The organism is Pilimelia columellifera subsp. columellifera, assembly GCF_039532605.1.
Lineage (GTDB): Bacteria > Actinomycetota > Actinomycetes > Mycobacteriales > Micromonosporaceae > Pilimelia > Pilimelia columellifera.
The window spans coordinates 55,222-111,449 of the sequence record NZ_BAAARY010000005.1; the positions used below are offsets into that span (position 1 = coordinate 55,222).

Annotated in this window: 54 protein-coding genes, 2 tRNA genes, 1 other RNA gene and 1 pseudogene (2 of these 58 only partly in view); 36 read left to right on the forward strand and 22 right to left on the reverse strand. The window is 70.4% G+C overall.

Going from position 1 to position 56,228, the window contains the following annotated elements:
• Nucleotides 1-272 carry the final stretch of a prephenate dehydratase gene (gene pheA / locus ABD287_RS06990; RefSeq protein ID WP_344170065.1) on the forward strand. 682 nt of this gene lie to the left of the window's left edge, so only the last 272 of its 954 coding nucleotides appear in the window; its start codon lies off the left edge, out of view; the stop codon is at nt 270-272.
• Between the two features lie 8 nt (nt 273-280).
• On the opposite strand, the gene ABD287_RS06995 is transcribed toward pheA, so the two are convergent.
• The 3 genes from ABD287_RS06995 to ABD287_RS07005 all read right to left on the reverse strand — a co-directional run bounded on the left by ABD287_RS06995 (nt 281) and on the right by ABD287_RS07005 (nt 2,036).
• Entirely contained in the window at nt 281-1,009 is a 729-nt protein-coding gene (locus ABD287_RS06995; RefSeq protein ID WP_344170068.1) for an AIM24 family protein, read from the reverse strand.
• Nucleotides 1,010-1,136: 127 nt separating this feature from the next.
• Nucleotides 1,137-1,484 carry a metallopeptidase family protein gene (locus tag ABD287_RS07000; RefSeq protein WP_344170956.1) on the reverse strand — a complete coding sequence of 116 codons (348 nt, stop codon included), beginning with the start codon at nt 1,482-1,484 and terminating at the stop codon, nt 1,137-1,139.
• Nucleotides 1,485-1,607: 123 nt separating this feature from the next.
• The gene (locus tag ABD287_RS07005) at nt 1,608-2,036 is read right to left on the reverse strand and encodes an OsmC family protein (protein ID WP_344170071.1); all 429 of its coding nucleotides are present in this window, start codon (nt 2,034-2,036) and stop codon (nt 1,608-1,610) included.
• Between the two features lie 73 nt (nt 2,037-2,109).
• Here ABD287_RS07005 and serS point away from each other — a divergent pair, with 73 nt between their 5' ends.
• Together serS and ABD287_RS07015 are read left to right on the forward strand one after the other, a co-directional pair.
• A complete protein-coding gene (gene serS, locus ABD287_RS07010; protein WP_344170074.1) occupies nt 2,110-3,366 on the forward strand; it encodes a serine--tRNA ligase in 1,257 nt (418 codons plus the stop codon).
• A gap of 125 nt (nt 3,367-3,491) precedes the next feature.
• Nucleotides 3,492-4,340: an HAD family hydrolase gene (locus ABD287_RS07015; protein ID WP_344170077.1), complete on the forward strand. Its 849-nt coding sequence runs from the start codon at nt 3,492-3,494 to the stop codon at nt 4,338-4,340.
• A gap of 20 nt (nt 4,341-4,360) precedes the next feature.
• Here ABD287_RS07015 and ABD287_RS07020 read toward each other — a convergent pair whose 3' ends face one another.
• Entirely contained in the window at nt 4,361-4,987 is a 627-nt protein-coding gene (locus ABD287_RS07020; RefSeq protein WP_344170080.1) for a bacterial proteasome activator family protein, read from the reverse strand.
• 286 nt (nt 4,988-5,273) lie between these two features.
• Here ABD287_RS07020 and ABD287_RS07025 point away from each other — a divergent pair, with 286 nt between their 5' ends.
• Nucleotides 5,274-6,455, forward strand: coding sequence for an ABC transporter substrate-binding protein (locus ABD287_RS07025; RefSeq protein ID WP_344170959.1), 1,182 nt, complete (start codon nt 5,274-5,276; stop codon nt 6,453-6,455).
• A 24-nt stretch (nt 6,456-6,479) separates the two neighbouring features.
• Here ABD287_RS07025 and ddaH read toward each other — a convergent pair whose 3' ends face one another.
• Complete coding sequence (gene ddaH, locus ABD287_RS07030) at nt 6,480-7,337, reverse strand: dimethylargininase (protein WP_344170083.1); 858 nt, start codon at nt 7,335-7,337, stop codon at nt 6,480-6,482.
• An 83-nt stretch (nt 7,338-7,420) separates the two neighbouring features.
• On the opposite strand from ddaH, the gene ABD287_RS07035 reads away from it, so the two are divergent.
• From ABD287_RS07035 to ABD287_RS07060, 6 genes are all read left to right on the forward strand, one after another.
• Complete coding sequence (locus ABD287_RS07035; protein ID WP_344170086.1) at nt 7,421-7,891, forward strand: Lrp/AsnC family transcriptional regulator; 471 nt, start codon at nt 7,421-7,423, stop codon at nt 7,889-7,891.
• 108 nt (nt 7,892-7,999) lie between these two features.
• The gene (locus ABD287_RS07040) at nt 8,000-9,610 is read left to right on the forward strand and encodes a methyl-accepting chemotaxis protein (RefSeq protein ID WP_344170089.1); all 1,611 of its coding nucleotides are present in this window, start codon (nt 8,000-8,002) and stop codon (nt 9,608-9,610) included.
• 100 nt (nt 9,611-9,710) lie between these two features.
• Nucleotides 9,711-11,111, forward strand: coding sequence for an aminotransferase class V-fold PLP-dependent enzyme (locus ABD287_RS07045; RefSeq protein ID WP_344170092.1), 1,401 nt, complete (start codon nt 9,711-9,713; stop codon nt 11,109-11,111).
• A gap of 176 nt (nt 11,112-11,287) precedes the next feature.
• Complete coding sequence (locus tag ABD287_RS07050; protein WP_344170096.1) at nt 11,288-12,082, forward strand: S1 family peptidase; 795 nt, start codon at nt 11,288-11,290, stop codon at nt 12,080-12,082.
• Nucleotides 12,083-12,378: 296 nt separating this feature from the next.
• A complete protein-coding gene (locus ABD287_RS07055) occupies nt 12,379-13,215 on the forward strand; it encodes a S1 family peptidase (RefSeq protein ID WP_344170099.1) in 837 nt (278 codons plus the stop codon).
• 259 nt (nt 13,216-13,474) lie between these two features.
• Complete coding sequence (locus ABD287_RS07060; RefSeq protein ID WP_344170101.1) at nt 13,475-14,041, forward strand: hemerythrin domain-containing protein; 567 nt, start codon at nt 13,475-13,477, stop codon at nt 14,039-14,041.
• A gap of 4 nt (nt 14,042-14,045) precedes the next feature.
• On the opposite strand, the gene ABD287_RS07065 is transcribed toward ABD287_RS07060, so the two are convergent.
• The 3 genes from ABD287_RS07065 to ABD287_RS07075 form a co-directional block, all read right to left on the reverse strand.
• Entirely contained in the window at nt 14,046-15,308 is a 1,263-nt protein-coding gene (locus tag ABD287_RS07065; protein ID WP_344170104.1) for an MFS transporter, read from the reverse strand.
• A 155-nt stretch (nt 15,309-15,463) separates the two neighbouring features.
• The gene (locus ABD287_RS07070; RefSeq protein WP_344170107.1) at nt 15,464-15,601 is read right to left on the reverse strand and encodes a hypothetical protein; all 138 of its coding nucleotides are present in this window, start codon (nt 15,599-15,601) and stop codon (nt 15,464-15,466) included.
• A 17-nt stretch (nt 15,602-15,618) separates the two neighbouring features.
• Nucleotides 15,619-17,058 carry an aldehyde dehydrogenase family protein gene (locus ABD287_RS07075; RefSeq protein ID WP_344170110.1) on the reverse strand — a complete coding sequence of 480 codons (1,440 nt, stop codon included), beginning with the start codon at nt 17,056-17,058 and terminating at the stop codon, nt 15,619-15,621.
• Between the two features lie 88 nt (nt 17,059-17,146).
• Between ABD287_RS07075 and ABD287_RS07080 the strand changes: the two genes are divergently transcribed.
• From ABD287_RS07080 to ABD287_RS07120, 9 genes are read left to right on the forward strand one after another with little or no spacing between them, the layout of a single operon-like run.
• Nucleotides 17,147-18,838 carry a carbamoyltransferase family protein gene (locus tag ABD287_RS07080; RefSeq protein ID WP_344170113.1) on the forward strand — a complete coding sequence of 564 codons (1,692 nt, stop codon included), beginning with the start codon at nt 17,147-17,149 and terminating at the stop codon, nt 18,836-18,838.
• Between the two features lie 3 nt (nt 18,839-18,841).
• Complete coding sequence (locus tag ABD287_RS07085) at nt 18,842-19,882, forward strand: glycosyltransferase family 2 protein (RefSeq protein WP_344170116.1); 1,041 nt, start codon at nt 18,842-18,844, stop codon at nt 19,880-19,882.
• Nucleotides 19,879-21,486, forward strand: coding sequence for an HAD-IIIA family hydrolase (locus tag ABD287_RS07090; RefSeq protein ID WP_344170119.1), 1,608 nt, complete (start codon nt 19,879-19,881; stop codon nt 21,484-21,486). The genes ABD287_RS07085 and ABD287_RS07090 overlap by 4 nt, the downstream gene beginning before the upstream one ends.
• Nucleotides 21,483-22,451, forward strand: coding sequence for a glycosyltransferase (locus ABD287_RS07095; RefSeq protein ID WP_344170122.1), 969 nt, complete (start codon nt 21,483-21,485; stop codon nt 22,449-22,451). Before ABD287_RS07090 ends, ABD287_RS07095 begins: the two co-directional genes overlap by 4 nt.
• Nucleotides 22,442-23,653, forward strand: coding sequence for a glycosyltransferase (locus tag ABD287_RS07100; RefSeq protein ID WP_344170125.1), 1,212 nt, complete (start codon nt 22,442-22,444; stop codon nt 23,651-23,653). The genes ABD287_RS07095 and ABD287_RS07100 overlap by 10 nt, the downstream gene beginning before the upstream one ends.
• Nucleotides 23,653-24,312: a D-sedoheptulose-7-phosphate isomerase gene (locus tag ABD287_RS07105; protein WP_344170962.1), complete on the forward strand. Its 660-nt coding sequence runs from the start codon at nt 23,653-23,655 to the stop codon at nt 24,310-24,312. The genes ABD287_RS07100 and ABD287_RS07105 overlap by 1 nt, the downstream gene beginning before the upstream one ends.
• Complete coding sequence (locus ABD287_RS07110) at nt 24,312-25,772, forward strand: PfkB family carbohydrate kinase (RefSeq protein WP_344170128.1); 1,461 nt, start codon at nt 24,312-24,314, stop codon at nt 25,770-25,772. Before ABD287_RS07105 ends, ABD287_RS07110 begins: the two co-directional genes overlap by 1 nt.
• Nucleotides 25,769-26,449 carry an SDR family oxidoreductase gene (locus ABD287_RS07115; RefSeq protein ID WP_344170131.1) on the forward strand — a complete coding sequence of 227 codons (681 nt, stop codon included), beginning with the start codon at nt 25,769-25,771 and terminating at the stop codon, nt 26,447-26,449. The genes ABD287_RS07110 and ABD287_RS07115 overlap by 4 nt, the downstream gene beginning before the upstream one ends.
• On the forward strand, nt 26,446-27,378 hold the full coding sequence (locus tag ABD287_RS07120) for a glycosyltransferase family 9 protein (protein WP_344170134.1): 933 nt from the start codon (nt 26,446-26,448) through the stop codon (nt 27,376-27,378). The genes ABD287_RS07115 and ABD287_RS07120 overlap by 4 nt, the downstream gene beginning before the upstream one ends.
• Before the next feature lie 87 nt (nt 27,379-27,465).
• Here ABD287_RS07120 and ABD287_RS07125 read toward each other — a convergent pair.
• The 6 genes and pseudogenes from ABD287_RS07125 to ABD287_RS07150 form a co-directional block, all read right to left on the reverse strand.
• Nucleotides 27,466-28,131 (reverse strand): annotated as a pseudogene (locus ABD287_RS07125) (amino acid ABC transporter ATP-binding protein); the annotation flags it as partial.
• Nucleotides 28,132-28,209: 78 nt separating this feature from the next.
• Nucleotides 28,210-29,052, reverse strand: coding sequence for an amino acid ABC transporter permease (locus ABD287_RS07130; RefSeq protein ID WP_344170140.1), 843 nt, complete (start codon nt 29,050-29,052; stop codon nt 28,210-28,212).
• Nucleotides 29,049-29,876, reverse strand: coding sequence for an ABC transporter substrate-binding protein (locus tag ABD287_RS07135; protein WP_344170143.1), 828 nt, complete (start codon nt 29,874-29,876; stop codon nt 29,049-29,051). The genes ABD287_RS07130 and ABD287_RS07135 overlap by 4 nt, the downstream gene beginning before the upstream one ends.
• A gap of 67 nt (nt 29,877-29,943) precedes the next feature.
• Nucleotides 29,944-30,966 (reverse strand): ROK family protein, encoded by a 1,023-nt coding sequence (locus ABD287_RS07140; RefSeq protein ID WP_425565518.1) that lies wholly within the window; start codon nt 30,964-30,966, stop codon nt 29,944-29,946.
• 54 nt (nt 30,967-31,020) lie between these two features.
• Nucleotides 31,021-32,691: a DUF885 domain-containing protein gene (locus ABD287_RS07145; protein ID WP_344170149.1), complete on the reverse strand. Its 1,671-nt coding sequence runs from the start codon at nt 32,689-32,691 to the stop codon at nt 31,021-31,023.
• An 11-nt stretch (nt 32,692-32,702) separates the two neighbouring features.
• Nucleotides 32,703-33,809: a PHP domain-containing protein gene (locus tag ABD287_RS07150; protein WP_344170152.1), complete on the reverse strand. Its 1,107-nt coding sequence runs from the start codon at nt 33,807-33,809 to the stop codon at nt 32,703-32,705.
• A gap of 133 nt (nt 33,810-33,942) precedes the next feature.
• On the opposite strand from ABD287_RS07150, the gene ABD287_RS07155 reads away from it, so the two are divergent.
• From ABD287_RS07155 to ABD287_RS07170, 4 genes are all read left to right on the forward strand, one after another.
• A complete protein-coding gene (locus tag ABD287_RS07155) occupies nt 33,943-35,154 on the forward strand; it encodes a PQQ-binding-like beta-propeller repeat protein (protein ID WP_344170155.1) in 1,212 nt (403 codons plus the stop codon).
• A gap of 53 nt (nt 35,155-35,207) precedes the next feature.
• On the forward strand, nt 35,208-35,549 hold the full coding sequence (locus tag ABD287_RS07160; protein WP_344170158.1) for a hypothetical protein: 342 nt from the start codon (nt 35,208-35,210) through the stop codon (nt 35,547-35,549).
• Nucleotides 35,550-35,718: 169 nt separating this feature from the next.
• Nucleotides 35,719-36,240 carry a tRNA adenosine deaminase-associated protein gene (locus tag ABD287_RS07165; protein WP_344170161.1) on the forward strand — a complete coding sequence of 174 codons (522 nt, stop codon included), beginning with the start codon at nt 35,719-35,721 and terminating at the stop codon, nt 36,238-36,240.
• Nucleotides 36,237-36,707 (forward strand): nucleoside deaminase, encoded by a 471-nt coding sequence (locus tag ABD287_RS07170; protein WP_344170164.1) that lies wholly within the window; start codon nt 36,237-36,239, stop codon nt 36,705-36,707. Before ABD287_RS07165 ends, ABD287_RS07170 begins: the two co-directional genes overlap by 4 nt.
• 6 nt (nt 36,708-36,713) lie before the next feature.
• Here the strand turns inward: ABD287_RS07170 and deoD are convergent, their stop codons facing one another.
• A complete protein-coding gene (gene deoD, locus ABD287_RS07175) occupies nt 36,714-37,421 on the reverse strand; it encodes a purine-nucleoside phosphorylase (RefSeq protein ID WP_344170167.1) in 708 nt (235 codons plus the stop codon).
• 82 nt (nt 37,422-37,503) lie between these two features.
• Between deoD and ABD287_RS07180 the strand changes: the two genes are divergently transcribed.
• Nucleotides 37,504-37,593, forward strand: a tRNA-Ser gene (locus ABD287_RS07180).
• A gap of 75 nt (nt 37,594-37,668) precedes the next feature.
• Here ABD287_RS07180 and ABD287_RS07185 read toward each other — a convergent pair.
• Both ABD287_RS07185 and ABD287_RS07190 read right to left on the reverse strand, forming a co-directional pair.
• The gene (locus ABD287_RS07185; RefSeq protein WP_344170170.1) at nt 37,669-38,355 is read right to left on the reverse strand and encodes a hypothetical protein; all 687 of its coding nucleotides are present in this window, start codon (nt 38,353-38,355) and stop codon (nt 37,669-37,671) included.
• A gap of 266 nt (nt 38,356-38,621) precedes the next feature.
• Nucleotides 38,622-38,709, reverse strand: a tRNA-Ser gene (locus tag ABD287_RS07190).
• 113 nt (nt 38,710-38,822) lie between these two features.
• On the opposite strand from ABD287_RS07190, the gene ffs reads away from it, so the two are divergent.
• From ffs to ABD287_RS07240, 10 genes are all read left to right on the forward strand, one after another.
• An RNA gene (gene ffs / locus ABD287_RS07195) (signal recognition particle sRNA small type) lies at nt 38,823-38,917 on the forward strand.
• A gap of 46 nt (nt 38,918-38,963) precedes the next feature.
• Nucleotides 38,964-41,348: a DNA polymerase III subunit gamma and tau gene (locus ABD287_RS07200; protein ID WP_344170173.1), complete on the forward strand. Its 2,385-nt coding sequence runs from the start codon at nt 38,964-38,966 to the stop codon at nt 41,346-41,348.
• 81 nt (nt 41,349-41,429) lie between these two features.
• The gene (locus tag ABD287_RS07205; RefSeq protein ID WP_344170176.1) at nt 41,430-41,762 is read left to right on the forward strand and encodes a YbaB/EbfC family nucleoid-associated protein; all 333 of its coding nucleotides are present in this window, start codon (nt 41,430-41,432) and stop codon (nt 41,760-41,762) included.
• Between the two features lie 6 nt (nt 41,763-41,768).
• Entirely contained in the window at nt 41,769-42,362 is a 594-nt protein-coding gene (gene recR, locus ABD287_RS07210; protein ID WP_344170179.1) for a recombination mediator RecR, read from the forward strand.
• A 152-nt stretch (nt 42,363-42,514) separates the two neighbouring features.
• The gene (locus tag ABD287_RS07215; protein ID WP_344170182.1) at nt 42,515-43,735 is read left to right on the forward strand and encodes an EAL domain-containing protein; all 1,221 of its coding nucleotides are present in this window, start codon (nt 42,515-42,517) and stop codon (nt 43,733-43,735) included.
• 352 nt (nt 43,736-44,087) lie between these two features.
• Complete coding sequence (locus ABD287_RS07220; RefSeq protein ID WP_344170185.1) at nt 44,088-45,083, forward strand: ABC transporter permease; 996 nt, start codon at nt 44,088-44,090, stop codon at nt 45,081-45,083.
• Between the two features lie 74 nt (nt 45,084-45,157).
• Nucleotides 45,158-46,906, forward strand: coding sequence for an ABC transporter substrate-binding protein (locus tag ABD287_RS07225; RefSeq protein ID WP_344170187.1), 1,749 nt, complete (start codon nt 45,158-45,160; stop codon nt 46,904-46,906).
• A 132-nt stretch (nt 46,907-47,038) separates the two neighbouring features.
• A complete protein-coding gene (locus tag ABD287_RS07230) occupies nt 47,039-48,049 on the forward strand; it encodes an ABC transporter permease (RefSeq protein ID WP_344170189.1) in 1,011 nt (336 codons plus the stop codon).
• Complete coding sequence (locus ABD287_RS07235) at nt 48,049-49,101, forward strand: ABC transporter ATP-binding protein (RefSeq protein WP_344170191.1); 1,053 nt, start codon at nt 48,049-48,051, stop codon at nt 49,099-49,101. Before ABD287_RS07230 ends, ABD287_RS07235 begins: the two co-directional genes overlap by 1 nt.
• Nucleotides 49,102-49,115: 14 nt before the next feature.
• Nucleotides 49,116-50,222: an ABC transporter ATP-binding protein gene (locus tag ABD287_RS07240; protein WP_344170965.1), complete on the forward strand. Its 1,107-nt coding sequence runs from the start codon at nt 49,116-49,118 to the stop codon at nt 50,220-50,222.
• A gap of 198 nt (nt 50,223-50,420) precedes the next feature.
• Here ABD287_RS07240 and ABD287_RS07245 read toward each other — a convergent pair whose 3' ends face one another.
• The 5 genes from ABD287_RS07245 to ABD287_RS07265 form a co-directional block, all read right to left on the reverse strand.
• Nucleotides 50,421-51,857: a PrsW family intramembrane metalloprotease gene (locus tag ABD287_RS07245; protein WP_344170192.1), complete on the reverse strand. Its 1,437-nt coding sequence runs from the start codon at nt 51,855-51,857 to the stop codon at nt 50,421-50,423.
• Nucleotides 51,854-52,408 (reverse strand): hypothetical protein, encoded by a 555-nt coding sequence (locus ABD287_RS07250; protein ID WP_344170193.1) that lies wholly within the window; start codon nt 52,406-52,408, stop codon nt 51,854-51,856. The genes ABD287_RS07245 and ABD287_RS07250 overlap by 4 nt, the downstream gene beginning before the upstream one ends.
• A gap of 67 nt (nt 52,409-52,475) precedes the next feature.
• The gene (locus tag ABD287_RS07255) at nt 52,476-52,751 is read right to left on the reverse strand and encodes a hypothetical protein (RefSeq protein WP_425565519.1); all 276 of its coding nucleotides are present in this window, start codon (nt 52,749-52,751) and stop codon (nt 52,476-52,478) included.
• Nucleotides 52,748-53,383: an HNH endonuclease family protein gene (locus ABD287_RS07260; RefSeq protein ID WP_425565539.1), complete on the reverse strand. Its 636-nt coding sequence runs from the start codon at nt 53,381-53,383 to the stop codon at nt 52,748-52,750. The genes ABD287_RS07255 and ABD287_RS07260 overlap by 4 nt, the downstream gene beginning before the upstream one ends.
• Nucleotides 53,384-53,503: 120 nt before the next feature.
• Nucleotides 53,504-54,268, reverse strand: coding sequence for a hypothetical protein (locus ABD287_RS07265; protein WP_344170196.1), 765 nt, complete (start codon nt 54,266-54,268; stop codon nt 53,504-53,506).
• A 257-nt stretch (nt 54,269-54,525) separates the two neighbouring features.
• Here ABD287_RS07265 and ABD287_RS07270 point away from each other — a divergent pair, with 257 nt between their 5' ends.
• Entirely contained in the window at nt 54,526-55,791 is a 1,266-nt protein-coding gene (locus ABD287_RS07270) for an aspartate kinase (RefSeq protein ID WP_344170198.1), read from the forward strand.
• Nucleotides 55,788-56,228, forward strand: the start of a protein-coding gene (locus ABD287_RS07275) for an aspartate-semialdehyde dehydrogenase (RefSeq protein WP_344170200.1). The gene runs 693 nt beyond the window's last position; only the first 441 of its 1,134 coding nucleotides appear in the window; it begins with the start codon at nt 55,788-55,790; its stop codon lies beyond the right edge, outside the window. Before ABD287_RS07270 ends, ABD287_RS07275 begins: the two co-directional genes overlap by 4 nt.

A 56,228-nucleotide genomic window follows, 5' to 3' on the forward strand; every position in this document is an offset into this window, starting at 1 on the left:
CCCGGGTGGAGTCCCGGCCGACCGGCGAGGGGCTCGGCCGGTACGTGTTCTTCCTCGACTGTGTCGGCCATGTCGCCGACGCGGCCGTCGGCGAGGCGTTGCAGGGCCTGCGCCGGGTCTGCTTCGACCTGCGATTTCTCGGCTCGTATCCCCGGCACCGGCTGCTGGGGGACATCGACGAACGGCCGCTCAGGGCGACCCGGGACGGCGCCGCCGAGTACGCCGAGTCGGCGGCCTGGCTCGCGCGGGTCCGGGCCGGCCAGGCCCGGTGAGGCGCCGGTCAGCCGTTGAACAGGCCGCCCAGCGGCCCGCCCTGCTGCTGGCCGCTGGCCCCGGCCAGGTTCGGCGGTGGCTCCTCTGACGGCTGGACCACGACGAAGCCCTGACCGGCGAAGCTCATCGTGAATGCCTCGCCGGTGCTGCGGCCCAGCAGCGTGCCGATGCCGAGCTGCTCCGCGCGGTGGTATCCGGTCTGCAACGTCGACGACCAGCAGATCGCGGCCTGCGGGTCGACATAGGTCGGCTGGTCGACGTTGAGCACGACCGGGGTGCCGTGGGTGGTGACCGCGATCCGGCCCTGACCTGAGAAGACGCAGTTGAACAGGCCTGCGGAGGAGAGCATTCCGACGCCCTGCACCATCTTGATGTCGTACTGGAGCGTGGACTCGAACGCGAGCACGTTCGTGCCGTTGATCGACAGCGCGTCGCCGTGCTCCAGGTCGATGATGTGCACATCGCTGGCCCGGTCGGCCAGGAACACGTCGCCGTTCCCGCTGATCTTCATCAGCGGCACGCCCTCGCCGGTCAGCTTCTGCTTGAGCCACTTGCCCATGCCGCCCGAGCCGAGCGCCTGGAACTGCACCTGCCCCTGGTACGCGACCATCGACCCGGTCCGGGCCATGGCCTCGCCCCGCAGCTCGATCTTCAGCATCTTGGAGTTCTGGAGCCGCAGACCCGGCTGCTCCGACTCCTTCTCAAGGTTCTCCGCGGCGAAAAGGGCGCTGCGCATGTCACTTCTCCTCTGGCTGCGTGGTCGGCGTGTCGGCACAGCCGCACGGCCAACAACGGTACCGCCAGGTGTCACGTCGCCGGGCATGAAAGCCTGAGCGTGCCGGGCTGTCGCGCGGCGTCGTCGGTCAGCCCCAACCGAGCTCGTGCAGCCGGGCGTCGTCGATGCCGAAGTGATGGGCGATCTCGTGGACGACGGTGATCGTCACCTCCTCGATCACCTCCTCCTCGTCCTGGCACATGGCCAGCGTCGGGAGCCGGTAGATGGTGATGCGGTCCGGTAGCACGCCGCCGTAGTCCCAGCCCCGGTCGGGCAGCGCGTGACCCTCGTAGATCCCGAGCAGGTCCGGCTCGCCGGGCGGCGGCCGGTCCTCGACCAGCACCACGACGTTGTTCATGAGGCCGAGCAGATCAGCCGGAACATTGTCGAGCGCCTCCGCCACCAGTTCCTCGAAGCGCGCCCGTGTCATCTCCACCGCCATGTGACCATTCTGCGCCAGCGCCGACCAGCCATGGTGGAGCAGCCAGGAGATCCACCGGGTCACCGGTGGCGAGGCGGCGCCGGGCCTGACGCCCGGCGCCGCCGACAGACGACGACCTCAGACCAGCGTCGCCGCGAGGGTGATCTCCGCGCCGGGCGAGAGTAGCCGCGAGATCGGGCACCCGTCCTTGGCCGCCTCAGCCCACTTGGCGAACTCGGCGGCGTCGATGCCCGGAACGTCGGCCCGGGTGTCCAGGCCGATCCGGGTCACGGACATGCCGGCGTCGGTCTTTTCCAGATGTACCGACGCGGTCGTGTCGATCGCGCTCGGCGGGAAACCGGCGTCGGTGAGCTGCTTGGACAGCGCCATGGAGAAACAGCCGGCGTGGGCGGCGCCGATCAACTCCTCCGGGTTGGTGCCCTCGCCCTCCTCGAAGCGCGAGCTGAACGAGTAGTTGCCGGTCACGCCGCCCTTGCCGGTGCGGACGGTGCCGGTGCCTTCGGTGAGCGTGCCCTGCCAGCGGGCGGACGCGGTTCGGATAGCCATGGGCTAGACGCTAGCCGGTCGTCGGGAGGTTTGCTGCTGACGGGCGCGGAACCGCCCGGTAGGCTCGGCGATCGTGATTGACCTGAGGCTGTTGCGCGACGAGCCTGATCTGATCCGAGCCAGCCAGCGGGCCCGTGGCGAGTCCGAGTCGGTCGTGGACGACCTGCTCGCCGCCGATGAACGACGCCGGTTGGCGGTGCAGGCGTTCGAGACGCTGCGCGCCGAGCAGAAGCAGCTCGGCAAGCTCATGCCGAAGGCCGTCGGCGACGAGAAGGCCGCCTTGCTGGCCAGGACCAGGGATCTGGCGGCGGGGGTGAAGGTGGCCGAGGCGGCGGTGCACGACGCCGACCAGGCGCTGCGGGCGGCCCACCTCGCGGTGCCGAACGTCGTGGCGCCGGGCGTCCCGGCCGGCGGCGAAGACGACTACGTGGTGCTGCGCGAGGTCGGCGACAAGCCCGACCTGGACGGACCCCGGGACCATCTTGAGCTGGGCGAGTTGCTCGGCGCGATCGACATGGAGCGCGGCGCGAAGGTCAGCGGCTCCCGGTTCCCGTTCATGACCGGCGTGGGCGCCCTGCTCCAGTTGGGCCTGTTCCAGCTGGCCATGCAGGAGGCGGTCGCGCACGGCCTGATTCCGGTCATCCCGCCGGTGCTGGTCAAGCCGGAGGCGATGGAGGGCACCGGTTTCCTGGGCGCGCATGCCAGCGAGGTCTACCGGTTGGAGGCCGACGACCTGTACCTGGTCGGCACCAGCGAGGTGCCGTTGGCCGCGTACCACAGCGGGGAGATCATCCCGCTGGACGAGCCGCTGCGGTACGCCGGCTGGTCGACGTGCTTCCGGCGCGAGGCCGGCTCGTACGGCAAGGACACCCGGGGGATCATCCGGGTGCACCAGTTCGACAAGGTCGAGATGTTCTCGTTCTGCCGCCCGGAGGACGCCGCCGCCGAGCACCAGCGGTTGCTGGCGATCGAGGAGGGGATGCTCGCCAAGGTGGAGCTGCCCTACCGGGTCATCGACACTGCCGCCGGGGATCTGGGCAGCAGCGCGGCCCGCAAGTACGACTGCGAGGCGTGGGTGCCGACCCAGGGACGGTACCGGGAGCTGACTTCGACGTCGAACTGCACGACGTTTCAGGCCCGCCGGCTCAACGTCCGGTACCGGGACGGCGACGGGCGGACGCGGACGGCCGCCACCCTGAACGGCACCCTGGCCACCCCGCGCTGGCTGGTGGCCATCCTGGAGAACCACCAGCAGCCGGACGGGTCGGTGCGGGTGCCCAAGGCGCTGCAACCGTTCGTCGGACGCGACGTGCTGGAGCCGCTGCGCTGACCGTTGTGGGCCGGATCAGCCGAAAGGATCTGGCCGGGGCGCCCCGGCGGCGGTACGGTAGCTGACCCGCGGCCCAGCCGGCGGTGTCGTCGGCGATCGTCGCCCCGGGAGGTGAGGAGATCGCCATGCCCCGACCTGGACTGCCGAAGCTGGTCGCCACCGACCTGGACGGAACGCTCGTCCGTGGCGACGACACCGTCTCGGCCTTCACCCATCAGGTGCTCGACCGGGTCCGCGAGGCTGGCGTGCCGATCGTGGCGGCGACCGGACGCGGTCCGCGGCTGGCTGAGTTGACCCGGAACGACATCCGGGCCGCCGACTACCTGGTGATGGCCGGCGGCGGGTTCGTCGTCGACCAGAGCGCGGCGTCGGGGCCGGTGGTGCTGCGCGACGAGCGCATCCACGGCGCGGTGCTGGCCGAGTTCCTGGTCGATCTGGAGGCCGAAGTCGGCACGTTGACGGTCATGGTCGAGGCGCTGGACACCCACAACGCCCCGTTGTGGGGTGACCACGATCCAGCCTGGCGCTACCCGGACCTGTTCGAGTCGCGCACCCGCGCCGAGTGCGTCGCGGGCTCGGTGCTCAAAGCGTTCGCCCGCCGGCCCGACCACGACGCCGACGCGCTGTTGGCGGTGGCGCAGCGGGTGGCCGCCGGTCGGGCGGATGTGACCCAGTCGGGGCTCGGGTTCATCGAGATCACGCCGGCCGGGGTGAACAAGGCGACCGGTCTGGCGGTTGTCGCCGCGTCGTTGGGCATTGATCCGTCGGAGGTGCTGGTCTTCGGTGACATGCCGAATGACCTGCCGATGTTCGAGTGGGCGAGGTGGGGTCGGGTCGCGGTCGGCAACGCCCACCCGACGCTACGGGCGTTGGCCGACGAGGTGACCCTGTCCAACGACGCCGACGGCGTCGCGGTCTTCCTGGACCGGTTATTGGCCCGCGTGGATCAGACGCCGCGGCTGCGCGCCGCCTGATCCACGTCCCGCTGGGCTGGCTAGAGGTACTGTCCGGTCGAGTGTTCGCGGTCCGCGGGGCCGTGTGGGCCGGCCTGGCCACCGTGCGGGTGCGGCCCGGGGATGGCCCCGCCGGGCAGCGCCGGCCGCCCACCGCGCATCTGCTCCAGCTGGAGCCGGGTGGCCATCTGCTGCGCCACCAGGGCGGCCTGGATGCCGTGGAAGAGACCCTCCAGCCAGCCGACGAGCTGGGCCTGGGCGATGCGCAGCTCCGGCTCGCTCGGGGTGGTGTTCTCGTCGAACGGCAGGGACAGGCGCTCCAGCTCGTCACGCAGCTCGGGCGCGAGCCCGTCCTCCAACTCGGCGATCGAGCGGTGGTGGATGTCACGCAGGCGCTGTCGGCCAGCCTCGTCGAGCGGGGCGGCGCGCACCTCCTCGAGGAGCTGCTTGACCATGCTGCCGACCCGCATGACCTTCGCCGGCTGCTCGATGAGTCGGCTGAGGTCCTCGGCGTCGTCCTCGTCGCCGAGGGTGACGCCGACCGGTTTGCCGTCCGGGCCGACGACGACGACGGTCTGGCTCTGGTCAGGCTGTTCGGCGACGGGGTCGGTGGTCGGCTCGCTGTCGGGCTCAGTAGCGCCCGCGGGGGTCTGCGGTACCTCGGTCATGCGGACCATCTTGACCTACGGGGTCGGCCGTTGCCACCTGACGGCGATCTTGCCGGACCTCGGCCGTTCGCATCGTTGTCGCCGTCGTGCGGAGGGGTGGCCCTGCCGGACCACCGTAGCTGCGGGTTACGGTCCTTACACGTTGACGATCGTCGACGCGGCGGCGCGCGGGTGAGGCTTCGGTCTCTTGAGGACCTGAGGCTACATTGACGACGAACCAGGCGGGTCGCGCAACCCCGGATGACCGGGCCCGGCCGCAGTACGTGGAAGGAGACCCGTGTCGCAGATGAACCGCCGGCAGGCGCTCAAGCTCCTGGCCGCGACCGGCGCGTCCGGAATCATCGCCGGCTGCGGCGTCGGCGGCGACCAGGACGATGTCGCGGACGCTTCCACCGCACCGGTGGCGATCGGGCTGCTCATCCCGCAGGCCGGCCCGATGAAGTCGATCGGCGACGACCTCCTGCGCGGTTTCCAGCTCTACCTGACGATGCACGGCAACCAGCTCGGCGGCCACCCGGTACGGCTGGAGACGGCGCCGGAGGGCGACACCCCCGCCTCGGCCATCGCCGGCCTGCGTGCGCTTTTCGACCGCAATGTCCTGGCGGTGTCCGGCATCGCCAACCCGGTCGTCATGAACAGCGACCTTCGCAGCGCCGTCCGGCAGGCGAAGGTCCCGGTCGTCGGCGCGAACGGCTCACCGTTCAACCTCCAGGGCGAGGTGTTCATCTGGCGCACCTCGTACACCGGGAACGAGCCGGGCCTGGCGATGGGCCGGTACATGGCCGAGAACGTCGACGGCAGGATCGTCATGGTGATGCCCGACGGCGGCTCCAGCCAGGATGTCGTGTTGGGTTTCGTCGACGGTTTCGGCAGCGCCAGCCGGCTCGTCCGCGAGCCGATCTACACCGCTGACCTGCCCTCGCCGACACGCGGCTCGTACGACCGGGCGATCCGGACCATCGTCAACCAGGGTCCCGAGGCGGTGTTCGCCCACTTCAGCGGGGCCGCGGCGGTGGAGTTCGTCCGGGCGTACCGGGCGGCGGGGATCAGAGCCCCGCTCTACGGGACGGGCTTCCTCACCGAGGGCGGCGCGGTGGCCGCGCTCGGCGGCTCGGCCGCCGGCATCTTCACCGCCATGAACTACTCGGCTGACCTGGCGTTCTCCGCGAACCAGATCTTCGCCTCGGCGTTCCGTAAGGCGCACAGCGTCCCGCCGTCGGCGTACGCGATGGCCTCGTTCGACGCCGCGCACGTCCTCGACCGGGCCATCCAGCTGGCCGGGGACGACCTGACCGCACAGCAGGTGAACCTGAAACTCGGCCAGGTCGGACAGATCGACAGTCCCCGAGGGTTGTGGCAGTTCAACCAGTCGCGCACCCCGCAGCAGAAGTGGTACCTGCGCGAGGTGCGTCGGGACGGGCAGATCAACGCGAACGTCGTGATGCGGGAGCTGACGACCCTCGGCTGAGGGCCGCCGCGCCTGTCCGTCAGGTCAATGGCGTAGTTCGGCGACGCAGCACTTGACGCTGCCGCCGCCCTTCTTCAACTCGGACAGATCTACCTGGGCGGTCTCGTAGCCGACCGCGCGCAGTTTCGCCGCCAAGGCGTCGGACCCGGTGTTGAGGACCACGGTGCGCCCGTCGCTGACGAGGTTGATGCCGAAGGCGCGCGCGTCCGCCTCGTCGGCGACGACAGCGTCCGGGAACAGCTGGGCCAGGACCTTTCGCGAAGCGGGGGAGAACGCCTCCGGGTAGTAGACGATGTTGGCGTCATCGAGCGCGGCGAGCGCCACGTCCAGGTGGTAGAAGGCCGGGTCTACCAGGCGCAGGCTCACCACCGGGCGGCCGAGGGCCTCCTGGGCCTCGGCGTGCGCGGCGGTCTCGGTGCGGAAACCGTGGCCGGCCAGGATCAGGCCGCCGTGCGCGTCGGGCAGGTAGGCGAAGTCGCCCTCGCCTTCGTTGACGACGGTGGGGGCGACGAAACCCCACCCGGGGTTCGTCTCGTAGAACTCCTGGTGGGACTTGGCCTCGGCGGAACGCTGCGGGTACTTGAACCTCGCGCCGTACGCGACGCCGTCGACGACGAAGGCGCCGTTGGCGGCGAAGACCATGTCCGGCAGCCCGACCTGCGGATTCAAGGTATGCACCTCGTGACCGAGCCCGACCAGGGTCTGCCGCAGCCGCTCCCACTGCGCCACCGCCGCCGCGGCGTCGACCGCGACGCTGGTGTCCATCCAGGGATTGATCACGTACTCGACGGCGAAGTGCTCAGGCGAGCACATGAGGTAGGTCCGGCGCCGGGGCTCACGTTGCATCTGGGGTCCTCCTGCTGTGGCGGTCGCCGTACCCATCGGCGGCTGTGGGCGGTGACTAAGAGTAGATAGGCTGTGATCGTCAGAACCAGATAGGCGCGTTGCGCTTGAGGAGCGAATCATTGCGGATCGATCCGGTTGATCAGCGAATCATTGCGTCTCTCGTCGCCGACGCCCGCAGCTCCTATGCGGAGATCGGCGCCCGGGTCTCGTTGTCCGCGCCAGCGGTCAAGCGTCGGGTCGACCGGCTGCGCGCCGCCGGAGTGATCAAGGGCTTCACCGCGGTGGTGGACCCGCGCTCGGTCGGCTGGAATACCGAGGCGTTCGTCGAGCTGTTCTGCACGGGCAAGGCGACGCCGGCGCAGATCGGTCAGGCGATCCGGCGGCACCCGGAGGTGATCGGCGCCTACAGCGTCTCCGGACAGGCGGACGCGCTCGTCCACCTGCGTGCGGCGGACATGGGGCACCTGGAGCAGTCCCTGGAACGGCTGCGGGCGGAGCCGTTCGTCACCTCCACCCGAAGCATGATCGTCCTGTCCAGGCTGCTGGACGGGCCGCCCACGGGCCAGCCGTTGACCGTCCCCGAACGGTGACATTCTGTAGTTATCGGGTTCGTGGGCACCCCGGCCGGGCACTGAGCACCCGGCCGCCTGTCGGTTGCTTGGGCTCAGCTCCCGGCCGGGGCGACCGAAACAAGGACCATGAGCCTCCTCCAGAATCTGTCGCTGCGCGCGAAGCTGCGGCTCAACTTCGGTGTCACCGCGTCGCTGGTCGTCGTCCTCGCCGTGATCGGATACGACTTGTCGGTCAAGGGCGCCGACAGCGCGGTGCGCGCCAACCTGGCCCACGACCTCGCCATCGACCTCAACGAGCTGCGCTTCCACGCTGCCGAGGTCAACGGGTGGCAGACGGCGTACGCGTTCGAGGTCGGCCGGGACGGGACCCGCGCGGTCGCTGACACCGCGCCCGCGCGTCGGCAGTACCTCGCCGCGGTCGCCGAGGTCCGGCCGCATTTCGAAAAGATCATCAACGAGGCGCCGATCGATGTCGCCGCCGAGGTCCAGAAGGCGGCCGCCGCGGCCGAGCGGTTCGGCGCCCTGGACGCGCGAATCGCGCAGCTCTACCGCACCGGTAGCCCGGCCGACAAGGCCGTCGCCGACCAGTTCGTTTTGGACGAGGCCGTCAAACTGCACAACGAGGTGACCACGGCGCTCGCCGCCGGCGCCGAGCTGGCGAACGAGCACGCCGAGACGGCGAGCGCCGAGATCGACCGCCAGGCCGGTTCGTCGCAGCTGTGGCTGCTGCTTACCGCGTTGGCCGCGCTCGCGATGGCCGCCGGTGGGGCCGTCCTGCTGACGAGGTCGATCATGCCGCCGCTGGAGCGGGTGTCGCAGGTGCTCAAGGCGATGGCCGAGGGTGACCTCACCCGCCGCGCCGAGGTCGCCAACCGGGACGAGATCGGACAGATGGCGACCGCGCTGGACCAGGCCAACGAGCGCACCAGCCAGACGCTGCTGGAGGTGGCCGACCACGCCCGGACGGTCGCCGCGAGCGCCGAGGAGCTGTCGGCGACCAACCAGCAGATCTCGGCGGCGGCCGTCGAGTCGTCGGCGCAGGCCGATGTCGTGGCGGCGTCGTCGGAGGAGGTGTCCGCGACAGTGCACACCCTCTCGGCGGGCGCCGAGGAAATGACGGCCTCGATCCGGGAGATTGCCCAGAACGCCAGCCAGGCCGCGGACGTCGCCGGCGAGGCGGTGGCCTCCGCCCAGCGCGCCTCGGGCATCATCAACCAACTCGACGGAGCGTCCGGCGAGATCGGCGCGGTCCTGAAGGTGATCACGTCGATCGCTGAGCAGACGAACCTGTTGGCGCTCAACGCCACCATCGAGGCGGCGCGGGCCGGCGCGGCGGGCAAGGGTTTCGCCGTCGTCGCGGCCGAGGTCAAGGATCTGGCCCAGGAGACCGCCCGGGCTACCGGCGACATCGCCAGCCGGATCGACGCGATCCAGTCCGGCGCGGGGAACGCCACCTCGGCGATCACCGGCATCGCCGAGGTGATCGAGCGGGTGAACAGTTTCCAGCAGACGATCGCGGCGGCCGTCGAGGAGCAGACCGCGACGACCAACGAGATCAGTCGCAGCGTCTCCGAGGCCGCCACCGGGGCCTCGGCGATCAGCGAGAACGTCGCCGGGATCGCCCGGGCCACCCAGGACACCAGCGGCGGCGTGGCCCAGGCCCAGTCCGCGGCCGACGACCTGGCCCAGCGGGCGGCGCGTCTGACGGCGCTGATCGGGGGCTTCCGCTGCTCCTGATGTTCGGCGGATGGCAGCCGAACGGCCCAGAGTCAACGAGACGCCAAGACGTTGACAGCCACCGATTCCTCAGGAGTGGTCGGGTCGGTATCGTAGGCCAATGACCTCCAACTTCACTTCGGGTGACAGCTCCGTTTCGGATGGCAGCCTCGGCTCGGCGGCCCTGGACCGCCCGCTGCTGAGCGTTGTCGGCGGCGACCTGCGGGCGCCGCTGGTCCAGGGCGGCGACGTCCGGTACGCCAATCTCGACTATGCCGCCAGCGCGCCGGCGTTGACCGTCGTCGCCGATCGGTTGACCGAGGTGCTGCCGTACTACGCCAGCGTGCACCGCGGCGCCGGTTACGCGTCGCAGGTCATGACGTCGGTGTTCGAGGCGGCCCGCGCGTCGGTGTCACGGTTCGTCGGCGCCCGTCCCGACGATGCTGTGATCTTCACCCGTTGCACCACCGACGCGCTCAACCTGGCCGCCGGATGCGTCCCCGCCGACGGCGAGGTGCTCTTCCTCGACATCGAGCATCACGCGAACCTGCTGCCGTGGCGGGCCCGCGCCCACCGCTGCGTCGAGGCCGCCGACACCGTGGCCGAGACCCTCGCCAGGCTGGCCGCCGCGCTCGACGAACGCCCGGTGGCGCTGGTCGCGGTGACCGGGGCGTCGAACGTCTCGGGCGAGGTGACGCCGTTGGCGCAGATCGTCGCGTTGGCGCACTCACGCGGCGCCCGGGTGCTGGCGGATGCCGCCCAGTCCGCCCCGCACCTGCCGTTGGACATGGCCGCGACCGGCGTCGACTTCCTGGCTTTCGCCGGTCACAAGCTCTACGCGCCGTTCGGATCGGGCGCCCTGGTGGGACGCCGCGACTGGCTCGACGCCGCGGAGCCCTTCCTCCGCGGCGGCGGAGCGGTCAAGAACGTCTCCCTCGACGAGGTCACCTGGACCACCTCCCCGCAACGCCACGAGGCGGGGTCGCCGAATGTCCTCGGCGTGGTGGCGATGGCCGCCGCCTGCGACGCGCTGGCCGGCCTTCCGGCGGGCGCCATGCAGGCGCGCGAGCACCTGTTGCGTGGGCGGCTGGTGGATGGCCTGGAAGCGCTCGGCGCCCAGATCTTCCGCATCTGGGACGATTCCACCGAGACGATCGGCCTGGCCACGTTCTCGCTCGATGGCCACGACCCGAACCGGGTCGCGGCGTACCTGTCCGCTGAGCACGGGATCGGGGTGCGGACCGGCCGGTTCTGCGCGCATCCGCTGTTCGCCCGCAAGGGGTACGGGCGCGAGGGTGCGATCCGGGCGAGCTTCGGCGTCGGCTCGCCGACCGAGGACATCGACCGGCTGCTCGACGCCCTGACCCGGTACCTCAAGGAAGGTCCGGCCTGGGAGTACACGCCGTCGGACAAGGGCTGGCTGCCGACGCCGGACCCGCGGGTGTGGCCGGCCTGGGCGCAGGTGAACCCGGCCGCGGGGCCGGGTCTGTCGCCGTGCGCGGCGCCGCCGTCATTGGGGTGATCGGGGCGTCGCGGCTGGCCGCGCAGGTGTTGATCGAAAGATGAACATCGATGGAACCAAACGGGTGTGACAGCCGTCACTAGTGGGTGAGGGGTGTGTGCGGGTCGCTGGCGGGGGCCGCCCGACACGCCGCCACCCACCCCGGCGCCCCAGGGCCGGCCGTCCCAGGAGCATCTGTGAATCGTCGCACCCTCGCAGCGTTCGCCTTCGCGCTCGCCATGGTCGCAGGAACGATGACGGCCCACGCGGCGCACGCGGACCCGCCGGGCCCGGCCCCGTACATCGTCGGCGGGAAGCCGGCCGCTGAGGGCGCCTACCCGTGGATGACACACCTGCGACTGCACGCCGGGCCCAAGAGCAACATCTGCGGCGGGTCGCTGATCTCGCACGACATCGTCCTCACCGCCCAGCACTGCTTCGACGGCGGCGTCACCTCGGTGACCGCGGCGATCGGGACACTGAAGTTCAAGGACGCCCTCCCGGTCGGCCGGGAAAGGGTCGGCTCCACCTTCAAGCTCGGCCCGGGCCCCACCCGAGGCGACTGGGCGGTGGTCCGGTTGGACAAGGCGTACCAGGCGTCGTCGTACGCCAAACTGCCCGCTGACGGCGGACAGGATACCGCCGCCAGCCTCCGGGCCATGGGGTGGGGCCTGACAGCCGAAGGCGGCTTTGGCTCCGAGGTGCTCATGGAGGTCGACCTTCCGCCGATCACGGGCGAGCGGTGCTCCCACTACCAGCCGTTCGAACTTTGCGCCGGGGACCTCGCCAACGGCGGCATCGACACCTGCCACGGCGACTCCGGCGGACCGCTGGTGTCGCTGGCGGGGGCGTCGGCCACCGTGGTCGGGGTCACCAGCTGGGGCAACGGCTGCGCCCGTCCGGACGAACCCGGGCACTACGCCCGGGTCAGCGCTTTCGCCAAGGACATCCGGGCGGCCATCAGCGAACTCGGCGGCCAGCAGCCCGCCTGAACGGGCCGCCCCGCCTACCTGCCCGCCTTTCGGAGCGCAGCCAACCGCTTACAGAGGGTTCGGAGTTTCCCCTGGTCAAAGGGCTTCGCCTATCGACAAAACCCTATGGCGAGAGGCAGGATGTCGACACCCGTGTGAACAGCGGGACCCGTTCGGTCGAACAGGCCGAGCCAGACGCTCAGCATCCCCAGACCGGCGGACCAAGGGGCGCGGCGCCCGGCCAACGCCGCCGTCGCCTCTTGGTCCGCCTTCCGCTCCGCCGGCCGATCCGCCCCCACGAAAGGATCAGCAGCCAGATGACCCGGACACGCGCCTTCATCGCCGTCTCAGCAGCCGTCGCGGCATTCGCCGCCGCCGTCCCGGTGGCCTCCGCGGCCACGACCTCCGACTCCTCCGGCCCGGCCCAGCGCATCGTGGGCGGCAAGGCATCGACCGTCGAGTACCCGTGGATGGCTCGCATCCGGGTTCCGGTCGAGGGCAAGGGTTTCGCCATCTGCGGGGCCACTCTCGTATCCCCGGACGTGTTGCTCACCGCGCACCACTGCCTGCACGACGGTCCCGGCAACGCGACGCCGCTGCCCGGCAAGGTCGAGGCGTTCATCGGCAAACTCGACTGGAAACAGGCTGAGCCCGCGGGCCTCAAGCGGGTCGAGGCTGTCCGGCAGGCCGGCAAGGGCGTCAAGAAGGGCGACTGGGCGGTGGTCAAACTGACCGAACCGCTCCCACTGTCCGGCTACCCGCTGCTGCCCACGGCGAAGACGCACGACGCCGGTCCGACGTTCCGGGCCCTCGGCTACGGCAAGACCTCCAGCTCCGCCGCCAAGAGCGAGCAGTTCCTGCGCGAGGTGGACCTGCCGGTGATCGGCGACAGCAAGTGCGGCCAGTACGCGGCCGTCGAGGTGTGCGCGGGCGACCTGGCCAACGGCGGCATCGACACCTGCCAGGGCGACTCCGGCGGGCCGCTGCTCAAGCAGGTCGGCGCCGGCTGGGTCCAGGTCGGAGTGACGAGCTGGGGCATCGGCTGCGCCCGCAAGGGACAGGCCGGCCACTACACCCGCGTGAGCGCTTTCACTGCTGACATCCAGACGGCGATCAAGGCGATCGGCGGCCAGCCGGCCACGACTGTCAGCTAAGACCAAACTGGCCGCGGCGGTGATGCCAACCTTCGGGTCTACCTATCGCACAACCGAACAGTTGTGCGTTCCTACTGTCCGGATCGTTTGCCCGGATGGGAACCATCAGCGCCAACCTCGACAACCTGCTCGACAAGGCTGGGCCGCGGCCCCGTCGACCGCCAGGCAGTCCCGCCGCTGGCCTGATAAGGATTAGCCCCGTTCGTGCCGGGTAGAGGGGGACGTATTCGCCAATAGGAGGCACAAACGGGAGGCAATGATGACCAGCAGCCAGCTCAGCCGGGACGTCATCGACGTTCTGACCCATGACCACGAAGAGGTCACCGCGCTCATCGGCAACATCAAGACGGTGACTGATCCGATGGTCCGTCGGGACCTGACGGACACCGCCATCAGCGAAATCGTTCGGCACGCGGTGGCCGAGGAGATGTACGTATACCCCGTGATGCGCAGCTACCTCGCCAACGGCGAGGAAGCGGTCGCGCACGACATCGAGGAACACCAGGAGATCGAGGAGACCCTGGTCCGCCTAGAGGACGCGGATGTGTCAGGCGTCGACTTTGAGGCCGCGCTGAGCCAGCTGGACCGGCTCCTGGCCGAGCATGTCAAGGACGAGGAGAACAGGCAGTTTCCCGAGCTGAGGCGCTCCATTCCGCTCGAGCAGCTCGTTGAGTTGGCCGAGAAGGTGGAACGCGCCAAGAAGCTCGCGCCCACCCGTCCGCACCCGGGCGCGCCGAACAGCGAGGTGTTCCACAAGCTCGTCGGGCCCGGCGTCGGGCTGGTCGACCGCCTGCGGGACAAGCTCACCGGGCGGGTCACTGGCTGAACGCTCAGCTGCTGGCCGCGGCGGCCTGCGGCCAGAGCCGCAGGCGCCACCTACGCATTCCTAGTGCAGCCGCGCCGGCGCCTGCGAGCGTCACTATTCCGGCCAGCTCCAGCGCGGCCGCTGGGCCGATCGTGTCGCACAGCCAACCCAGGATCGGGGCGCCGAGCATGCTGCCGGCGGCTGAGGTGATACCCAGAATTCCCAGCATCCTGCCGCGCATGCGGGGGGGAGTGTCCAGCTGCAGGCGGGTGGCGATGATCGTGTCAACGACGACGGCAGCCGCGCCTATCAAGGCCATGAGGAGCGCGAACATGACGACGCCGTCGCTGAAGGCGGAGAGGGCCTGAAGCGCGCTCATCCCAGCTCCGGTGATCAGGAACAGTCGCCAGGTCAGGTGTGCTCGGCTCGCCACCGCTATCCCGCCGACGAGCGCGCCGACGCCGAAGGCGGTGGACAGCATTCCGTAGCCGGCCGCGCCCGCCGCGAGCGGTCCGTCGGCCATGGCGGCCATGGTGACCTGATAGTTGCGGCCCAGACTGCCAAGTAGGAACGCCAGCCCCAAGGCCACGATCAGAGTCCGCTGGGCGGCAAGGTACCGCACGCCTTCCCGGAAACTGCCGACTCTCGGCCCTGCCGCGTCGGTGTTCGAGGGTCGGTCGCCAGGCGTCAGATCGAAGAGCTCGGCGGTGCGCACCGCGACGACGGCTGCGATCACGAGAACGAAGGAGATGCCGTTGATGAGGAACAGCGTGGCCGTGCCCGTGGACGCCGCCAGCGCCCCGGCCACCGCGACGCCCGCGATACGGCCGCCTGAGCTGATCATCGAGCCAAGGCCCAGCGCCGTTCCCAACTGTGCCGCCGGCACCAGTGTGGCTCCGAACCGCCCGAGCGCCGGACCCTCGACCGCGGTGACGACGCCGCCCACCACAGCGCAGCCATAGACGACGGTCATTCCGCCCACTCCGGTGGCGACGGCGCCCGCGAGCCCGAACGCGGTCAACATGCGTATGACCTGGCAGGCCAACAGAACCGGTCGGACGGGTAGGCGGTCGGCGAGAGCGCCACCCCAGCCCCCGAGCAGGATCGTCGGAAGGCTGCTCAGGAGGACCGACACGCCCATCGCCGCTGCGGAGCCGGTCAGCTGCAGCACCAGAAGATTGATGCCGATGATCTGCATCCAGGCGCCCGCGACCGAGACGATGTCGGCGCCGGCCCACAGCCGGTAGTTGCGCAGGCTAAGCGGATGCAGTATTCGGGGAAGAACCACCGGGGCCCTCTCGGTTGTTGGCGACCCGAAGGCGGGGGCCGCTCCATTTCCCGATCGGACGGGTTCGCACCTGCGAAACCGGTAATCCCTTTGTCACTTCTCCCGCTACCCGAAGGCAACCTACCGCCGATGGCGGTCACGGGGCCGCTCCGACGTCAGTCCCCTAACGGATAGGTAGAATCCGCCGCCGTCTCGAATCTCAGCTCGGCGCTTTCGGTAATGCCGTCGACCTGAACCCAGTGTGGGTCCAGCCCCGGTTCGGCGGCCTGGTCCAGGAAGAAGTCATCGGTCACAGTTAGATCTTCCATGCTCAACTCCGCTGGTCCGGCGCCGTTGGGGGCGGGGCGCAGATATGTCCGACCTTCGTGACCGTGAGTTCGTCGAGAAGCTCAGGTCCGTACCCGAAGCCCTGCCCGCTGCCGCGCCGCGGCTGCGCTGCCCCACCTGGCGCACCGCCGAAGACCGCGTTGATCTTCACCGTTCCCACCGGTAGTTCGTAGACCGCCTGCTGCGCGTGTCCCATCGACGGGGTGAGGACCGTTGCTGCCAGTCCGTACGGGGATCCACCGGCTCGGGAAAGTGCCTCGGCGAATGAGCGCACCACCATCACCGGGGCCACTGGACCGAACGTCTCCTCGTGTACCACCGCCATCTGGTCGGTGCAGTCGGTCAGTACGGTGGCGGGGTAGTAGGCCCCGGGCCCGTCGGGCGCCACACCGCCGCAGCGGACGCTGGCGCCGGCCCGGACGCTGGCCGCCACCTGGGCGTGCACGGCGTCCCGGTGGGCGACATCGACCAGCGGACCCAAAGTCGTCGTTGGATCCGTCCCAGGCCCCATGCGGAGCCGCCCGGCCTGTTCGAGCAGGGCGACCACGAACGCGTCCGAGATTGCCTCATGCACATAGACACGTTCCACCGCCGTGCAGATCTGGCCTGCGTTCGCGAACGCCCCCACCGCGGCCTGCTCGGCCGCCCAGCGCGGATCAACCCCGCTGTCGACGATGAGCGGGTCGCTGCCACCGTTCTCCAACAACGCCTTGGCCCCGGTGGCCGCGCACGCGGCGGCAATGGCCCTACCGGTGCGGGTAGCGCCGACGTGGGCGACCACGTCGACCGCGGCTCCGGCGAGCGCGGCGCCCACGGCCGGACCTCCATTGACCAGAGAGATCACGCCTTCGGGCAACTCCTCGGCGAAGCATCGCGTCAACAGGTAGCCCACGCCCGGCGTACGCTCGCTGGGTTTGTGAACCACGACATTGCCGGTGACCACAGCTGCCGCGAGCAGGCCGCAGGCCACGGCGACAGGATCGTTCCACGGAGTGATGGCCGCCACCACGCCTCGTGGCCGATGGAGCATCAGATCGAGCGCGTCGGTGCGGCCCATCAGGCTGCGCCCGCGGTGTAACGGTCCGAGTTCGGCGTACTGGCGCACTGTTGCCACGGCCGCTCGGACGCTGTCGCGGCTGCTGGCCAGCGGCCGTCCCATCTCAGCTGTGGTCGCGGCGGCCAGCGGCTCCAGTTGGGCCGCGATGCGATCGGCGACGGCATGCAACATCGTCGCCCGCTCGCCAGCCGTGACGAAGGCCCAGGAGTCCTCGACGGAGCGGGCGGTCTTCACCGCGGCGGCGACGTCCGACTGTGTCGCCTGCGGCACATGGGTCACCGTCCCGCCGTTGGCGGGGTCACATACGTGGAAATGGTCGGCTCCGGACTGCCATCGACCCTCGATCAGGTGCTCCACTGAGATCATTGCCCGTGGATTCCCGCTGCCGCCGTGATTAAACGGGATCTCTGCGCCCGGTGGATTAGAAGCGGACCGGCGGGGTAACGGGCAGACCATGAAGGTGCTCGGGATCAATGCCATCTTCCACGACCCCGCTGCGGCGCTGGTGGTCGACGGCCGGATCGTGGCCGCCGCCGAGGAGGAGCGGTTCAGCCGTCGTAAGCACGGCAAACGGCCGGTTCCCTTCTCCGCGTGGGAGTTGCCTGAGCGCGCGGCCGCCTGGTGTCTAACGCACGGTGGCGTCGCCGCCAGTGACCTGGACGCTGTCGCGTACTCGTTTGACCCGCGAATCTGTGAACCGAGCGAAGCAGTCGGCCTCGCCGACCCGTGGGACTGGCTACGACAGCAGTACGCAGCGCGGACGCCCCAGTTCCTCGCCGCCGCCCTCCCCGGACTGGACCCGGGCATCGTTCAGTTCGTGCCGCATCACATCGCCCACGCCGCATCGGCGGGCCTGGCTGTGCCGCACAACGCGAGCGCCGATCGGGCCGTGCTGGTGTTGGACGGACGCGGTGAGGTCGCCAGCCACCTGGCCGGCGTGTACCGCGGCGGCGAGCTGACGCAGCTGGCTCAGCAGCGGTTGCCGCACTCGCTGGGCCTGCTGTACGAGGACCTCACCGAGCGCCTCGGGTTCCTACGCTCCAGCGACGAGTACAAGGTGATGGCGCTCGCCTCCTACGGCCGGCCACGGCACCTCGGTCTGCTACGCGAGCTGATCCAGGTCACCGATGAGGGCGGGTTCAAGGTCCAGCCCATCCACTGGGACACCCTAGCCAAGCAGGTCGAGGGCGCCGAATTCACTGAGGACCATGCTGATCTCGCCAGCAGCGTGCAGACCCGGATCGAGGAGGTCATCCTCCAACTCGCCCGGTGGACGCATGACGCCAGCGGCGGCGCCCGTACGTTGACGTTGGCTGGCGGGGTAGCGCTCAACTGCGTCGCGAACGCCAGGCTGGCCGCCGAGAGCCCGTACGAACGGATCTGGGTCCAGCCCGCCGCGGGGGACGCCGGCACGGCGCTGGGAGCGGCGTTGCATGCGAGCGCGGCGGCCGGTACGGCCACTGACGCGATGACCGGCGCGGATCTTGGGCGAGGCTACTCCGACGAGGAGATCGAGGCGGAACTGCGGCGGGCGGGCCTGCCCTACTACAAGCCACCTTCCATTGCGCTGGAGGCCGCCCGTGTGCTGGCAGACGGGGGCATCGTCGCCTGGTTCCAGGGGCGCGCAGAGTACGGGCCCCGCGCGCTGGGCCACCGATCGCTGCTGGCCCATCCTGGCGACCGGAACATGACACGTCGCCTCAACGAGGTCAAGGGCAGGGAGCAGTTCCGCCCGGTGGCGCCGATGGTGCTCGCCGAGCGGGCCCCGGAGATCTTCGAGGGTCAACTACCAAGCCCGTACATGTTGTTCGTGCACCGGGTCCGTCCAGGCTGGGTGGATCGGATTCCTGCTGTCACTCACGTCGACGGAACGGCCCGGGTCCAGACGGTTGCTGCGGAGTCCGAGCCCTTGGTGGCGGAGATGCTGAGCGAGTTCGACCGGCTCACTGGTCTGCCCGTCGTAGTCAACACCTCGCTGAACACGGCCGGCCGTCCCATTGTCGACACTCCGCGGGAGGCGATGGAGCTGTTGGGGTCCGCCCCGGTCGCGTTGCTCGCCATGGGCCCGTTCGCTGTCCGGCGGGACAACGCCTACCGGACCGGTCCGTCCGACCCGGGCGCTACTGCCCCGGCCGACGAGGGATGAGGAATGAGCGCGAAGATCAGCGTCGTCGTCCCGACAGTCGGCCGACCCAGCCTGTCTGTCCTGCTGGCAGCCGTCACCGGTAGGGGCTGCGCAGACGAGATCCTGGTGGTGGACGACCGGCGGACGCCGGACCCACCGTTGGTCATTGCGCCGGGCGTGCGCTTAATCCGGGGTCCGGGTCGCGGCCCGGCAGCAGCGCGTAACTGTGGCTGGCAGGCTGCTGCTGGCGAGTGGATCGCATTTCTCGACGACGATGTCGTCCCGGCCGCGAACTGGTCGAGCGTTCTGCGTCAGGATCTGCTGATGGCGCCCGCCAGCGTCGGCGCTGTGCAGGGGCGGCTTGCCGTTCCGCTGCCCGCGGACCGGCGCCCGACCGACTGGGAGCGTTGCACTTCTGCGCTGGCCCAGGGCAGGTGGATCACCGCCGACATCTCCTACCGCCGGACGGCCCTAGCCGCGGTGGGGGGATTCGACGAGCGGTTCCCTGCGGCGTATCGGGAGGACGCCGAGCTGGCACACCGGGTGCGCATGGCGGGCTGGACACTGGTTCGTGGCGCTCGTCAGGCTGCTCATCCGGTTCGACCGGAGGGCCCGTGGGTCAGTGTCCGTGCCCAGCGCGGCAATGCCGATGACGCTCTGCTGCGGCGCCTGTACGGTCCGCGTTGGCGCTCGGCGCTGGAGCTGCCGACGGGTCGACGGGGCAACCACGTGGTGATCTGTGTCGCGGGCGCTCTTGCGGTGATCGCTGGGCTGGGCTCCCGCCGCGGAACCCAGGTGTGGACGCAGATGGCGGCCTTGGCGGCCGGTCTGTGGGCTGGTGGAGTGGCGCAGTTCGCCAGCGCCCGGATCAGGCCGGGCCCCCGGACCGCGACAGAGGTCGTCACCATGGCCGTCACCAGCGCCATCATTCCTCAGGTCGCTGTCAGCCACTGGCTCCACGGTTGGTGGAGGTCTCGGGGCGCGAAGCCGCTGATGCCCGTGCCGCCGCACCGTTCGGCGCCGAGCCCCAGTGCGGGCGATGGCGCGCTGGCAGGGGCCCGATGACCTCGGGGCGTCGTTTCGACGCGGTGTTGTTCGACCGCGACGGCACGCTCATCGTCGACGTTCCCTATAACGGCGACCCAGCCAGGGTGACGCCCGTGCCCGGCGCCAGGCTGGCGTTGGATCGGCTGCGCGAGGCGGGGCTGCGGCTCGGGGTCGTCACCAACCAGTCGGGTCTGGCCCGCGGCCGGTTCACCCGGGAGCAGTTGCGTGCGGTCAACGAACGGGTGCAGCAGCTGCTCGGTCCGTTCGACACCTGGCAGATCTGCCCACACGACGACAACGACCGCTGCGCCTGCCGGAAGCCCGCGCCCGAGCTGGTGCGCGCCGCCGCCCGGGCTCTGGGCACGACGGCGGACCGGTGCGTTGTCGTCGGTGACATCGGTCGGGACATGGCCGCCGCGCTGGCAGCGGGCGCCGCGGGCATTCTGGTTCCCACCGACGTCACCCTGAAAGCCGAGGTCGCCGCCGCGCCGACGGTCGCCGGCGATCTTGCCCACGCCGTGGACCTGATTCTCCGTCGACAACGGCTGCTGACCGTCGCCTCTGCCCGTCCAGGCCGGGGCGGGCATGTGCTGGCCATCCGGGCCGACTCGCTGGGAGACATGGTGGTCACCGGCCCGGCGATCCGGGCCCTGGCCGCCGGCGCCGACCGGCTGACGCTGTGGTGCGGGCCACGTGGGAGGGCGGCCGCCGAACTGCTCCCCGGCGTGGACGCGATCCGCGAATGGCACACGCCCTGGATCGACGCCGAGCCGCGACCGGTCGAGGCGGACCAGATGCGGACGCTGGTCGACCAGCTCAACGCCGAGCAGATCGACGAGGCGGTGATATTCACCAGCTTCCACCAGTCCTGCCTGCCCACGGCGCTGCTGCTGCGCCTGGCCGAGGTGCGGCGGATCAGCGCCATCAGCGACGACTACCCCGGCAGTCTGTTGGACGTACGACACCGACCGCCGCTGGGGTTGCCCGAAGCCGAACGGGCGCTGTCGCTGGCGGCGGCGGCCGGCTTCGCGCTGCCCGCTGGCGACGACGGCCGACTGGCGCTCGACACGGTACGTGTCAGGGCCGCCGCCGTGGAGATCCCAGCGCAGCTGCGCGGCCGATCGTTCGTGGTGGTGCATCCAGGCGCCAGTGTCCCCGCCCGAGCGTGTTCGCCGGCCAGGTGCGCCCCCATGGTCGCAGCGTTGGCCCGCGCCGGCCACACCGTCGTGGTCACCGGCGGGCCCGACGAACGAGCGCTGACCGCATCGGTCGCGGACCGGCACGCGATGGACCTCGGTGGCCGGCTCAGCCTGGCCGGACTCGCCGCGCTGCTAGCCGCCGCGGACATCGTCGTGGTGGGCAACACCGGACCGGCGCACCTCGCAGCGGCGGTCGGCGCCCCGGTCGTCAGCCTGTTCGCCGCCACCGTCCCGTTCGGTCAGTGGAGCCCGTACCGGGTGCCCACCGCGCGGCTGGGAGACGCGATGGCGTCCTGCCGTAACAGCCGGGCCCTCAACTGCCCCACGCCTGCACACCACTGCCTGGACCAGATCGAACCGACCGCGGTGATGGAGGCCGTCGCCACGCTCGGTCGGAACTCCAACGGAGAGGCAGCGCGATGAACATCCTACTGTGGCACATGCACGCAGCCTGGACCTCGTCGCTGGTCCAGGGCAAGCACCGCTACCTCATCCCGGTCACCCCCGACCGGGGTCCTTTCGGGCGTGGCCGGGCCCGCACCTACGACTGGCCGGACACTGTCGAGGAGCGAACACCGGCGCAGCTCGCCGACGATGACATCGACGTTGTCATCGCCCAGAGTCCCGAGGAGGTGGAGCTGGCGACCCGCTGGATTGGCCGACGGGTCGGCCGCGACATCCCCCTGGTCTACGTCGAACACAACACCCCCAAGGGCGCCGTTCCCGATAGCCGTCATCCGATGGCTGACCGGGACGATGTTGTTGTCGCCCATGTCACCCACTTCAACGCCGCCTTCTGGGACACCGGGGCCACCCGTTGCACGGTGATCGAACACGGCATCCAAACTCCGGTCCCGCGGTGGACCGGCGAGCTTGACCGGATCGGGGTGGCCATCAACGAGCCGGTCCGCCGTTGGCGGACCACCGGAACCGACCTGCTGCCACGGTTCGCCGCCGTGGCACCGGTGGACGTGTTCGGGATCGACGCAGCCGCGCTGCCTGAGCGCCTGGGACTGCCCGGCGAGGCAGTCGTCGGCCACGACGACCCGCCGCAGGCCGCCATGCACGCCGCGATGGCCCGCCGTCGGCTCTATCTGCACCCGCACCGGTGGACATCGCTGGGGCTGAGTCTGCTGGAGGCGATGGCGATGGGGATGCCCGCCGTGGTGTTCGCCACCACTGACGCGATCGCCGCCGTGCCGCCGCAGGCGGGGGTGCTCAGCACCAACCTCGACGAGTTGGTCGACGGCGCGCGTTGGTTGGTCGAGGACGCGTCGGCCGCAGCCCGGGTGGGTAGGAAGGCCGCCGAGGCCGTCCGTGCCCGGTACGGCGTTGACCGGTTCCTCGCTGACTGGGACCGCCTACTGGAGGAGGCGACGTGCGGATAGCAATGATCTCGGAACACGCCAGCCCGCTGGCCGTACTGGGCACCATCGACGCGGGGGGTCAGAACACCCACGTAGCGGCGCTGGCCCAGGCGCTGGGGGCCCGGGGCCACGATGTGCGGGTGTACACCCGCCGCGACGCGGTCGAACTGCCCGAACGGGTGGCGTTCGCCGCGAACGTTGAGGTCGCGCACGTTCCGGCCGGGCCTGCGCGCCCAGTACCCAAGGACGAGCTCCGGCCCTTCATGGAGCCCCTCGGCGACTGGCTCGCCAGCCGGTGGCAGGCCGAGGGGTGGATCCCCGACATCATCCACGCGCACTTCTGGATGAGCGGCGTCGCCGCCTTGCGGGCGGCTGACCCGTGGCGTCTCCCGGTCGTCCAGACGTTCCACGCGCTCGGTGTCGTGAAACGCCGTCATCAGGGAGCAGCCGACACCAGCCCACCTGAGCGGCTCAATGACGAACGGATGCTCTGCCAGCGGCTCACGGGCGTGGTCGCGCAGTGCCGCGATGAGATCCGCGAGCTGCGCCGACTGGAGTTGGCGCCGGAGAAGGTGACTCTTATCCCGTCGGGAGTTGATCTGGTCCGATTCCAGTCGACTGGACCGGCAGCGCCCAGGAGCCAGCGGCGTCGCGTCATCGCCGTCGGTCGGTTGGTCGAACGCAAGGGGCACGCGGACCTGATCCGCGCCATGTGCCGAGTCCCTGACGCCGAATGCGTGATCATCGGCGGTCCGGTCCTAGCCGAGCTGGACGACGACCCCGTGGCCAGGGAACTGCGGGCCCTGGCCACCCAACTTGGACTCGCCGACCGGGTGCGCCTCACCGGGCAGATCCCGGCCGAACAGATGCCGCACTGGTACCGGTCGGCGGACGTGCTCGTCTGTCCTCCCTGGTATGAGCCGTTCGGCCTCACCCCGCTCGAGGCGATGGCCTGTGGTTTGCCGGTGGTGGCGACCGCGGTGGGCGGACACACCGACACCGTAGCGCCGGGCATCACCGGAGACCTTGTCCCGGCGCGCGACCCGGACGCCCTGGGCCGGACGATCCAGGATCTGTTATCCGACGGCGTCCGCCACCGCGCCTACAGCAGGGCTTCGTTGCGTCGGGTCCGCACACGGTACGGCTGGGATCACTGCGCGACCCGGATGGAGTCGATGTACCGCCGGATCGCCGCCCACACCCTCACGGAGGTCACCGCATGATGTCCCCCCCTGACCGCTCGATTCTGGATGAACACCTCGATGACCTGTCCACCGCGCTGGCCTTGTTTCGTGAACGGGCCGCCCGGCTGCTCCCCCGGTGGGGCCAGGACCTGGCCTGGACGATGGGCAATGGCGGACGCCTGCTCGTGGCCGGCAATGGCGGCAGCGCCGCCGAGGCCCAGCACCTCACCGCCGAGCTGGTCGGACGCCTGCGGCACGACCGTGCGCCGCTGTCCGCGTTGTGCCTGTCGGCCGAGACCTCCAGCCTGACCGCTATCGGGAACGACTACGGATTCGATGAGATCTTCGCGCGTCAGGTACGCGCCCACGGCCGTCGCGACGACATCCTCATCCTGCTTTCCACCAGCGGCGGCAGCCCGAATCTGGTGAAGGCCGCCGACGCGGCGGCCGAACTGGGTCTACGGACCTGGGGCATGGTGGGCCGACCCGACAGTCCGCTGGGGCGGCGCTGCGACGAGACGCTCGCCCTTCCGGGCCTCGACCCGCAGATCGTGCAGGAGCTGCACCTGGTAGCCGTCCACGTCATCTGCGAGCACGTCGACCTGACCCTGCCCAAGGTGCGGGAGATCACCGACTCCTACGCCAGCGACGATCTGGTCGGCTCCCTGTCGACTGCCAGCGCCGGGCCGGTGCCGTGATGGCGAAACGACTGGCCATCGTGGGTGATGTGCTCCTAGACCGGGACATCAACGGCGAGGTCCACCGGATCGCTCCGGATGCCCCGGCGCCCGTCCTGGACGAGAGCGGCTTCGCCGACCGTCCCGGCGGCGCCGGTCTGGCCGCGATGCTCGCCGCCGCCGACGGCCACGACGTCACCTTGATCACCGCGTTGTCGGACGACGCCGGAGGGGCCAGGCTGAGTGATCTGCTCACCGCCGCGGGCGTCACGGTGATCGGTCTCGCGGTCAGTGGCCCAACGGCCGAGAAGGTGCGTTTCCGCGCCGGCGGTCAGGTTCTCATGCGCTGGGACCGGGGCGGTCCCGCGTCGACGACGAAGCCGGCTCCTCCCTGCCCGGACGCCCTCGCCGCGCTGCGAGCCGCTGAAGCGGTGGTTGTCAGCGACTACGGCCGGGGCGTGACTCGCCAGCAGCAGCTCCGCGAGGCCCTGGCTGACATCTCGGCGCCGGTGGTCTGGGACCCGCACCCCGGCGGTGGACCAGCCATCGCCGGAGTGAGTCTGCTGTCGCCGAACATGCGTGAGGTCGAGGTCCTGACCGGGGTGCGCGGAGTTCCGCAGCTTGGGGCCGTCGCCCATGGGGCGCGTCGGCTGCGCGACCAGTGGCGGGCAGCCGCAGTGGCAGTGACGATGGGTTCACGCGGCGCCCTCGTCGCGCTGTCGGCGCCCACACCGCAGCTGGTACACGCGCCTCGCCAGAGCGCGGGCGACCCGTGCGGGGCCGGTGACCAGTTCGCCGTGGCCGCAGCCGTGGCTTTGGCTGAGGGCTGTTCCACCGTGCACGCCGTGCAGCGGGCGGTGAGCCGAGCCACCACCTACGTGGCTGACGGCGGGGTGGCCACTTTGCTGCGAACGGCCGCCGACCCCTCGCCGCTGGCGCCCAGTCCACTGCTTTTCGACGGTCGGCAGGACGCCGCCGGGGCCGCAGCGGTCGTGTCGCGGGTGCGTGCCGCCGGCGGCGTGGTCGTCGGCACGGGCGGCTGCTTCGACCTGCTGCACGCCGGCCACGTCGCGACTCTGGAGACCGCGCGCGCACTGGGCGACTGCCTGATCGTCTGCCTCAACTCCGACGAGAGCGTGCGGGTCATCAAGGGTCCGGCCAGGCCGTTGATGGGTCAGAACGATCGCGCCCGACTTCTAAAGGGCCTGTCCAGCGTGGACGCGGTTGTCGTCTTCGACGAGACCGAGCCTGATGCCGTCCTGTCCTGGCTCCGGCCCGACATCTGGGTCAAGGGCGGGGACTACAGCGATCCGGCGGCGCTCCCGGAATCTGAGCTCATCGCAGGCTGGGGCGGGCAGAGCGTTGTCGTTCCGTACGTGGACGGCCTCTCGACCACTCAGATCATCGCGGCGGCGCGGGCGCCCGATCCCAGCGGGACCGGGCAACAGTCCGTCGCCCACCGACAGGAGGTAAAGGCGTGACCGGAAAGGTGCTGGTGACCGGTGGAGCGAGCGGTCTGGGGGCGGCGGTCGTCACGGCCGTGCGCAAGGCTGACGGCGAGCCGTGCGTCCTCGACCTACGCCCGCCGACCGAGGACGTTCCCTACGAGCAGTGCGACCTCGCGGACAGCGCCGCGGCCCACAGCGCCACCGAGCGGATCATCGAACGGATGGGGGGTGTCGACGCTGTCGTCGCCGCCGCCGGCGTGGACGTTCCCGGGAGGTTGGAGGATGTGCCGGCGCAGCAGTGGGAGCGGGTCGTCCGGATCAACCTGTTCGGCACGGCCGCTGTGATCCGCGCCGCCCTGCCCACCCTCCGGGCCAGTCACGGATCGGTGGTCACGGTGGCCTCCACGCTGGGCGTGAAGGCGGTCAGCGACGCCAGCGCCTACTGCGCCAGCAAGTTCGGCGTTGTCGGCTTCACCCGTGCCTTGGCGGCTGAGCTGGCCGGTGAGGTGGGGGTGACGCTGCTGGTGCCCGGTGGCATGCGGACGGCGTTCTTCGACGACCGCGCCGAGCAGTACCGTCCGGGTCCGGACGTTGTCCTCAACGACCCGGACAACGTCGCGCAGACAGTGTTGTTCGCGATCAGCCAACCGGCTGGCTGCGCCGTGCGGGAGCTGGTCGTCTGCGCCGCCCAGGAGTCGTCCTACCCATGATCCTGGTGCTACGCGCGCTCGGGATCGGCGACCTGGCCACGGGGGTGCCGGCCATCCGTGGCCTTCGTCGCGCCTTTCCCGACGAATGCCTGACGCTGGCCGTTCCACGCTGGCTGGAGCCGCTGGTCTCCCTGATCGGCAGGGTCGACCGTGTGGACCCCACTGATGGTCTGGCGCCCCGCCGCTGGCCTGGACCGTCTCCCCGGGTTGCCGTCAACCTGCACGGCCGGGGTCCCCAGTCGCACGCCTTGCTGGCGGCCGCGGGCGCCAGCGCGATGTGGGGATTCGCCTGCGCCGGTTTTCCGGCCGGTCCCCGATGGTCGGCCGACGAGCACGAGGTCCAGCGATGGCGCCGGATGTTGGCTTGGTTCGGCGTCGACAGCGACCCCACTGACCTGACCCTGCGCCGGCCAACCGAGCCGGCGGCAGTCAGCCAGGCGACGATCATCCATCCAGGGGCGAAGGCGCCGCAGCGACGGTGGCCGGCCGATCGGTTCGCGACAGTGGCGCGCGAGCTGGCCGCGGCAGGACATCTGGTCGTGGTGACCGGCTCAGCCGGCGACCGGCCACTGGCGATGTCGGTCGCCGCCGCAGCAGGGCTGCCCGCCGAGGCAGTGTTGGCTGGGTACACGGACACCGGTGGTCTGGCCGCCGTCATCGCCGACTCCCGCCTGGTGATCAGCGGTGACACGGGCGTCTCCCACCTGGCTACGGCGTTCGGTCGTCCCTCGGTGACCCTCTTCGGTCCGATTTCGCCACGGCTCTGGGGGCCGCCAGCGCGCGCCCGGCACCGCACGCTGTGGGCGGGGCCGACCGCCGGACGGACGTCACCTGACGATGGACCACACCCGGCCCTGGCTGCCCTGTCCGTGCCGCAGGTGCTGGACGCCGCCGAGCAGGCGCAGGCCGGTCACTGCGAGAGCGGTTGAGGACAGCCGCCGCCACCGTGGCAGCGCCGGTCAGCGCCGCGGCGGGTCTACACGGCCCAACCGGCCGCCGGCCCTGTTCGGGCGCGCCTAATGTGTCAGCACCCGGTGCAGAAACTCGCGGGTCCGGGCCTCCGTCGGGCTGCCGAGGACGTCGGCCGGCGGGCCGGCTTCGACGACCTGACCACCGTCCATGAACACCACCCGGTCGGCGACCTCGCGGGCGAAGCCCATCTCGTGCGTGACGACCATCATGGTCATGCCCTCTGCCGCCAGCGAACGCATCACCGCCAGCACCTCGCCGACCAGCTCCGGGTCCAGGGCGCTGGTGGGCTCGTCAAAGAGCATCAGCTCGGGGCTCATCGCCAACGACCTGGCGATCGCCGCCCGCTGCTGCTGCCCGCCGGACAGCTGCGCCGGGTAGGCGCCGGCCTTGTCGGCCAGGCCGACCCGTTCGAGGTTCTCCCGGGCGATCAGCTCGGCGTCGGCGCGGGAGCGTTTGAGGACACGCCGTTGGGCGATGGTGAGGTTCGCCAGGACGCTGAGGTGCCCGAACAGGTTGAAGGACTGGAAGACCATGCCGATGGTGCGGCGCAGGCCGTCAAGGTCGCAGTCCGGGTCCGTGACCTCCACGCCGCCGACGCGCACGCTTCCGCCGTCGGGCTCCTCCAACAGGTTGACGCAGCGCAGCAGCGTCGACTTCCCCGAGCCGGACGGGCCGATGACGCAGACGACCTCGCCGAACCCGACGGACAGGTCGATGCCGCGCAGCACCTCCAACGACCCGAATGACTTGCGCAGGTCGCTGATCTCGATCGCCGGTGTGGTCACCGTCTACCCCCTCCGGGCGCCGCGGCGTTCCAGCCGGTGCACCAGCTGCGACAACGGCAGCGTGATCAGCAGGTACATGAAGCCCGCCACCAGCAGCGGCGTCGGGTTGACGTGCCGGTTCAGCTCGTCCCCGGCGAACTTGGTCACCTCGATGCTGGTGGCGGTGACGCCGAGCACGTACGCCAGCGAGGTGTCCTTGGTGAGCATGATGAACTCGTTGGTCAGCGGCGGGATGACGATCCGGAACGCCTGTGGCAGCACTATCGACACCATCGCCCGCGGGTGGCTCATGCCCAGGGTGCGGGCGGCCTCCAACTGGCCGCGCGGCACCGCCTGGACGCCCGCACGGATCGTCTCGGCCATGTACGCGGCGGCCGTCAGGCCAAGGCCGAGGGCGATGGAGCCGTAGATGCCGCCGACGATCTGCACGTCGGGGAACGCCAGCGGCACGCCGTAGCCGACGAGGAACAGCACCAGCAGCGCCGGCAGGCCCCGGAACAGCTCGATGTACGCGGTGGCGAACCACCGGTACGGCGCGATGGACGACAGCCGCATCAGCGCCAACGCCAGACCCGCCACCAGGCCGAACAGGAACGACAGGACCGTGTAGACGATGGTGTTCCGTAACGCCACCGTGACGATCTCCGGGAACATCGCGGCGGCGATGTCGAGGCGGAAGAAGGACTCGGCCAGCTTCCCCCAGTCGGCCAGCGCGCCAACCGCCACGACGACCGCGGCGAAGACGGCGTACGCGACGGCCCGGGTCAGGCGTTGTCTCTGCCGGCGGCCCAGCCGCCGTGGCGCCGGCGCTCTGGCCGCTGACGCCGGAGTCGACGAGACGCTCATGCGGTTGGCTTCTTACCGATCCACTCGTTGTAGAGCGCGTCGTAGGCGCCGTCGGCCTTGGCCGCCGCGATCACCTCGTTGATGGTGGCCAGCAGACGCGGGTCGCCGCCCTTTTTGACCGCGAACCCGTACTGCTCGCCGGTGTCGTAGCCCTCGACGACGACGAACTTGCCGGCGTTGTTCTTCATGAGGTTGTTCCACACCGGCAGGTCGTTGACCGCTCCGGCGATCTGCCGGGTGCCGAGCGCCTGCTGGAGCCCGGCGAGGTCACGGTACGACTTGATCTCCAATTTGAGGCCCTGCTTGGCGACGCGCTTCTTGAGGTAGTCCTCGCCGGTGGTCTGGGCCTGGACGCCCACTGTCTTGTTGGCCAGGTCCTCCAGCCTGGTGAACGGCTGGCCGAAGCCGATCAGCAGCGCCTGGGTGGCGTCGAAGTAAGGATCGGAGAAGGCCAGGACCTTCTTGCGGTCCTCGGTGATGGTCATTCCGGCGGCGGCGACATCACACTTGCCGGAGTTGAGGTCCTGACCGGACTTGATCCCCTCGAACGGGGTGTCGACGATCTCCTGCTTGACGTTCAGCTTCCTGGCCACCAGATCGATGAGGGCCACGTCGAAACCGACGTACTTGCCGCCGACCTTGTCCTGGAAGGGCGGGTACGGCAGGTGGGTGCAGGTGGTCAGCTGCCCGGCCTTGACCAGTGGCACGCCGGCGTCGGTGGCGCCGCCGTCGTCCTTCTTCGTGCAGGCGCCCGCGGCGATGACCAACGCCAGCAATGCTGGGACGAGCAGGGCACGGCGGGCGGCTCTCGTTGTGCGTGTCATCGCTGGATCATCGCCCACCTGCGTGGACCACGCCAACGCTGTTGGTCGATCGATGCCTGACCGTTCTTTAAGTCCGGTTGGTCGCCGCCCGCGCTGCCAGGGCGGCGCCGCGGGCGCCGGCCATGTCACGGTCGGGCGTCAGCGCGAACCGCGCCACCGCCGCCTGCTCGGCCCGCAGGGCGGTGTGCTCCCGTACCCGGGCCAGGAACCAGTCGCGGAACCGCGGGTCGGTTTCGACGACGCCTCCGCCAAGCAGGTAGACGTCCGGGTCGGTGACGTTGGCGATGACGGTGAACAGCCGTCCGATCGCCGTGGCCTGCTGCTCGAAGACCCGCAACGCCATCACGTCGCCGCGTTCGCCGTAGTCGCGCACCTGCCGGGCGGCTTCGTCGATGGGCAGGCCGCGGAGGGGGTGTCCGGGGTGCCGGCTGAGCCAGTACGGAAGCAGGTTCTGCCGGATGCCGGTGAGTGACGCGATGCTCTCGGCGTCCCCGGTGTTGCCACAGCCACACACCGGGACCGGTTGGCCGTCTTCGAGGAGGCCGTCCATGGCGAGCCGGACGTGCCCCAGCTCGCCGGCCATCCCGGCCGTCCCGGAGATCACCTGACCGGCCTGGACCAGTCCGCCGCCGAGCCCGGTGCCGACCACGACCGACACCGACGATCGTTCGGCGCCCTGCGCGCCGAGGTACGCGCGGTGGGCGTACAGGGCGGCGGCGTTGCCGTCGTTGAGGTAGGTCACCGGGAGCCCCAGCCGGTCGCTGAGGGCGCCGCGGATGTCGAAGCCCTGCCAGCCGGGGTGCTCGAAGTTCGTCGATCCTTTGATCGAGATGACGCCGTCCGCGCTGGCCGGGCCCGGGGTGTCAAGGCCGACGCCGACGACCGCGGCCGGCTCCAGCCCGGTGGCCAGCAGCACGCTGTGGAACGCCCCGGTGAGCGCGTCGAGCGCCGGCTCCGGCCCTTCCCGGACCCGGCTGGGGCTCTCGATGAGCCGGTCCACCAGGAACCGGCCGTCGTCGTCGAGCACGGTGACATTGTTCGTGGTGCCGCCGTTGTCGATACCGACGATAACCGGCAAACTGCGATTCATCACATCATCCTGCCCAGGAAATCCTCTCCCGCCCGCTACTTCCCCCAAGCCAGGTCAGAGACGGGCCAGCGCTTGGCGAAGAGGGTCCAGACCCAGAGCGCCGAGGTTGAGGGCGTCCCGGTGGAAGGTCTTGAGGTCGAAGTCGGCGCCCCGGCGGGCCCGAGCCTCATCGCGCGCCTGGAGCCACAGCCGTTCGCCCACCTTGTACGACGGCGCCTGGCCGGCCCAGCCGAGGTAACGGTTCACCTCGAAGCGCAGGTTCTCGTCCGCGATCCGGCAGTGCGCTCGCATGAACTCCCAGCCCAGCTCCGGTGTCCACCGCTGCCCTGGGGCGAAGCCGAACGGGTTGCCCACCGGGATCTCCAGTTCCAGGTGCATGCCGATGTCGACGATCACCCGGGCGGCCCGGAGCGCCTGGGCGTCGAGCATGCCGAGCCGGTCGCCCGGATCGGACAGGTAGCCTAAATCGTCCATGAGCCGCTCCGAGTACAGCGCCCAGCCCTCGCCGTGCCCGGAGCACCAGGCGAGCTGACGCTGCCACCTGTTGAGCAGGTCGGCGCGCACCGCGGTCTGCGCGATCTGCAGATGGTGCCCGGGGACGCCCTCGTGGAAGACCGTCGTGACCTCGCCCCAGGTGGAGAAACTGTCGATGCCCTGCGGCACCGCCCACCACATCCGACCAGGCCGGGTGAAGTCCTCGCTGGGGCCGGTGTAGTAGATGGCGCCGTCGCTGGTGGGCGCCAGGCAGCACTCGATCCGGCGGACCTGCTCCGGGATGTCGAAGTGTGTGCCGTGCAACGCGGCGATGGTGCGGTCGGCCAGCTCCTGCATCCAGTCGCGGAAGGCTTCCTTCCCGACGATGGTGCGGGCCGGGTCCTTGCCCAGCGTCTCCACCGCGTCGGCGACGCTGGCGCCTGGGCCGGCGACGCGGGCCGCTTCGGCGCGCATCTCGGACTCGATCCGGTACAGCTCCTCGAAGCCCCACGCGTAGGTCTCGTCCAGGTCGATGGTGGCGCCGAGGAAGTAGCGGGAGGCCAGCGCGTAGGCGTCCCGCCCGGCAGCCTGTGTGTCCCGGCCCAGCGGGGCCAGCTCGTCGCGCAGGAACCGGCCGAACGCGGCGGTGGCCCCGGCCGCGTCGGCCGCGGTCCGGTCGAGGTCGGCGCGCAGCGCGCCGGTGGCCGACAGCCGGCGGGCCAGCCCGGGGTAGAAGTCGTCGATGGCCGGATCTGTCCAGCTGTCGCACTGAGCGGCGACGTGCAGGATCTGCGCCCGGGCCGCGACGTTCCCGGTCCGCGCCGCGTCGAGCAGGGTGTCGCGCAGCGCGAGGAGGGCGGCGGGCGTCTGCCGCAGCCTGGCGACGACGTTCGCCACCGCCGCCTCGCCATCAGTGGGCATGAGGTCGAACACCGACCGGGTGTCGTGCAGGGCGCTGCTGATGACGTTCAGCTCGCTGACGGTGTGGCCGGCCTCGTAGCGGTCGGCCTCGACCGTCAGGCGTTCGGCCATCGCGTCCCGGGCGACCTGCTCAGCCTGGTTCTGCGGCTCGGCCGCCGCCAGTTCAGCCAGGGTCAGTCGGGTGAGATCCGCCTTGGCGGCGTAACCATCGGCGCTGAAGTCGTCCAACCGGTCGTCGTGACCGGCGAGGCCGGCGTAGGTCGCGCCGATCGGGTTCAGCGTCGCCCACTGGTCCACATAAGAGTTCGCGATGTCATCGATTCGTCCCACGGCGTCAGACCCTACGCCGAACGAGGCCGCTGTGGGCGCCCGTCAGGGTCATGGCCGGCTGTCCAGGCGAGGAGGGCGTCGGCGGTCCAGGTGTTGACGATCCGGTCGGCGGGCACGCCGCAGGCGGCGGCGCGTTGGCAGCCGTAGCCCTGCCAGTCGAGCTGGCCAGGGGCGTGCGCGTCGGTGTCGACGGCGAACCGGCAGCCGGCTTCGAGAGCGTGACGGATGAGGCGTTTGGGCGGGTCGAGCCGGTCGGGCCGGGAGTTGATCTCGACAGCCTTGTCGTGCTCGGCGCAGGCGGCGAAGACGGCCGCGGCGTCGAACTCGCTCGGGGGCCGGGTCCGCCCGGCCCGGTGCCCACGGTCGCCGGAGCCGGCCAGCCCGACGGCGCTCGCCGCGACCTTACGGCCGGTGCAGTGCCCGAGGATGTCGAGGTGGGGGTTGGTGACGGCGCGCAGCATCCTGCGGGTCATCTTGTCGCAATCGTCGCGTAGGCCGCTGTGGACCGAGCCGACCACGACATCCAGGCGTCCGAGCAGCTCGTCGGTCTGGTCGAGCGAACCGTCGGCGAGAATGTCGACCTCGATGCCGGTGAGTATGCGGAAGCCGTCCGGAAGGGCGTCGTTGAGCGCGGCGACGTGGTCGAGCTGCCGGCGCAGCCGGTCTGCGGTCAGACCCCGGGCGACGGTCAGCCGCGGCGAGTGGTCGGTGAGCGCCAGGTACTCGTGGCCCAGTTCGACAGCGGCCAGCGCCATCTCCTCGATGGGGGAGCCGCCGTCGCTCCAGTCCGAGTGCAGGTGACAGTCGCCGCGTAGGGCCGAACGCAGGGCGCGGGCTGTCTCGTCGAGATCGACTCCTTCGGTGGCCAGCAGGCGCCGCAGGTAGACGGGCTCCTCGCCGGCCAGGGACTCGACAACGCATCTGGCGGTGACCTCGCCGACCCCGGCCAGCTCGATAAGCGATCCGGCCGCGGCGCGGCGACTGACCTCATCGCGGTCCAGGCTGGCCAGGGCGGCGGCGGCCGATCGGAAAGCCTTTACCCGGTAGGTGGCCTCGTTGGCCGCTTCGAGGAGAAAGGCGATGCGTCGCAGGTCGGCGATAGCGTCACGGGTTGCCATATCGCCACGTTACGTTGGCCCCCGGAGCTTTAGATCTGTTTTTGGCAATTTGAGAAGTTTAGGCAATTTTATCCGGAAATTGATTTTCTGATTTAGGCCACTTGGGGGTATTTAGTGGCTATACGTTTTTTGCGTGGAATACACCATTCTTGGGGACAGTAAGGCGAAAGGCCCGCTACGGCCGCTGCCGTCCCTTGCCGCAGCCTTCTCGGTCGTCCTCACGACTGTCCTCAGCCTCGTGGCCCCCGCCCCAGCGGCCACGGCCCAGGCAGCAGCCACGGGAACAGTCCTCGGCGGCGTCCCGATCGACACACCGCACGTCAACGGAACCGTGTGGGCGACCGCGTACGGCGGGGACACCGTCTACCTGGGCGGTGACTTCACCGCCGTCATCGTCGCCGGCCGGGCACACGTGCGAGCCGGACTGGCGGCCTTCGACGCCGCCACCGGCGCGCTGTTGCCGTGGGCGCCGGTCGCCAACGGCCGGGTCCGCGCCATCGCGGCCGACGGCGACCACGTCCATATCGCCGGGTCCTTCAGTCAGATGAATGGGCTGCCCCGCGACAGCCTCGCCAGCGTCACTGTGGAAAGCGGAACTGTCTTACCATTTCGCCATTTTGTTTCTGGCCAGCCGTACAGCGTCGCCGTCCATTCCGGCCGCCTCTACATCGGCGGCGCCTTCACCGCCGTCGACGGGCAGTCCCGCGGCAACCTCGCTGCCTTCAACCTCGCCACCGGCCTGCTCGACCCGGCCTGGCGGCCCACCGCCGACGACCACGTCAACGGCCTGGCAATCAACTCCGGCCGCCTGTACGTCGGGGGCAAGTTCCACACCATCGACGGTCAGAGAGGCGTCCGGCGCATCGCCGCGCTCAACCCCGCCACCGGCGCCATCGACCCCGGCTTCCGGTCCAGCCTCGTCTACGCCGTCATCGGACTGGGCGTCAACCAGGGCGGCGTCTACGCCGCGGTCGCCGGGCCCGGCGGACGGCTCACCGCCATGGCCCACACCGGCGCCGTCCGCTGGAGCATCACCACCGACGGCGACCCACAGGCCGTCGCCCTCCTCGATGGCATCGTCTACGTCGGCGGTCACTTCGACAACGTCTGCAGAACCTCCCGGGTCGCCTCCACCAACGGCGACTGCCTGGACGGACGGACCACGCGGGTGAAACTCGCCGCCGTCACCGAGGACGGCGTTCTCACGCCCTGGATCGCCGACGGCAACGGGGTCACCGGCGTACACACCCTGACCGCCGACCCGACCCGCCGCCGGCTGGCCGCCGGTGGCGCCTTCACCACCATCAACCGGGAACCGCGGGCCCGCTTCGCCCAGTTCGCCTGACAAGTCGCGCAGTTCGCCTGAGAAGCTGGACCGGCGGCGACGGGAGGAACACGGTGGACGACAGCAGCGGCCTGTGGGCCGACCCGCACGATGCCCACGCCCCGCGGCCCCGGCCCACGTACCGGGAACCGCACCCCGTCACTGTTCACGCCGCCGTCGCCGGTGTCGCTTTCGGAGTCCTGTGGCTGCTCGGCTGGGCGCTCGTCGCCGCCGACGTCATCGGCCTGAGCGTCGCCGGGCAGGCCATCGCCCAGGCGCTCGCCGGCGTCGTGGCCTGGGCGTGCGCGGTCCTGCTGGCCTGCCGTGGCGACCGCGGCGCCGCCGTCGGCGTCGCCCTGGGCATCACCTTCGGCTGGGCGTTGACCGGCCTGGCGCTGGTCGCCCAGTCGTGGTGACCTTGACCGCTGACGGTGAGGTTCCCGGCGTTGCGCAGGTGGTCGCCGCGGCGACCGGCTACCGTCACGCGTATCGAGACGGCCGGTCGGGGGCCGGAGCCGCCCGGCGTCATCCGCGGTCAGTCCGATCGTTGATGCGGTCAGTGCCGCGCAACCGGTTGGGGGAGTGTTGTCGTACTTCGCTGCTGCGGCGGTTCGCCACCACGACAAGTGGTCGGCAGCCGAGCTGAGCCTTTCCGGCGTCTCCGACGTCGAGGATGTCGTTGATCGACTCCGCGACGTCGCGCCGGACGCCGATCTGTCGCTGCTGTTCGTCGAGTCAGACGACTCGTACCTCGTCGTGCTGAGGCTCGACGAGGGCGAGGATCTGCGGGTCTTCGGCTCGGACTCGATCTTCGCCGCCGAGTCCCGCCTCGGGGCCTTGCTGCTCGGCGACATCGAGGCGCCCGCCCTGGAGATCGAGGAGCCGAGCGAGGCGCCAGCCGTGGTCGACGAGGAGCCCGCCCCGCGGGCCATCGAGCCCGACGTCGACCCGGTGGGCGACGCCGATCTGCTGGCCGACCTCGGTGTCAATTCGCACCGGCTGCTCGAACTGTGCGCCACCGAGGGCCTGCTGCCAGCCGACGTCACCGCCGAGGTCACGCTGCGGATCGGCTGCGCCGACGAGGTCGAGGAGCTACGCGAGGCGTGAGCCCGCCCGCCGACCGGCGCGAACGCCACCAACTGTGGATGCGTCGCGCGCTCGCCGTCGCCGCCGACCAACCCGCCGGGCCGTCGCCCGACGTGCCCGTCGGGGCGGTGGTCTTCGGCCCGGACGGCGCCGAACTGGCCAGCGGCCGCAACGAGCGTGAGTCGGGCGGCGACCCCACCGCCCACGCCGAAGTCCTCGCGCTGCGCCAGGCAGCCACCGCCGTGGGATCGTGGCGGCTGGACGGCTGCGCCCTCGTCGTCACCCTTGAGCCGTGCACCATGTGCGCGGGCGCGATCACCCTCGCCCGGATCGGCGCCGTCGTCTTTGGCGCCTGGGAACCCAAGACCGGGGCGGTCGGTTCGCTGTGGGACGTGCTGCGCGACAGCCGGCTCAACCACCGTCCCGAGGTCTACTCCGGAGTCCTGGAGGAAGAATGCTCAGCCCTGCTCCGGGCGTTCTTCCGCTGAACGCCGCTAGCGAACTGCCGTCTCCAGGGCCAGCTCCACCATCGCGGCGAAACCGCGCTCCCGGTCATCGGCGCTCAGGTGCTCGTCGCGTACCAACTGATCGCTGACAGTCAGCAGGGTCAGCGCCTGGGCCCGGTGTCGGGCGGCGATGGTGTAGATCGCCGCCGACTCCATCTCCACGGCCAGCACTCCATACCGCGCGAGCCGCCCGTACAGGTCCGGCCGGTCGGTGTAGAACGCGTCCGTCGCCAACACCGGGCCGACCCGCATTGGCAGACCACGAACGTCAGCGGTGTCGGCGGCGGCCCGCAGCAGCCCGAAGTCGGCCACCGGGGCGTAATCGACCAGACCGTCGAAGCGCACCCGGTTCATCTGCGAGTCCGTTGACGACCCGCTCGCGGCGATGACGTCGCGCAGCGCCAGATCGTCCACGATCGCCCCGCAGCTGCCCACCCGGATGATCGTCCGAACGCCGTGGTCGACGATGAGTTCGTGGGTGTAGATCGACGCCGACGGCATCCCCATCCCCGAACCCTGCGCCGAGATCGGCGTGCCCCGGTACGAGCCGGTGAAGCCGAGCATCCCGCGCACGGTCGAGTAGCAGACGGCGTTGTCGAGGAAGTTCTCGGCGATCCACTGCGCGCGCTGCGGGTCGCCCGGTAACAGGACCCGTTCGGCGATGGCGCCGTTCGCGGCGCCGATATGGGTGCTCATAGACGAATACTGTCAGGCGTCCCGGTCGTCGGGAACCGGGCCGATGAGACATCCGTCGTGGCGGTCCGGTAGCCTACTCGGCGGTGGTGTGTCCGAGCGGCCTAAGGAGCACGCCTCGAAAGCGTGTGAGGGTGCAAGCCCTCCAAGGGTTCAAATCCCTTCACCACCGCCAACGAACAGGGCAAACGCCCGGCGAGTCCATGAGGACCTGCCGGGCGTTTGTTGCGAGCGAGGCGGCGCCAGGCGGCTATGGATGGGCGTACGAGCTGGTGGAGCCCCAGACTGTCGATGTCGCCTGCGTGACGAGGCGGAACTGTCGGACCCGGGGGGCCGTGACCCTTGCCGTTACCCTGCCGGCGCGGTCGGCGCGCACCCGCCCGGCCAGCGCCACCCAGGGGGCGGCGGCGCCGTGCCGTCCCTCGACCGCGACCCGTGCGTTACGCCACGCGACCCAGCGCCCGGGGCTTGGGTCGTACTGGCGGACGCGGCCGTTGACCGTGACGGCGTTGCCGTCGCGGATGGCCTTGATCGTGGTGCCGGAGCCGAGTTTCACGAGGAACTGCGCCGTGGCCTGCTTGACCCTCTTGTCGCCGGGGTCGTGGGCGTTGGCGGGGCGCACGTCGTGACGGCCAAGGCGGTGGGTGGAGCCGAAGTCGAGGAAGTCCCTGGTGTTAGGGGCGGCCGGGTCGAAGACGATGGTGTCGTGGCGGCCCGCGCTGTTGTGAATGTTCCACGACGCATATCTGGCGCCGCAGTCGTCGGTGAGGGTCGCGTAGACCCGGGTCTGCTTATGGGTGATTCTGACGTGTGGAATGACGACGCGAGCGGGGCAGGTCGCCGCGGCGTTGGTCGACGCCGCGGTCGCCGGGGCGGCGGCCACGCCGGAGGCGGCGAGCGCGGCGGTGATCAGGGTTGGTCCCAGGACCTTGTTCATGGCACCTTCTTTCGCGGGCGGCGCCGACGGCGCGCCCGGAGGCTGTGTCCGGCGTGGGCTGGGGCGGTTGCGCCCCCAGACGATGTTTCGTCCTCTTGCGCCATACAGGCCAACTGAGGATTGAAGCGGAGAGCGCGGATTATCGCCGGTTTTCGCCCTATCAGGCGCGTTTCGAGAACTTCGGTGAATCTGCCCTGTCGAGTGCGTCGTCACGACGAAGGCCCGGCCCCGGAAGGGGTCGGGCCTCGCGTTTTGCCTGTTCAGGCTGGCGGAGGATACGAGATTCGAACTCGTGAGGGTGTGAACCCAACACGCTTTCCAAGCGTGCGCCCTAGGCCACTAGGCGAATCCTCCGTCGATGAGGATACAGCGCCCATCGCCGGTCGCGGCAGGACCCTCCCAGCGCGACGCGTGGCCCGTGGCGCGACCGTGCCCACCGCCTGCCCGGGAGGCACGGTACAGTGGGCCACGCCCCTCGTGCGGCGTCCATCTTGTGAACCTCCCCAGGGCCGGAAGGCAGCAAGGATAAGCGAGCTCTGGCGGGTGCACGGGGGGCCTCTGCGTTTCCGGGTCATTCGCCGGGACGTCGTCGCAAGGAGGGCTCACCCGTGGCGTTGGCGCTCTATCGCAAGTATCGGCCGCGAACGTTCGCCGAGGTCATCGGCCAGGAACACGTCACCGAGCCGCTGTCGCAGGCATTGAGGACCGGACGGCTGAACCACGCCTACCTGTTCTCCGGCCCGCGCGGCTGCGGCAAGACCAGCAGCGCCCGGATTCTGGCCAGGTCGCTCAACTGCGCCAACGGCCCCACGCCCGAGCCGTGCGGGGAATGCGATTCCTGTCGGTCCCTGTCCGGCGACGGCCCCGGCTCGATCGACGTCATCGAGATCGACGCGGCCAGCCACGGCGGTGTCGATGATGCCCGTGAGCTGCGTGAACGCGCTGTCTTCGCGCCGGTGAGCAGCCGGTACAAGATCTACGTCATCGACGAGGCGCACATGGTCTCGTCGGCCGGCTTCAACGCCCTGCTCAAGCTGGTCGAAGAGCCGCCCGAGTACGTCAAGTTCATCTTCGCCACCACCGAGCCGGAGAAGGTCCTCGGGACGATCAAGTCCCGGACGCACCACTATCCGTTCCGGCTCATCCCGCCCAGCGCGTTACGCCCGCACCTGGAACAGCTCTGCGCCGCCGAGGGCGTCACCGTCGCGCCTGAGGTTTTCCCGCTGGTCGTGCGGGCCGGCGGCGGCAGCGCCCGGGACAGCCTGTCGGTATTGGACCAGCTCATCGCCGGCGCCGGCGATGAGGGCGTCACCTACGCGCGCGCCGTCGCGCTGCTGGGCGTCACCGACGGGGCGCTCATCGACGAGATGGTCGAGGCGGTCGCAGCCGGTGACGGCGCCGCCGCGTACGGGGTGGTGCACCGGCTCGTCGAGGCCGGCCACGACCCCCGCCGTTTCGCGTCCGACCTGTTGGAGCGGTTGCGGGACCTGATCGTGTTGCAGCAGGTGCCGGACGCGGCGGCTAAGGGCATCATCGACGGCCCCACCGACCAGCTTGCCCGGATGGCGGCCCAGGCGACGTCCACCGGCGCAGCGACGCTCTCCCGTTGCGCCGACATCGTGCACAACGGTCTGGTCGAGATGCGGGGCACGACCGGTCCGCGTCTGCTCCTGGAGCTGATCTGCGCCCGGATGCTGCTCCCCGGCGCCGACGACGCCTCAGCCGCGCTCCTTCAGCGGCTCGAAAGACTGGAGTCGGCTCCGCCCGCCGGCGCCGGCGGGCGGACGCCGTCGGTCGCCACGCCGGCGCCTGTCACGCCGGCGCCCGCGTCGACGGCGCCGTCCACGCCATTGCCGTCGTCCGCCGCGCCGTCGTCCGCCGAGTCAGCGGACGAGGGGCCGGCGCCGTCCGCCCCGCCGGCTGCGGAGCCCGGCGGGCCGATCCACCTGTCGCCGTCCGGAGGTCCGGTCGACCTCGGGCAGATCCAGCAGCGTTGGCCGACGGTCGCCGCGACCCTGCGTCGACGCAGCCCTGTGCTCATGGCCTACTGCCAGCAGGCGACCGTCCGCGGCTTTGTCGACGGAACCCTCGTGCTGCTGTTCCGGCACGGACCCCAGGCGGCGAAGGTCCGGGACGCCGCGGACCACGTGACCGAGGCGCTGTACGAGGAGTTCGGCGAGCGCTTCACCCTGCGCTGCGAGATCGCGGGGGAGCAGCCGCCGCCCGCGATCCCAACCGCGCCGGCCCCCGCGACCCTGCCGCCCGCCGCGGCGGGCGCGCCGCGGGCAGTCGCCGCCGGGTCGGCGCCGCCGGTCAGCGCCCCGCGCCCCGCCCCCGAACCGCCGAACATCCCGACCCGGGAGGCCGACTCCGAGGCCCGTAGAGCCAACGGACCAGCGCCGACGACGTCAATGGCCGCGGGGCGCCCTTCCGCCGCTGTCCGGTCCGCTGCCGCGTCGGCGCTGGCGGATGGGGACGACTGGCCGGCGCCTGCCCGGCCCGGCAGCGGCACGCCGACGCCCCCGGCGTCGCCTGGCGCGGCGGTCGCCTTGGCCGAGCCGAGTGACCGTCCGAGCGCCAACGCGGAGGTCCAGAACCGAGCCCCGGCGGCCCGGACGTCCACCGAGGCGCCGGCCCGGAGCGCGCCGCCGCCCGGCCCCAGCACGCCGCCGTCGAAGCCCACCGAGGCGTTGTCCGGGCTCAGCGCGGCGCGGGCGGCGGCGAGGGCCGCCGCCGGCCGCGCGCCGACGACCGGCCGTCCGGCGCCGGCGCGTCAGCCGACCGGTGCCTGGGACGACGGCACGCCGCTCGACGAGCCCCCGTACGACCCTGAGTTCGATGGCCCGGCCGAGCGGCCGGCGGTGGAGGGCTTCGACCCGGGAGACGGGCCGCTCGACGACATCGTGGACGGTCCGCCGGAGCGTCAGTCCGGCGACCAGGCGGCGTTGCGGCTGTTGAAGGAGCGGCTGGGCGCTGAGGAGATCACCGGTTGACGCCCTCGGGGCGTCAACCGGCGCGGTCGTCCGTGCCGACGCTAGGCTGGCTGGGATATTTCCCACGGTGAGGAGCGCGCGGTGCGGCCTGGTGGACAGCCCAACCTTCAGCAGTTGATGAAGCAGGCGCAGAAGATGCAGCAGCAGATGGTGCAGGCGCAGGCGGAGTTGGCCGAGGCGGAGCTGGTCGGGACGGCCGGGGGCGGCCTGGTCTCGGTCACCGCGTCGGGCACCGGCGAGGTGAAATCAGTGCGGATCGACCCGAAGGCGGTCGACCCGGACGACGTGGAGACGCTGGAGGATCTGGTTCTTGCCGCGCTGCATCACGCCGCTGACCAGGCGCGGGCGCTGACCGAGAGCCGGATGGGCCCGGCCGCGGGCGGCATGGGCGGCCTCGGCCTGCCCGGCATGTGATATCGCATGTATGAGGGCGCCATCCAGGATCTGATCGACGAGTTGGGTCGACTCCCCGGGGTCGGCCCCAAGAGCGCGCAGCGGATCGCGTTCCATGTGCTGTCCGCTGACCCGGCCGACGTGAACCGGTTGGCCACGACGTTGCAGCGGGTCAAGGAGGCGGTGCGGTTCTGCGCCGTCTGCTTCAACGTCGCCGAGTCGGACCGTTGCCGCGTCTGCCGTGATCCGCGTCGTACTGACGAGGTGTTGTGCGTGGTGGAGGAGCCCAAGGACGTCGTGGCTGTCGAACGCACCGGGGAGTTCCGGGGCCGGTACCACGTCCTCGGCGGGGCGATCAACCCGCTGGAGGGCATCGGCCCGGACCAGATCAGGGTGCGTGAGCTGCTGTCCCGGTTGGGCAGCGGCGACGTCCGAGAGCTGATCCTGGCCACCGACCCGAACACCGAGGGCGAGGCGACGGCCACCTATCTGGCGTTGTTGGTGAAGCCGATGGGCATCACGGTGACCAGGCTGGCGTCTGGCCTGCCGGTCGGTGGCGATCTGGAGTACGCGGACGAGATCACCCTGGGTCGGGCCTTCGAGGGCCGGCGCGCGGTCTGAGGCCGGGACCACTCGTCGGGCAGACGGCCCCGCGCTGTGAGGCGGGCCGGTGAATCCTCATTCCGGGCCGAGCCCGGTCGATCAGCTCTGTGCGCGGCGCTCCGGCCGCGTCTACCCACGCGTCGTTGCGGCGCCACGGGCCTGGGGGGCAGATGGTCAGAGGTCGGTCGGTTGCCGACCAGCAGGTCGCCGACCTGTTGGCTACCGCTAGGCGTTCGTTAGGGCTCAGCGTGGCATTCTTGAGCCGGTTCGACGGCGAGGAGCAGCGCCTCGACGTGGTCGACTCGTCGGTCCCGTTCGTTTTCCGCGAGGGCTACACCCAGCAGCGTCAGGACACCTTCTGCCAGGCGATCCTGGACGGAGAGCTGCCGTCGGTGATCCCGGACGTGACGCGGTTCCCGCGGGCGATGGAGCTGCCGGCGGCCCGGCTGCCGCGTCTGCGCAGCTTCGTCTCGGTACCGGTGACGCTCAGCGACGGCAGCCTGTACGGCACCTTCTGCGCGGCGGGCTTCACCGCCGATCGGGACCTGTCGCTACGGGACCGCTCGTTGATGGAGGTGCTGGCCCAGGCGGCCTCGGTGGTCCTGGAGCCGGAGGTGGCGGAGCTGAGGCGCCGTGCGGAGGTCACCGGCCGGCTGGGCCCGGTGGTGGACGCTGGCGGCCCGTCGGTGGTGTTCCAACCGGTCGTGGCGCTGGCGGACGGCGTCCGGGTGGGGGCGGAGGCGTTGAGCCGGTTCCCGGTCGACTGGGGCAGAACGCCAGATGTGTGCTTCGGGGAGGCGCACACGGTCGGGTTGGGTGACCAGCTGGAGATGCTCGCGCTGGGGCGGGCGGCGCAGGCGCTGGCGACAGTCGACGGTTACGTGGCGATGAACGTCTCTCCGGGAACGCTGCTGGCGCCGGCCTGCCAGGAGTTGCTGTTGGGGCTGCCGCTGGACCGGGTGGTGCTGGAGCTGTCCGAGCACGACCAGGTGGCCGACTACGACGCGCTCACCGCGGCGTTGGCGCCGTTGCGGGCGCGCGGGATGCGCTTGGCTATCGACGACGTCGGGGCGGGGTTCTCGTCGTTGCGGCACATCGTTGTGACGGCGCCGGATGTGATCAAGCTGGATCGCAGCATCGTGGCCGGCGTCGCCGATGACCCGGTGTTGGCGACGTTGGTGGGGTCGTTGGTCGAGTTCGGGCGCGGATGCCGCACCGAGCTGGTGGCCGAGGGCGTCGAGCAGGAGCGGGACGCGGTGATGCTGGGCAGGCTCGGCGTTGACTACGGCCAGGGCTGGCACTTCGGCCGGCCCGGCGAGCTGAGAGCGTTGGGACCGGGGGCCGACCGCCGGGTGGGCGGACTCGCGGTGGCCCGCCGTTCCGCCGCCTGACCCAGGGACTGCCGCCTGACTGACGTATGTCACCGACATAAGCCGATTTGTGGGCATCGTAGCGTGCTCGCGCCCTGGATCACGGTCTGATCACAGGCGGGCCTGAGTTCGGTTACGAGCCCGAACTCCCCTTGACCCGGACGGGTGAGCCGGTGAACTGTTCTCACGGTGGCGCCTCGGCGCTGCTACGCCCGAACGGCCCGCCGGCATGAGCCGTCGCCAACCGCGCGGGCAGTCCACGCACGCGACAACTGACAGGTTGCCGAGCGAAGCGGGGCCACAGCCGACGGTGACACGTTCTGACGGCCGGTGGTGGCGCCGGCTCGGGGACCAGAGGAGGACCGGGGCGCCCATGGTCATCGGACCCGAGCCGTCGAGCGGCGGCGATGTCGCGCTCGCCGAGGCAGTGACCGATTCCGCGTCCGCGCCCAAGATCGAAGGCCGGTCGCTCGGTCAGATCGCCTGGACTCGCCTCAAGCGGGACAAGGTGGCGCTGGGTGGTGGCATCGTCATCGTGCTGCTGGTCCTGGTGGCGGTGTTCGCCCCGCTGATCACCAGCGTCGTCGGCGGCCCGCCGGACCAGTTCAACCGTGACCTGCTCGACCCGGCCTCGCAGCTCCCGGCCGGTCCGATGGGCGGTATGAGCGCCGAACACCCGATGGGCCTGGAGCCGGTCAACGGCCGGGACATCTTCAGCCGCATCGTGTGGGGCGCGCGGATCTCGTTGCTGGTGGCGTTCGCCGCGACGCTGCTCTCAGTGAGCATCGGCGCCACCCTCGGCGTCATCGCCGGTTTCTTCGGCGGCTGGGTCGACGCGGTGGTCAGCCGGACGATGGACGCCTTCCTGGCGTTCCCGCTGCTGGTCTTCGCGATGGCGCTGGTCGGCGTCGTGCCGGACCAGGCGTTCGGGCTCAGCGGCCTCAGCCTCCGGGTCTGCATGCTCATCTTCGTGATCGGCTTCTTCAGCTGGCCGTACATCGGCCGCATCGTGCGCGGTCAGACGCTGTCGCTGCGGGAGCGGGAGTTCGTCGACGCGGCCCGCAGCCTGGGCGCCCGCAGCCCGTACATCCTGTTCCGGGAGTTGCTCCCGAACCTGATGGCGCCGATCTTGATCTATGCGACGCTGCTCATCCCGACCAACATCCTGTTCGAGGCGGCGCTGTCGTTCCTCGGTGTGGGCGTCCCCGCTCCCACGCCGAGCTGGGGCGGCATGCTCTCGGACGCGGTGACCTACTACAACCTGCCGCACTTCGTCCTCTGGCCGGGTCTGGCCATCTTCGTGACGGTGCTCGCTTTCAACTTGTTTGGCGACGGACTCCGGGACGCGCTCGACCCGAAGGCCCGCTGACCCGACGTCAGCGAATCAGCTCCACCCAACTGCGCGGTCCGGGGGACGGGCCGGCTCCATCAGGGAGGTTGCACGTGAACCAGAAGACCAGAGCGGTCCTGGCCGGCTCGGCCGCGATCGCGCTCACGATGGGCCTGGCGGCCTGCGGTGACAAGAAGACCGAGGGCGGCGTGGAGGGCAAGTTCAACGCCGCCCTCGAAAGTGCCTTCAACCCGTCCGACAAGACAGGCGGCACGGTCAAGCTGGCCAACGCCGACGACTGGGACTCGCTCGACCCGGGCGACACCTACTACGCCTACTCCTGGAACTTCCTGCGGCTGTACGGCCGTAGCCTGCTGATGTTCAAGCCGGCGCCGGGCGACGAGTCCAACAAGCTCGTCCCGGACCTGGCCGAGGATCTCGGCAAGTCCTCCGACGGCGGCAAGACCTGGACATACAAGATCCGTAAGGGTGTCAAGTACGACGACGGCACTGAAGTCAAGGCTCAGGACGTCAAGCACGCCGTGTTGCGGTCCATCGACAAGCAGGTCCTGCCGCGTGGCCCGCAGTACTTCGAGTCCTTCCTGGACCTGCCGAAGGACTACAAGGGCCCGTACAAGTCCAAGGGCGTCAACACCGATCAGGCGATCGAGACCCCCGACGACCACACCGTCGTCTTCCACCTGAAGAAGCCCTCTGGCGACTTCGACTACCTGGCGATGCTGCCGCAGACCGTTCCGGTCCCGGAGGCCAAGGACACCGGCACCAAGTACAAGGACAAGGTCGCCGCGACGGGCCCGTACATGTTCGACACCGTCGAGCCGGGCAAGTCGTTCTCGCTCAAGCGGAACCCGAACTGGGAGAAGGCCACGGACCCGAACCGGTTGGCGCTGCCGGACCGGTACGAGGTGGCGCTGAAGGTCAACCCGGACGACCTGGACAACCGCATCCAGAGCGGCGACATCCACGCCGACGTCCAGGGCACCGGCGTGCAGACAGCGATGCTGAGCCGAGTCGTCGGTGACCCGAGGCTTAAGGACCGCACCGACAACCCGACGCTGGGCCGGCTCTGGTACACGTCGATCATCAGCACTGTTCCGCCGCTGGACAACGTCGAATGCCGTAAGGCGATCATGTACGCCGCGGACCGCACCGCCTACCAGGGCGCGTACGGCGGCGAGTTGGCCGGTGGCGAGATCGCCACGACGCTGATGCCGCCGGTCATTCCGGGCTACGAGAAATTCGACCTGTACCCGGCCGGTCCCGACAACAAGGGAGACCTGGCCAAGGCCAAGGAAGCCCTGACCAAGTGCGGCAAGCCGGACGGTTTCGAAACCAAGATGGCCTACCGCGGTGACCGCAAGAAGGAGAAGGACACCGCCGAGGCGTTGCAGCAGTCCCTCAAGCGCGCCGGAATCAAGCTGACGCTGACCCCGTACCCCAGCGGTGACTACTTCACCCAGTACGCCGGGAACCCGGGCTTCGTCAAGCGCACCGGCATCGGCATGGCCACCAATGGTTGGGCCGCCGACTGGAACACCGGCTACGGCTTCCTGTCGCAGATCGTCGACAGCCGGGTGATCCTGCCCGCCGGCGGCTCGTCGAACCTGAGCGTCCGGTTCCCCGAGATCGACAAGATGATCGACGAGGCGCTGGTCGAGCAGGACGAGGCCGCGCGCAACAAGCTCTGGGCCGAGATCGACAAGAAGGTCATGGAGCAGGCGGTCATCCTGCCGGGCGTCTACGCCAAGAGCCTGCTGCTGCGCCCGAAGGGCCTGACCAACGTCTTCGTTTCCGAGGCGTTCGGCATGTACGACTACCTGGCGCCCGGCGTCGCGTCCTGACCAGGTAGCTGACGGCGGTCGGGTCGACCGGCCCGGGTCCGAGGAGGACCCGGGCCGGTCGATCCCCGACCACCCACCGGCAGCCGCCGACGGCCGTGCCGGCGGTCACCGGGCCGAAGATCGAGGGGAACCGTGATCACTTACATCATCAGACGGCTGATGGCCGCGGTGCTGTTGCTCGTCGCTGTCAGCATGGCGACCTTCGCCATCTTCTTCGTCGCGCCGCGCCTGCTGGGCAGCACGCCCGAGACGTTGGCCGCCCGGTACGCCGGCAAGTCGGCGACGCCGGAGACGACGAAGGTCATCGCGGAGGGGCTCGGCTTCTACGATCCGGTCTACCTGCAGTACTGGAACTGGATGAAGGGCATCTTCCTCGGCGCCGACTACAACTACGGCACCGGCATCGACCACTGCCCGGCCCCCTGCTTCGGCTACTCCTTCATCACCCAGCGTCCGATCTGGCCGGACCTGCTCGACCGCCTCCCGGTGACCCTCTCGCTGGCTCTGGGCGCCGCGGTCATCTGGCTCTTCTTCGGCATCGCCACCGGCGTCATCTCCGCGCTCAAGCGCGGCTCGCTGATGGATCGGACCGCCATGTCCATCTCGCTGGCCGGTGTGTCGCTGCCCATCTTCTTCACCGGAATGATCTCGCTGGTGATCACCCAGAACCTCGGTCTGGGACCGTCGGACTACGGTTACGTCAACTTCACCGACGACCCGATCGGCTGGGCGAACGTGCTCCTGCTGCCGTGGGTGACGCTGGCGTTCCTGTTCTCCGCCCAGTACGCCCGGCTCACCCGCGCCGGAATGCTGGAGACCATGGGCGAGGACTACATCCGCACCGCCCGGGCCAAGGGCCTGCGGGAACGCAACGTCACCGTGCGGCATGGCCTGCGCGGCGCGCTCACCCCGATCCTGACAATCTTCGGACTCGACTTCGGCCTGCTCATCGGTGGCGCCGTCCTGACCGAGAAAACCTTCTCGCTGCCGGGCCTGGGCAAGTACGCCCTGGAGGGCATCTACTCCAATGACCTGCCGAAGGTCATGGGTGTGACGATCATGGCGGCCTTCTTCGTGGTCATTGCCAGCCTGATCGTCGACCTGCTCTACGCCGTCGTCGACCCGAGAGTGAGGCTCAACTGATGGCGACGACAACCGCCGCGCCCTCGTCGTTCCTCCAGGTGCGGGACCTGCGCATCCACTTCCCCACCGACGACGGTCTGGTCCGCTCGGTGGACGGCCTGTCGTTCGGGCTGGAGCGCGGCAGGACTCTGGGCATCGTGGGTGAGTCCGGCTCCGGCAAGTCGGTGACGAGCCTGGGCATCCTCGGCCTGCACAACCGACGGAACGCCCGCGTTTCCGGCGAGATCTGGCTGGACGGCAAGGAGCTGGTGAACGCGGTGCCCGAGGAGGTCCGGAAGCTGCGTGGCCAGAAGATGGCCATGATCTTCCAGGACCCGCTGTCGGCGATGCACCCGTACTACACGGTCGGCGCCCAGATCGTCGAGGCGTACCGGGTCCACAACAAGGTCTCCAAGAAGGCGGCCCGCCAGCACGCCATCGACATGCTCGGCAAGGTGGGCATTCCGCAGCCGAACCGTCGGGTGGACGACTACCCGCACCAGTTCTCCGGCGGCATGCGGCAACGCGCGATGATCGCGATGGCGCTCTCCTGCAACCCCGAGCTGCTCATCGCCGACGAGCCGACCACGGCGCTCGACGTGACCGTGCAGGCCCAGATCCTGGACCTCATGCACAAGCTCCAGGAGGAGTTCAACTCCGCTCTCATCATCATCACGCATGACCTGGGCGTCACCGCAGAGCTGTCGGATGACGTGCTGGTCATGTACGGCGGCAAGTGCATCGAGTACGCCACCGCGAAGCAGATCTTCGAGGAGCCGCAGCACCCGTACACCTGGGGTCTGCTCGGCTCGATGCCCCGGATGGACCGGCCGGTGGCCGAACGCCTGCTGCCGATCAAGGGCACCCCGCCGTCGCTCATCAACCTGCCGTCGGGTTGCGCGTTCCATCCGCGCTGCGCCTTCGAGGAGGCCACCGGCGGGCTCGGCCGGTCCGTGCGTCCGGAGTTGCTCGACGCCGGCGGCGGGCATCTGGTCCGTTGCCATCTGACGGTCGAGGAGCGGCGTCGCATCTGGACGACCGACGTGAAGCCGAAACTGGAGGCTGGCGCATGAGCGGCGAGCGCACCATGAGTGACGCCGGTTCGGGTCGAGGGGCGAACGGCAGGCGGGCGCCGCTGTTGTCGGTTCGCGGCCTGGAGAAGCACTTCCCGATCACCAAGGGCCTGTTCCGGCGTAAGGTCGGCGCGGTCCAAGCCGTCGATGGTCTGGACTTCGACGTGTTCCAGGGCGAGACTCTCGGCCTGGTCGGCGAGTCCGGCTGCGGCAAGAGCACCACTGGGCGGCTGTTGACCCGGTTGCTGGAACCCACCGGCGGCCAGATCATCTTCGAGGGTCGCGACATCACGCACATGCGGCAGGGCAAGCTCCGGCCGCTCCGTCGCGACCTTCAGATGATCTTCCAGGACCCGTACTCGTCGTTGAATCCGCGGCACACCGTCGGCGCCATCGTCGGCGCCCCGCTGAAGATCCAGCGGGTGAAGACCGAACACGGCGTCAAGCGCGAGGTCCAGAAGCTGCTGGAGCTGGTCGGCCTCAGCCCGGAGCACTACAACCGGTACCCGCACGAGTTCTCCGGCGGGCAGCGGCAGCGCATCGGTATCGCCCGCACGCTCGCCCTGCGCCCAAAGGTCATCATCGCGGACGAGCCGGTATCGGCCCTGGACGTCTCGATCCAGGCACAGGTCGTCAACCTCCTCGACGACCTCCAGTCAGAGTTCGGGCTCACCTACGTGGCCATCGCGCACGACCTGTCCGTGGTGCGGCACATCTCCGACCGGGTCGCCGTCATGTACCTCGGCAAGATCATGGAGATCGCCGACCGGGACGACCTGTACGCCCACCCGCGGCACCCGTACACGGTCGCGTTGATGTCGGCTGTCCCGGTGCCCGACCCGAACCGGCGGGACAAGGCCCAGCGGGAGCGGGTCCTGCTCACCGGCGACGTGCCGAGCCCGATCAACCCGCCGTCGGGGTGCCGCTTCCGGACCCGGTGTTGGAAGGCCCAGGACGTCTGCGCGACCACCCCACCGCCGCTGACGCCGGTGCCGAGCCTCGGCACGAACCCAGGCCACCTCATCGCCTGCCACTTCCCGGTCACCGACGACGAGCTGCACGCTTCCCGTGGCGGCCCGTCCCGGGGGGCCACCACCCCTCCGGCCCACTCCCCGGGGTAGTCGGACCACCCGCCCCGCCGGGCCTGCGGACGCCTGCCTGGCTCGGTGGGCGCGGTCCGGACCGGCTGTGCGTCTGTCCGACCCCGCCGTGTTGACTGGGGTCAACCCACTCGTGACTGCGCCATCACGAAGCGTTTCCGGGCGATGCACCTGTGGCCGCGTGGTCGGGGTGGTGCCGCGGCGACAACAGGGCGCGTGTCAGGAGCCCTCGGTCAGGCTGAGGAGACCGCCGAGCAGCCAGCTGTACCCCACCGTCGCAGCGACAAGAGCGACCAGGCGTGACGCCGTCGGGCGCCCGACTGGCGCGGCTCGTGGTTCGTGGGTGTCGCTGCGCTCAGGGTGAGACGACCCGCCCCGATCAGGATGAGGCGATTCGTCGTGTTCAGGGTGGCGGGGTACGGCGACGGCTTTGCTGGTCAGGCGCGACGACGCCACCGCCGCGTTCGCGGGCTCCGCGTGCTGCGGCTGGCAAGCCTGTTCCAACGCCGCCCGCGCCTGGCGTACCTCCTCCAGCGCCTTGTGGACGGTTGGCGCATACTGTGCCGGCGACAACACCGCCGGCCAGCCGCGATAGGGCTGGGCCACCTCGCCGCATAGCCGTAGCCGGGCCCGGCGCAGTAGCCGAAACGCCGCCGTGGCCTGCTTGCCGTGGGAGCGGCGGAGCGCGCTCGATTCCCGTCGACACGACGCCCACCGGCTCAGCACCGTCACATCGCCGTCGGTGATCCCGGGCAGTCCGAGCGTCGCCGGACGCCGCAGCCCGTGGAGCACGGCCTGCCGACGGAGCATCCACAACACGATCAGGCCGGGAAGCGCGGCGAGGTAGATCAGCGCCAGGTAGCCCGTCCACCCCGAGACCCCCGGCAGCGGGTCGACTGTCTTGGCCGCCCACCCCACGATCGGCGAGTTGTTCAAAGCGTGCAGCAGCACCGCTGCGCCGATGCCGGCGATGAGCGCCAGTGCCCGGCTACCGATGGACCGTTCGACCCGCAGCACGGCGTACGCCAGACCGGCGCCGGCCAGCGCGGTGTAGAGCGGGTGCCCCAAGGCGAATCCAGTCAGCACCCGCATGAGGAGGAGTTCAGCGGCCGCCCGAACGTCGTCCTGGTAGACCTCATCGGCGGCGCTGGCCGCGTACCCGAAGTCCTCGACCAGGGTGAAGCCGAGACCGACCAGGGCGCCGTAGACGGCGCCGGACCAGACGGTGGCCAGGTATGGGCGTGCGGCCAACATCAGCAGGGCGACCCCGCCGAGCTTGCCTGCCTCCTCGGCAACCGGCGCCATCACCGCGACGCCCCAGGCGTTGGCGAATTCGAGCGACACCGTTTTCGCCATCAATGCGGCGATCGGTCCGGATCCGAGGCCGACCGCGATCGCCCCGCTGCCGCCGTAGACGACCGCTGCTGCCACCAGCCAGCTCGGCCGCCGTTCCACCGGGTCCACCCAACGGCCGAGCACGACTAGGAACAGCGTGGCTGCGACGAGCAGCGCGCCGACCGCCATCGCCGTCGAACGCGGCACGGGCCAGCCCAAGAGCGTCATCAGCAGCAGGCTGGCGCCCCCGCCGACGACGTTGAGCAGCAGCAGCGTCCACCATGCCGGGGTGCCTGGCCCGGACCAGGGGCGCACTGTCACCACTCCTCCTCGGGCGCAACCGTGATGCTTTCCACCGCGACCCAGACCAGGGGAGGAACCGCGCGGCACTCCGACACATTACTGATCTTGACGACGATGCCCCGTTCGTCGGCGACAAAGCCCGCGTAGCAGCCCGACACCCCCACACCGCCCGGGACCGGGACGAGGTCGCCTCGCTCGCCGAGGACCCCGGCGCGGGTCACCACCGGGCGCAGCCGCACCGTGAACATGCCCTCACGCCGCAGCTTGCGCCTGGCGTGCGCGAGGAAGTCCGCCGGACGGTCAACACCGCTGACGGCGGTGACCTCCAGCGTCGCGCCCTCGTGGCGGAGCAGAACCGTGCTTATCGCGGGCACCGAGTCCGAGAGACTTAGCCGGCTGCCCGCGGGCGGCGACAGGGTGACACCGACACCGACGCCGACATCGACCGGACGTCCGTCCATGAGTGTGACGTCGTCGCTGATGAGGGCGTTGACCGTGGCCGGAACGGCGATCACAGCGCCTGTCCCGACTAGGACGGCCAGGACGGCCTTGGCATTGCGCCAGCTCATCGATTCCTCCCCAGATCGCCGTTAACTTATCGGCAAAGGGAGTCAGGCGCTGCCCGCGTCCGGGCGCTCAGCCCTGCGGGCGGTGCAGCAGCCCGACAGCGACGGCGTGCACGGCGTCCAGGTCATTCGGGTCGCGGAGGGTGGCAGCGACCCCGGTCACCCGGTGCCACTCGTCGCCGCCGTCGTAGGCCACGGTCAGCGTGACGGCGCCGGCGGCGTCGATGGCGGTGCGCAGGACGAGGTCGCCGGTGATGACGCCGACCTCGTCGGTCATCACCCCGCCCGGCGGGGCGACGATGCGGCTCTCGCGCGTACCGCCGGCGCGCGTTGTCGGGTCTGTCACCGGCAGGTTTCCAGCATCGCGCCCAGGGCCCGTTTCTCGGCCGCCGTCACGCTCAGCCGCCAGTGCCGCTTCACGGTTATCCAGTCCTGGGCGTACTCGCACCACAGCTCCTTGTTCGGTGGCTTCCACTGGGCGGGGTTCTGGTCGCCCTTGGCCCGGTTGGAGGACCGGGTCACGGCGATGAGCTGCGGTCTGGTGAGGTCGTTGGCGAAGTCGGAGCGTCGGCCGTCGTTCCACTGTGCGGCGCCGGTGCGCCAGGCGTTGGCCAACGGCACCATGTGGTCGATATCGACCTCTTCGACCTTGGTGACGGTCACCCTGTCGTAGCTGCTGAGCCAGCGTCCCCCGATGACGTTGCAGCCGTCGGACCGGACGCTGGCCGCGTCGCGGCGGAGCACCGAGTCGCGGATGTCGCAGCCCCGGCCGACCCGGCGCCAGTGCGCGAACCGATCCCGGCTGTACCCGGCCATCGATCCATCTGGTCGGACGTTGAGCTGGTCGAGGAGCTGTCCGGCGGCGCCGGAGGGCACGCCGTTGGCGTCGGCGGAGTCGCTGGGCCGTGCCTCGGTGAGCCGGACGCAGCCGGCGCTGCCGCCGAGGGCGAGGACGAGGACGAGGCTGCTGACCCGGATGCGCACGCTGACAGCGTCGCCGGCTGGCCGGCGAATCCAGCGCATCTCCGGTTTGCGGCGATTCCGGACGTTGGACGCGCACGCCGCCCAGCCGCCCGGCGTCGCGTCAGCCGCGCACGGTCAGCTGTCGTCAGACGGTGACGGGGTGGGCGGGCGACGCAGCGGCAGCGGCCGATCGTCGGTGACCGGTCCGGGCAGGCTGATCGTGGGCGGCGCCTCGCTCGGCGATCCGACCAGCGTCAGGGCGCCGAGGCCGAGCCGGGCGCCGACGAGGAGCCCGCCGTCGTCATAGCAGTACGTCCCGGCCTCGATCGGGGCCGGCAGCGACGCCGCGTTCGCCTGGGCCGCGAAGCAGTCGCCCCTGAGCCCGCGCGGCGGCGGGACCGCGCTGACCGCGATGGCGGTGTCGCGGTCGGTGAAGATCTCCAGCCAGTCAACGAAGACATGCTGCACCCGTGGGTCGATGTCGGAGTTGATGCCTGCCTGCGTCCCGCCGACCCGGGCGCATCGCGGGGTGATCAGACGGTCGGCGGAGGCCAGCGCGCAGTGGTAGGCGCCCTCCTTGGTGCGGGCGATGGCGATGTCGGCGCTGCCGCCGAGAGCGGCCTTGGCGATGTCGGCGCGCCAACCGCCGTCAACGGCCCGGGTGAGGACGACGCTGCGGGTGGCGCCGCCCGGCGGGGTCCACTGGTAGACGGCGACCTCCCGGCGGTCGAGGGCGGCGGCGGCGCGGGCGGCGAGGTCGCCGCGGGGGTCGGGCAGCGGGCTGCCGGTGCGCACTGACGACGGGGTGGGGGCGGGGGCGGCGGCGGGGTGTTCGCAGGCGCTCGTGGCGAACACGCACAACATTGCGGCGGCGCCGCGACGGGCGACTCGGACGGACATCGACTCATTCCACCTGTCTGGTCTGGAACGGGCGCGGTCGTCGACCGCGACACGCCGGACGAGGCGTGAACTACCAGGGTCGACGGTGGCCCAGGGGCGGCGACCGGCGGGTGTCGTCGCCCGCCGGTACCCTGGTGTGGTCCTGGCGGCCGAACACCGGCGCAGGACGAATCGGTGGGGCGCCTCGGGTGCGCTCGGCTGGTCGCGTGGCGGCGTCAGCCGTCGGATGATGGTCCCTGCGGAAGGAGCCGGCTGTCGTGGCCCTGGTGGTGCAGAAGTACGGCGGTTCCTCGGTCGCCGACGCCGAGCGGATCAAGCGGGTGGCCGAGCGGATCGTCACCGCCCGCAAGTCGGGTGACGACGTGGTCGTGGTCGTGTCCGCGATGGGCGACACGACGGACGAGTTGACGGACCTGGCATCCCAGGTGACGCCGGTGCCGCCGGGCCGTGAGCTGGACATGTTGTTGACGGCCGGTGAGCGGATCTCGATGGCGCTGCTGGCGATGGCGATCCACAACCTCGGGTACGAGGCGCGTTCGTACACCGGCTCGCAGGCGGGCGTGATCACGACCTCGTCGCACGGCAGGGCGAAGATCATCGACGTGACGCCGGGTCGGCTGCGGTCGGCGCTGGACGAGGGCGCGATCGCGATCGTCGCCGGGTTCCAGGGCGTCGCGCAGGACACCAAGGACATCACGACGCTGGGCCGGGGTGGGTCGGACACCACGGCGGTGGCGCTGGCCGCGGCGCTGCACGCCGACGTGTGCGAGATCTACACCGACGTGGACGGCATCTACACCGCCGATCCGCGGATCGTTCCGAACGCCCGGCCGGTGGAGCAGATCACGTACGAGGAGATGCTGGAGTTGGCGGCCAGCGGCGCCAAGATTCTGCACCTGCGCAGCGTGGAGTACGCGCGCCGGTCGAATCTGCCGCTGCGGGTGCGCTCGTCGTACTCGCAGAAGGCGGGCACGTTGGTCACCGGTTCGATGGAGGGTCTTTCGATGGAGCAGGCGTTGATCACCGGCGTGGCGCACGACCGGAGCGAAGCGAAGATCACGATCGTGGCGGTCCCGGATGAGCCAGGCGCGGCCGGTCAGATCTTCGACGCGGTCGCCGCCGCCGAGATCAACATCGACATGATCGTGCAGAACGTGTCGACCGAGGGCACCGGGCACACCGACATCTCGTTCACCCTCCCGAAGGGAGACGGCCCGACGGCGATGGCCGCGCTCAACCGGGTCAAGGCCAAGGCGGGCTTCAAGGACGTCCTCTTCGACGACCACGTCGGGAAGGCGTCGCTGATCGGGGCCGGGATGCGCTCGCACCCCGGGGTCGCGGCGAAGTTCTTCGCCGCGATCGGCGCCGCCGGCGTCAACATTGAGATGATCTCCACTTCGGAGATCCGGATCTCGGTGGTGTGCCGCGACAACGACCTGGATGTCGCCGTCCGGGCCCTGCACGACGCGTTCGAACTCGGCGGCGACGAGGAAGCGGTCGTGTACGCGGGTACTGGGCGATGACCATGACGCTCCCGTCCGCTGCGCCGAGCCAGCAATCGGGGGGCGTCGCCCGGGTCCGGCCGCGTGATCCGCGTAATCAGCCGACGTTGGCGTTGGTGGGCGCGACCGGGGCCGTCGGCTCAGTCATGTGTGAGCTGCTGTCGGCGCGCATGAACGTGTGGGGTCAGATCCGGCTGATCGCCTCGTCGCGGTCGGTCGGCCGAACGGTGGTCTGCCGTGGCGAGCCGACCGTCGTTGTGTCGCTGACGCCCGAGGTCTTCGACGGCGTCGATGTGGCGATGTTCGACGTGCCGGACGAGGTGTCGGAGCACTGGGCGCCGGTCGCGGTCGGGCGCGGCGCGATCGTCATCGACAACTCCGGCGCCTTCCGGATGGACCATGACGTGCCGATGGTGGTCCCGGAGATCAATCCGGAGGCGGCGCGGAACCGGCCGAAG

Bases quoted from the DNA above. Each gene is read 5' to 3' on its own strand.
- ABD287_RS06995 (WP_344170068.1), bottom strand. From the start codon at position 1,009: ATGCGCAGCGCCCTTTTCGCCGCGGAGAACCTTGAGAAGGAGTCGGAG.
- ABD287_RS07005 (WP_344170071.1), bottom strand. From the start codon at position 2,036: ATGGCTATCCGAACCGCGTCCGCCCGCTGGCAGGGCACGCTCACCGAA.
- ABD287_RS07015 (WP_344170077.1), top strand. From the start codon at position 3,492: ATGCCCCGACCTGGACTGCCGAAGCTGGTCGCCACCGACCTGGACGGA.
- ABD287_RS07020 (WP_344170080.1), bottom strand. From the start codon at position 4,987: ATGACCGAGGTACCGCAGACCCCCGCGGGCGCTACTGAGCCCGACAGC.
- ABD287_RS07025 (WP_344170959.1), top strand. From the start codon at position 5,274: ATGAACCGCCGGCAGGCGCTCAAGCTCCTGGCCGCGACCGGCGCGTCC.
- ddaH (WP_344170083.1), bottom strand. From the start codon at position 7,337: ATGGGTACGGCGACCGCCACAGCAGGAGGACCCCAGATGCAACGTGAG.
- ABD287_RS07040 (WP_344170089.1), top strand. From the start codon at position 8,000: ATGAGCCTCCTCCAGAATCTGTCGCTGCGCGCGAAGCTGCGGCTCAAC.
- ABD287_RS07045 (WP_344170092.1), top strand. From the start codon at position 9,711: ATGACCTCCAACTTCACTTCGGGTGACAGCTCCGTTTCGGATGGCAGC.
- ABD287_RS07055 (WP_344170099.1), top strand. From the start codon at position 12,379: ATGACCCGGACACGCGCCTTCATCGCCGTCTCAGCAGCCGTCGCGGCA.
- ABD287_RS07060 (WP_344170101.1), top strand. From the start codon at position 13,475: ATGACCAGCAGCCAGCTCAGCCGGGACGTCATCGACGTTCTGACCCAT.
- ABD287_RS07075 (WP_344170110.1), bottom strand. From the start codon at position 17,058: ATGATCTCAGTGGAGCACCTGATCGAGGGTCGATGGCAGTCCGGAGCC.
- ABD287_RS07080 (WP_344170113.1), top strand. From the start codon at position 17,147: ATGAAGGTGCTCGGGATCAATGCCATCTTCCACGACCCCGCTGCGGCG.
- ABD287_RS07085 (WP_344170116.1), top strand. From the start codon at position 18,842: ATGAGCGCGAAGATCAGCGTCGTCGTCCCGACAGTCGGCCGACCCAGC.
- ABD287_RS07090 (WP_344170119.1), top strand. From the start codon at position 19,879: ATGACCTCGGGGCGTCGTTTCGACGCGGTGTTGTTCGACCGCGACGGC.
- ABD287_RS07095 (WP_344170122.1), top strand. From the start codon at position 21,483: ATGAACATCCTACTGTGGCACATGCACGCAGCCTGGACCTCGTCGCTG.
- ABD287_RS07105 (WP_344170962.1), top strand. From the start codon at position 23,653: ATGTCCCCCCCTGACCGCTCGATTCTGGATGAACACCTCGATGACCTG.
- ABD287_RS07110 (WP_344170128.1), top strand. From the start codon at position 24,312: ATGGCGAAACGACTGGCCATCGTGGGTGATGTGCTCCTAGACCGGGAC.
- ABD287_RS07120 (WP_344170134.1), top strand. From the start codon at position 26,446: ATGATCCTGGTGCTACGCGCGCTCGGGATCGGCGACCTGGCCACGGGG.
- ABD287_RS07130 (WP_344170140.1), bottom strand. From the start codon at position 29,052: ATGAGCGTCTCGTCGACTCCGGCGTCAGCGGCCAGAGCGCCGGCGCCA.
- ABD287_RS07135 (WP_344170143.1), bottom strand. From the start codon at position 29,876: ATGACACGCACAACGAGAGCCGCCCGCCGTGCCCTGCTCGTCCCAGCA.
- ABD287_RS07140 (WP_425565518.1), bottom strand. From the start codon at position 30,966: ATGAATCGCAGTTTGCCGGTTATCGTCGGTATCGACAACGGCGGCACC.
- ABD287_RS07150 (WP_344170152.1), bottom strand. From the start codon at position 33,809: ATGGCAACCCGTGACGCTATCGCCGACCTGCGACGCATCGCCTTTCTC.
- deoD (WP_344170167.1), bottom strand. From the start codon at position 37,421: ATGAGCACCCATATCGGCGCCGCGAACGGCGCCATCGCCGAACGGGTC.
- ABD287_RS07185 (WP_344170170.1), bottom strand. From the start codon at position 38,355: ATGAACAAGGTCCTGGGACCAACCCTGATCACCGCCGCGCTCGCCGCC.
- recR (WP_344170179.1), top strand. From the start codon at position 41,769: ATGTATGAGGGCGCCATCCAGGATCTGATCGACGAGTTGGGTCGACTC.
- ABD287_RS07215 (WP_344170182.1), top strand. From the start codon at position 42,515: ATGGTCAGAGGTCGGTCGGTTGCCGACCAGCAGGTCGCCGACCTGTTG.
- ABD287_RS07220 (WP_344170185.1), top strand. From the start codon at position 44,088: ATGGTCATCGGACCCGAGCCGTCGAGCGGCGGCGATGTCGCGCTCGCC.
- ABD287_RS07235 (WP_344170191.1), top strand. From the start codon at position 48,049: ATGGCGACGACAACCGCCGCGCCCTCGTCGTTCCTCCAGGTGCGGGAC.
- ABD287_RS07240 (WP_344170965.1), top strand. From the start codon at position 49,116: ATGAGTGACGCCGGTTCGGGTCGAGGGGCGAACGGCAGGCGGGCGCCG.
- ABD287_RS07250 (WP_344170193.1), bottom strand. From the start codon at position 52,408: ATGAGCTGGCGCAATGCCAAGGCCGTCCTGGCCGTCCTAGTCGGGACA.
- ABD287_RS07265 (WP_344170196.1), bottom strand. From the start codon at position 54,268: ATGTCCGTCCGAGTCGCCCGTCGCGGCGCCGCCGCAATGTTGTGCGTG.